Raw genomic sequence first — 56,633 nt, forward strand, 5'->3', positions numbered from 1 at the left:
AACGCCCAGCACGAGCTGTATCTGACCGATGTCCTGAAGCTGGCGCGCGAGGGCGGCCATCCGGTGCACGGCGCGCGCCTGGTCGATGCCGCCAAGGTCACCGGCGTCAACGACCGCGTGCAGATGGCTCAGGCGGCCCGCACCCTGAACCGCTACATCCTCGAGCGCCATATGCGCGCCGGAGTCACCGTCATCGATCCGGCCACCACCTGGGTGGACGCGAGTGTGCGCATCGGCCGCGATGCGGTGCTGCGCCCCGGGGTCCAGCTGCTCGGCAACACCGTGATCGGCGAGGATGCCGAGGTGGGTCCCGATTCGACCTTGACCGATGTGCTCGTCGGCGAGGGCGCGAAGGTGGTCCGGACCCACGGCGAGGGCGCCACCATCGCCGCCGCCGCCACGATCGGGCCGTTCGCCTATCTGCGACCGGGGACGATCGTCGGCGACTCCGGCAAGATCGGCGCATTCGTGGAGACCAAGAACGCCTCGATCGGCGCGCATTCGAAGGTCCCGCACCTGACCTACGTCGGCGATGCCACGATCGGCGAGTACAGCAACATCGGCGCATCGAGTGTGTTCGTCAACTACGACGGAGTGAAGAAACACCACACCGTCGTCGGTTCGCATGTGCGCACCGGCAGCGACACGATGTTCGTCGCGCCGGTGACCGTGGGCGATGGCGCCTATTCGGCAGCGGGTACTGTGCTGCGTAGAAACGTTCCGCCGGGAGCGCTGGCAGTGTCCGGCGGGGCGCAGAAGAACATTGAGGGCTGGGTGCAGCGGTATCGTCCCGGGACGGCCGCGGCGCAGGCGGCGGCGGAGGCGATCGCGGCCGATGACAGAGCGAGTCAGGCAACCGAGCAAAAGGATGGCAACACAGAGTGACCGCGTTCTCCACCGATAACCAGAAGAACCTGATGCTGTTCTCGGGGCGCGCTCACCCCGAGCTGGCCGAGCAGGTCGCGAAGGAACTCGACGTCGCGATCACGCCGCAAACCGCCCGCGAGTTCGCCAACGGCGAGATCTTCGTTCGCTTCGAAGAATCGGTACGCGGCTCGGATGCCTTTGTGCTGCAGAGCTTTCCGGCTCCGCTGAACCAGTGGCTGATGGAACAGCTCATCATGATCGATGCGCTCAAGCGCGGTTCGGCCAAGCGGATCACCGCGGTCCTGCCGTTCTACCCCTACGCCCGCCAGGACAAGAAGCACCGCGGCCGCGAGCCCATCTCCGCCCGCCTGGTCGCCGATCTGCTCAAGACCGCCGGCGCGGACCGCATCATCACCGTCGACCTGCACACCGATCAGATCCAGGGCTTCTTCGACGGTCCGGTGGACCACATGCACGCCCTGGTCCAGCTGTCGGAGTACGTGCGCAACCACTACAGCACCGAGAACGTCACCATCGTCTCCCCCGACGCCGGTCGCGTGAAGGTGGCCGAGAAGTGGGCCGACGCGCTCGGTGGCGCGCCGGTGGCGTTCATCCACAAGACCCGCGACCCGCTGGTGCCGAACCAGGTCAAATCGCATCGTCCCGTCGGTGACGTCGCGGGCCGCACCTGCATCCTGATCGACGACATGATCGACACCGGTGGCACCATCGCCGAGGCCGTGCGCGTGCTGCGCGAGGCCGGGGCCGGCGATGTGGTCATCGCCGCCACTCACGGCGTGCTGTCCTCCCCCGCGGCCGAGCGCCTCGCCTCCTGCGGTGCCAAGGAAGTCATCGTCACCAACACCCTGCCGATCACCGAGGACAAGAAGTTCCCCTCGCTGACCGTGCTGTCGATCGCCCCGCTGCTGGCGCGCACGATCCGCGAGGTCTTCGAGAACGGCTCGGTCACCGGCCTGTTCAACGGCTCCGCGTAGTAGCAAAGCCTCGCTCCCCCGCCTCTCCGCGTATTCAGCGTGCCGTTGGGCGGGCGGTGACGTTGGTAGTCGGTCTCGCCCTGGGTGCGTGTTGGGTTTCGGGCGTGCCCGGGGAGTTACCCATGTTCTTGCGAAATCAGTCGTCTCGTCGGGTGACTATCCGTCGAGGCGACTGATTTGTATTGGTCTTTGTTCTCTCCTCTTCTTTCGTGATCAGCGGTAGCGTTGGTTGTAGGGTGCACCGCGAATGCTGAGGGTGTGCCGGCCTGCGAGAGAGGTGGGCGACGGATGGCCGACGACGACACTTACCCGTTGATGGACGAGGTGTTCGAGATGGGCGATGACGAGCGCGAAGACCTGGACTACGACCTCGGGGACGATGAACAGGCCGACGAGATCCGCGAATATCAGCGCTACATCGACGATCCGCCCGACGACCTGGAAATCAGGTATCACGAGAACGACGACGACGGCCGCCTGGGGATTCGCAGCGAGCTCGACCAGGAATGGACCCGTCGCCGGCATCGTCAGGAGTTGCGTGACGAGGACGAGCGGCCCGCCGAAGTCGCCGCCATCGAGGTGGTCGACGAGCCGGGCGACTGAACGGCGACCGGTCGGGGCGGGTGCCGCGGAACGTGTCCGCGGCGGTCGCTAAGTTGGCGGTATGAGCGGATTCGCGGGGTTCCCGTTCGCCGGGCTCGACTTCTACGAGGATCTGGAAGCCGACAACTCGAAGGCTTTCTGGACCGCCAACAAACACGTCTACGAGCAGTCCGTGCGGGCGCCGATGGTGGCGTTGACCGCGGAGCTGGAGAACGACTTCGGACCGGCGAAGATCTTCCGGCCGTATCGCGATGTGCGGTTCTCCAAGAACAAGGCGCCCTACAAGGACCATCAGGGCGCGGTGGTCCGTACCGCCCCGGGAGCGGGGTGGTACGTCCAGATCGGCGCGCCCGGACTGTATGTGGCCGGTGGGGTGTACGCGCCGACGCCCGAGCAGCTCGCGCGGCTGCGCACCACCATCGACGACGAGGTGCGCGGTCACGAATTGCGGGCGCTGCTGGACGGTGTGGCGGCGGTCGGCTATGTGATCGGCGGGGAGCAACTGAAGACCCGGCCCAAGGGTTTTCCCGCCGACCATCCACGCATCGACCTGCTGCGCCACAAATCCCTGGTGATCCACAAGGACTTCGGCGCACCGCCCTGGCTGGAAACACCTCGCGCCGCCACCGAAGTCCGGGCCGCCTGGGAGGATCTGCGGCCCGTCGTCGAGTGGCTGGCCGCGGTCATCGGCAACTGACCCCCGCGGAAAACCGGTGCCGGGCGATCAGCGTCGTTCGGCCAGCACCAGCACGAACCGCTCGTCCGGATCGGTCCACACCTCTTCGGTGGTGAATCCGGCGCTGTCCAGTTCCCGGCCGAGTCCGTCGACGCGGAACTTGGCCGAAATCTCGGTGCGCATCTGCTCACCCTCGGCGAAGTCCACGACCAGGTCGAGATCGGCGATGGTGACCGTCATATCCCGGGTCGCCGCCAACCGCATCTCGATCCATTCGTTCTCCGCGTCCCAGTGGGCGATATGCGCGAACGCGTCCGGGTCGAAGTCGGCATGCAACCGAGAGTTCAACACGTGCAGGACATTGCGATTGAATTCGGCCGTCACGCCCGCGGCATCGTCGTAGGCGGGCACCAGCACCGCCGGATCGGTGACCAGCCCGGCGCCGAGAAGCAGCTGCTCACCCGGTTCGAGGACCTGCTGAATGCCGGCCAGGAATTCCGCACGCTCCCGCGGGACCAGATTGCCGATGGTGCCGCCCAGGAATGCGATCATGCGGCGGCCACCGCGCGGGAGATTGTGCAGGGTTTCGGTGAAATCGCTGACCACGCCGTGCACCGCGAGATTCGGGAACTCGGTCCCGATCTGCTCGGCGGCACCGCGCAGCGCCGATACCGACACATCCTGCGGGACATAGGTTTTCAGCGGCCCTTCGGCCAGCAGGGCCGACAGCAGCAGACGCGTCTTGGCCGCCGATCCGGCGCCGAGCTCCACCAGCACCTCGGCCTGGGCGGTGCGCGCGATATCGCCGACCACCCGCTCCAGCAGCGCGCGCTCGGTGCGGGTCGGGTAGTACTCCGGAAGTTCGGTGATCGCCTCGAAGAGCTCGCTACCGCGCGCGTCGTAGAACCACTTCGGCGGCAACGTCTTCGGATCGGCGGTGAGTCCGGTCCGCGCGTCGGACCGCAGGGCGGCGTCGAGATCGTCGTCGGTGAGGTGGATGTCCAGCGTCGGTTCGCTCATGAACGGGCCCTTTCGGATTCATCAGGTCCTGCGGAGAGGGTGGATGGTGCTGCGTCCAGCGGCTCGACCACGAGAAGACCGGGCCGCACCGTCACCACCTGCCGGTCGGTGATCGCCTGCCAGCGTGGATCGTCGTCGTACGGTTCGGAGGAAACCACCGCGACCTCGTCCGTGACGAGCACCGACAGCGAGTGGTGAACGGTTGTCGCCCACAGTGTTTCGCCGTCGCCGAGCAGCAGGTTCAGCCGGGCGCTCGGCGCCGGCGCCAGGACGGCACGAACCGTCGCCGTCACCGCGGCCGCGACCGCCCGGAGCCGGGCATCGGACTCGCTGCGTCCTTCGAACGACGACGACAGTGCGCCGATTCCGTCCAAGGCGGCGCGCAGCACCACCCAGAGCGCGGCGGAATCGGTCGCGGATTCGGCATCCAGCAGATCCGGCGATCCGAATTGCTTTGCCACCACGGGCAACACCGTGCGCCAGTTCTGAATCACGCCGTTGTGGCTGAATGCCCATCCACCGTCGGTGAAGGGGGCGCAGGCGGTCCGTTCCACCGGCATGCCGACCGTGGCCGAACGCACCGCGGCCAGCACCGCCGGCGAGGACAGCTGCGGCAGCACCTCCTCCACCGCGGGGTCGGTCCAGATCGGCGCGGAATTGCGATAGCGGCTCGCGGCCCCTTCGTCGGTCCACCACGCGACCCCGAAGCCGTCGGCGTTGACGGTTCCGCCGTGGCGCATATCGTTCGGCGCCCACGACTGGGTGCGCAGCGAATGCGTTCCGCGAGTGAGCAGTTCACCGATCGGAGCCGGTGGTCCGAGATAGCCGAGATGTCGGCACATCAGCACTCGTCCGGTCGCAGGTCGCGGGCGAGTCGGAAGCCGGAGAAGATCTGGCGGCGGATCGGGTGGTCCCAGTTGCGGAAGGTACTGCGGCAGGCGACCGGATCGGTGCCGAAGGATCCGCCGCGCAGGACGCGGTAGTCACCGCCGAAGAACACCTCGGAATATTCGCGGTAGGGGAACGCGGCGAATCCCGGATACGGCTCGAAACCCGAAGCGGTCCATTCCCATACGTCGCCGATCAGCTGATGCACCCCGGCCGGCGACGCACCGGCCGGATATGCGCCGACATCGGCCGGTTCCAGATGGCGCTGCCCCAGATTGGCGGTGGTGTCGTCGGGTTCGGCGTCGCCCCACGGATATCGACGGGACCACCCGGTGGCCGGATCGAACCGCGCGGCCTTCTCCCATTCGGCCTCGGTGGGCAAGCGCTTGCCCGCCCATTTGGCGTAGGCCTCGGCCTCGAACCAGCACACGTGCACCACCGGCTGTTGCGGGCGCACCTGCGCCGGCGATCCGAAAACCCGCCGCCACCAACGGTTGTCGCTGTCGCGCTCCCAGAACTGCGGCGCGGTCAGATCGGCCTCCACCCGGTGGGCCCAGCCCCGCTGTGACCACAGTTCGGGCCGGTGATAGCCGCCGTCCTCGATGAACGCCAGATACTGCGCATTCGTCACCGGCGCCGCGTCGATCGCGAAGCCGGGCACGTGCACGCGATGTTCGGGCCGCTCGTTGTCGAGCGCCCACGGATCCGAGGAGGTGCCCATGGTGAATTCGCCTGCGGGAATGACGACTTCGTCGCCGACAGCGACGCGCGCGGCCGGTGCGGGCGCGGCGGTCAGCACCGCGGCACCGGTGCGCAGCTGATGGGTGGCGAGCATGGTCTCGTCGTGCTGCTGTTCGTGCTGGGCGATCATGCCGAAGGCGAAACCACTGTCCACCAGCCGGTTTCCGCGCAACGGGCTGGAATTCAACACGTCCAGCACCTTGCCCCGCACGGTGCCCACGTATCCGCGTGCCTGTGCGGGATCCAGCAGCGGCAGCGCCGGGCGGTCGGCGCGGGCATGCCGGAAGGCGTCGTAGAGGTGGTCGATATCGGCGCGTACCGGCTCACGCCCGCCGACATCGCGGACCAGCCACAGTTCCTCCTGGTTGCCGATATGCGCCAGATCCCACACCAGCGGGCTCATCAGCGGCGAATGCTGGGCCACCAGGTCGGCCTCGTCCACCGCCTCGGTCAGGACCGTCGTGCGGGCGCGGGCGCGGATCAGGACTTCCGCGATCTGTGCGCGTAATCGCTCGGTCGCGGCGTGATCGGTTCCGGTGTGAACGGTCATCGGTGCTCTCCCAGGGATCGTGCCCGGCTGCCTCGTCGCACCGACCTGCGGTGCGCGTCGCCGGTCGTACTCATTCGGCTGTCTCGGCGGGTGCGCAACGGGCGGCCTCCCCGTCCGGCATGCGGCCGCTGCGACATCGCCGCACCGCGGCCCAGATCTGCTCGGCGGCGTCGTCGCTGCGGGCGTGCTCGGCGGCGAGGGTCAGCAGTTCCACCGCGACGGAACGGATCTGGGGGTCGGCCAGGCCACAGCGGGCGGCCGAGGCCCATTCGTCGGCGACCGGTTCGGCCAGCGCGGTCGCCTCCGCGACCACCGCCGGCGTCGACATCAGCGCATCGACGACGTGGATCGGCACGGACCACTGATCACCCGGCTGTGCGTCCAGATAGCGGACCTCCAGATGTCCGGACGCCCGCACGGGCGGAAAGACCGTGGTCAGGTGGTAGTCGAGGTCCTCGACCTCCGGGCGGCGGCCGATCTCGTCGTCGAGCGCACCGCACAGCCAATCCGCGAAGGTGGCACCCGGGGGCGCCGACCAATCCGTCTCGGCGGGGCCGCGCCGCACGCACAGCAGCGGGGTGTCCAGCGCCCAGCGGCCGTAGTCGGTGAGCGGATCGGCCCAGCTGCGCACCGGTGGCCGGGTGCGGACGTGATCGAGCCGCAGCCAGGTCCGCATCCGCTGCGACGCCCAGGCGCCGGTGGGAGCGCCGTGCAGATGCGGGGAACAGGCGAAGGCCGCCACCAGGGCCGGGCCGACCGCGTACAGCGCGTTCCAGCGAGCCGCGATCTCGGCGGGATCGGCCCCCGCGTCCACGCTGACCTGCGTGGCGGCGGTATTGCACATCATCAGCTTGCCGTACGGGCCGACGCCCGCGAACGCCCGTTCCATCGCGCGATAACGCGGCAGGCGAAGCACCCGGCGGGCCTGCCGGCCGGCATCGGCGGCGGCGGAATACGTTCGGATGGATCGGGTTTCGAGCAAGTCGGAGAGAAAGCGAGAATCCTCGAGCAGCCGGGCGCAGAGTTGCGCGGCATCGGCGAAGGGGGCGCTGGACAGTTCGATCTGACCACCGGGTTCGAGGGTGATCCGGCTGCCACCGGGAAGTACTTTGGCGGGTGAATCGGGCGAAACAGACTGTGGGGCATAAGGACCCAGCGCATCCGCGAGCATCGACAAGCGCGGACGCGAATCCGGCGCCGACAGCTCCCCGCGAGCGGTGAGCCACTCCAGTTCGGCACCGATCAACGTGGGCGGGCCCTGTTTGAAACAGACACCTCCCACATAGGCCTCCGCCGCGGCGCGCGAAGACAAACCGGCACTCAACCCGGCCGGCGCCTTGTCCACCGTTACCGCCATGCCAACCTCCGCTCGAGCTTGCGGGGGATCACCCACCGCGTTCCGCCCACCCTGAGCCGATATCGGCGACAGTGCCGCATCGACCGAGTGCCGGTATTGCGTGTAGCAGTGCAACGAGAGACCGCGCCCGGTTCTTCCGCCGCTCGAACCAGGGTAGCCGCGCTCACCGACACAGAATCCGTCGAAACGGTGAACATGCCGGTCACGACCGCACCACCAGCCCCACAGCCCCCAACCGATCGCCGCTGTCTCGTTCTTCGGCCACACCAGCAGGCGGCTCGTCCGCGTAGCCGATTCGCACCGTTTCCGGAACGGCGTCGGGCGTCGGTAGCCGGCGATGGCCTACGGTCGACAGGGTGCTCGATACCGACCGACTGCGCGCCGATATCCCCGCCTACGACACCGCCGGACCGCCGCCGGTCTTCCTCGACAGCGCGGGGTCGTCGCTACCCCCGCGGATCGTCGTGGACACCGCGGTGGCGCATCTGCGGCGCGAGGCCGAGATCGGCGGCTATCGCGCCGCCTCGGAGCGGCTCGACGATCTGGCGGCGGTCAAGACCGCGATCGCCACGCTGATCAACGCCGACGCCTCGGCGATCGCCCTGAGCGACAGCGCCTCCCGCTCCTGGTCGGATTTCTTCTACGCCGTCCCGCTGCGGCCGGGCGATCGCATTCTGGTCTCGGGTTCGGACTACGCCAGCAATGTGATCGCGGCCCTGCAGCGGGCGCGGGCGGCGGGCGCGACCGTCGAGGCCATTCCCAGCGACGACACCGGGCAGATCGACCTGGTGGCCCTCGACAGCATGCTCGACGACCGCGTGAAGATCGTCTCGCTGCTGCACGCTCCCACCAACGGCGGGCTGGTCAACCCGGTCGCCGAGGCCACCCGCATCGCCCATCGCGTCGGTGCGCTGGTCCTGCTGGACGCCTGCCAATCGGCCGGTCAGATCGGCATCGATGTCGCGGAGCTGGGCGTCGACGCGATGTCGGCCACCGGCCGGAAATGGTTGCGCGGCCCGCGCGGCACCGGCTTCCTCTACGTCCGCCCGGAGGTCTGCCGCGAACTCGAACCGAGTCGTCTCGATCTGCACAGCGCCGCGTGGACCGGGCCGCAGGACTATCGCGTGGCCCCCGATGCGAGCCGCTTCGAATTCTGGGAATGCGACGTGGCGGCCCGACTCGCCCTCGGCGCGGCGGTGAACTACCTGCTGGATCTGGGACCGGAGAACGTCTACGCCGATGTCGCGGCCAAGGCGCGGCATCTGCGCGAGAATCTGCCGTCGATCCGGGGAATCACGGTGCGGGACCTGGGAACCGAACATTCCGGCATCGTCTCGTTCACCGTCGACGGCGTCGATCCGGGCGAGGTGCGCGAGACCCTGCGTGCCGCCGACATCACGGTGACGGTCAGCTACCGTAGCTCCACGTTGCTCGACATGTCGGCGCGGCGGCTCGAATCCGTGGTGCGAGCCTCGCCGCACTGCTTCGTCACCCTCGAGGAGCTCGATCGCTTCCTCGAGGCCGTCGACCGCCTCGCGGGCTGAGGCGGCCGAACCGAGTTCCGATTTTCATCGTGTCATTCGTAGTGCGACGCTGAAACGATCACGCTCCGGCGCCGGCTAACGCCGCGCCCGCGCACCGAGATAGTGCAGATGTGCCGACCGCCGGTCGGGTGGAGACGGGAGTTCGAGGGTGAGCCGGTTCACCGAGGAAATGTTCGCGACCGCACAACGATCCCGCCGGGGGCTGATCACCGGGGAGCCGGAGACGCCGCTACGCCGGGGCTGGGATGAGATCCACCGCCTCGCACGGCGAATGGCCGGCGGGCTCGCGGCGGCGGGGATCGTGCACGGCGACGCTGTCGGTGTGCTGGCCGGTATGCCCGCCGATATCGCGCCGGCCTGCCAGGCGATCTGGATGCGCGGGGCGTCGATCACCATGCTTCATCAGCCGACGCCGCGCACGGATCTGCAACTGTGGGCCCGCGACACCGAGACCGTGCTGCGGATGATCGAGGCCCGCGCGGTGGTGCTGGGCGCGCCGTTCGAGGTGGCGGCGCCGCTGCTGGCCGAACGCGGCATCACCGTGGTCCTGACCGACGAGCTGGCCACCGGACCCGACACCGATCCGCTGCCGACCGAGGAATCCGATATCGCGCTCCAGCAGCTGACCTCCGGTTCCACCGGATCACCGAAGGCCGTGCGGATCACCCACGAGAACTTCTACGTCAACGCGTACGCCATGTTCGATCGGGTGAAGTTCCAGCTCGACCAGGACGTGATGGTCAGCTGGCTGCCGTTGTTCCACGATATGGGCATGGTCGGATTCCTCAGCGTGCCGATGCAATTGGGCGCCGAGGTGGTCTGTGTGACGCCGATGGACTTCTTGAAACGGCCGATCCTGTGGGCCGAACTGATCTCGAAATACCGCGGAACGGTCACGGCCGCACCCAATTTCGCCTATTCGCTGCTGACCCGCCGCTTGGCCCGCGCCGAGGACGGCGCCGTGGATCTGAGCAGTGTGCGGTACATGTGGAACGGCGCCGAACCGGTCGATCCCGACACCATGGACGCCCTCGCGGCGGCCGGGAAGCGTTTCGGGCTCAGCGCGTCCGCGCTCACTCCGGTGTACGGCATGGCCGAAACGACGCTGGCGGTGTCGATTCCGGATCCGGGCGTCGGGCAGGTCGTCGACATCGTCGACGCGGATCTGCTCGAGGCGCTCGGCAAGGCGGTTCCGGCGACGGATCCGACAGCCCACCACGGCAATCTGCGCCGCCTGCCGCTGCTGGGCCGCCCGGTGGACAATCTCGAGATCCGGGTGGTCGACGACGAACACCGGCCGTTGCCGACCCGGACGGTGGGCGTGCTCGAGGTGCGAGGGCCCGCGGTCACCGCGGGATATGTCACCGTCGAGGGCTTCCGGCCCGCTCGCGACGCCGAGGGCTGGCTCGACACCGGCGATATCGGCTACGTGACCGAGGACGGATCCGTGGTGGTCTGCGGCCGGATCAAGGACGTGATCATCATGGGCGGGCGCAACATCTTCCCGACCGATATCGAACGCGCCGCGCTGCGCGTCGCCGGGGTGCGGCCGGGTAACGCGGTCGCGGTGCGCCTGGACGCCGGGCAGAAGCGCGAGAGTTTCGCGGTCGTGGTGGAGAGCAACGACTTTCAGGATCCCGAGACGGTGCGCCGGATCGAGCACGAGGTCGTGCACGAGGTCTTCACCGCGGTCGGCGCCCGCCCGCGCAGCGTCACCGTTCTCGGCCCGGGCGCGCTGCCGAAGACGTCCTCCGGCAAGTTGCGCCGCTCCGCCACCGCGGCGCATCTGAACTGATCGGGACGAGAGTTATCGCGGTACCGGATCCTCCGGCGCGTCCACCGGATAGCGGTCGCCGAGGGGGTGCCGGTCCCGGTACACGAACGCGGCGACCAGATCGTCGGCGACGCGGGCCAGATCGTCGCGGCCCTCGACCGCACCGCACCAATCCAGCGGCAGCGCGTCGAGGCCGTGGCGGGCGCCGAGGATGTTGCCGGCCACCGCACCGGTGGAATCGGAATCACCGGAGTGGTTGACCGACAACAGGAATGCGCGGCGCACATCCCCGGTCCGCTCGGCATCGAGCGCGCAGTAGACCCCGACGGCCAGACATTCCTCGGCCACCCAGCCCGCACCCACCTGCTCGACGCCCTCCGAGGTTCCGGCGCCCGCGTCGGCGGTGGCCACTGCCTTGCGCAGGGCGGCAGCGGTTTCCGCGCCACCGGCCACCGCCTCGACCTGCCTCGTGGTGTCCTGCACCGCGGTTCGCAGATCGGCGCCGTTCACGAGCCGGTCGATCAGAGCGGCGAACGCCCCGGCGGCCAGATATCCGGTGGGATGGCCGTGGGTGAGCTGGGCACACCGCGCCGATGCCTGGAAGGCGGCCTCGGGGCCGAGGGCGGCCAATCCGAACGGCGCCGACCGCATGACCGTGCCGCATCCCTTGGAGTCCTCGTTCACCGGACCCGGCACGCCGACGGGATGTGGTTCGCGATAGCTCTGCGCCTGCCGGTTCAGCCCGCGCATACACGCGTTGCCCGGGGCGCGCACCGCGTACAGATAGGGCAGACCCGCCAGCCAGCCGTCGGGACGCGGGTCGGGCGCGTGTTCGCGTTGCGTCCGCAGCCAGCGCAGATAGGCGCGGCGCAGAGCCGGCGCCGGGTCCGCCCCCGGCGCACACCGCAACAGTCCCTCGGCGGTGAACAGCGTCATCTGGGTGTCGTCGGTGATCTGCCTGGGCGCGGATTCGTCTGCCGCCGGGGCGAATCCGGTGAGCCCGTCGGGCCCGAACCGGTCGCGGATCTGGTCCAGTTTCAGGAATTCGATCGGCCAGCCCAGCGCATCACCGACCGCCCCGCCCAGCAACGTGCCCCGATACCGATCGAAAATCGTCGTGTAGTCCTGCACGGCCACCGATCTTCGCAGAGGATCGCTCAGTGCAGTTGGTTCTGGGCGGTTTCCAGTCCCACGCGCAGCAGCAACTCCACCGCGTCGGCGGTCTGTTCGACCAGCACCGGAACCTCTTTGCGTTCGGGCGCGGAGAACGGTTTGAGCACGAAATCGGCCGGATCCTGCCGGCCGGGCGGGCGGCCCACACCGAACCGCACCCGCAGATAGTCCTTGGTGGACAGGGCATTCGAGATCGAACGCAGCCCGTTGTGACCACCTTCGCCGCCGCCGCGTTTGAGCCGGATGCTGCCGAACGGCAGATCCAGTTCGTCGTGGACGACGATGACCTCGGTGGGCGGCACCGAGAAGAACCGGGCCAGCGCCGCGACCGGGCGGCCGGACAGATTCATATAGGTACGCGGCTTGGCCAGCAGCACCTTGCGCCCGTCGAGCCGGGCCTCGACCAGGTCGGCGCCCGATTTCTTGTGCACGGTGAACCGGCCGCCGATGCGCTCGGCGAGCACATCGGCGACCAGGAAACCGGCATTGTGCCTGGTGCGCTCGTATTCGGGCCCGGGATTACCCAGCCCCACCACGAGCGCGGGGGCAGTAGATTCCGTCATCGAAATCCGTTGAACGACCGAATTATTCGGCGCTCTCGGCCTCGCCCTCGGCCTCGCCTTCACCCTCGCCCTCGACGGCCTCGGCGGCCGGAGCGACGATGATGTTGACGATCAGCGCCTCCGGGTCACCGGACAGGGCGGCGCCCTTCGGCAGCTCGACCTGACCGGCGGTGATCTGGGTGCCGGCCTCGGCGCCCTCGATCGAGACCTCGATGGACTCGGGCACGTTCAGCGCGTCGACCTCGATCGACACGGTGGTGGCCTCCTGGGTGACCAGGGTGCCCGGGCCCGCGTCGCCGGCCAGCGCGACCGGCACGTCGACGACGACCTTCTCGCCACGCTTGACGATCAGCAGGTCGGCGTGCTCGATGTAGCGGCGGATCGGGTGCACGACCACGGACTTGGTCATGGCCAGCTGCTTCTTGCCGTCGATCTCCAGGTTCAGGACGGCGTTGGTGCCGTGCTCACGCAGGATCGCGGCGAAGGCCTGGGCGTTGACGGCCAGGTGCTTCGGCGCCTCGCCGTGGCCGTACAGGACGGCGGGAACGTTGCCGTCGCGACGGGTGCGGCGCGCGGCGCCCTTGCCGAATTCGGTGCGGGTCTGAGCTGCGAGAACGCTGACGTCGGACATGACTGGAATACTCTCCTACGGCTTTCCGGGGCGGACGGTGTGCTGGCCAGGTACTGTCCTGATTCGGACGGCCCTGGCGAAAGGGTCTGCTCGTCGGGCGATGACCGCACGACAACGGCCGGAAGCCGAGCCGCGTCGATCACGGTGTGCACTGGGTGCGACACCCTCGCCGAGACAACCTGAGAACAATAGCATGTAGCGGAAAACGCTTTCGCCCAGCACCCCGATGCGGTAATACGCGCCGGACGGGCAAACGCCTACGCGCTGGGCCCCGGGCCGGTTCAGGCGGATTCGGTCCGGAAGTGCGCCGCGTAGCAATCCACGTAGCGGCGGCCCGAACGCATCGCCAACTCCGCCATGAGGTCGTCGGTCGCGGTGCGGACCGCGTCCCGATCGACCGGCAGGAAGGTGCGAGGCGCACCGAAGACGATGCGAACCTTGCCGAACCGCAGCAGCCGCCGCCCGCGCCGATTCACCCGGTCGGTCCCGCTGAGCGCCACGGGCACGACCGGTGCGCCGGTCCGCATCGCCACCCGGATCACCCCGGTGCGGCCGCGATAGACCCGGCCGTCCGGCGAACGGGTCCCTTCCGGGTGAATGCCCCACACCCCGCCCGACTCCAGAATCCCGACCGCCGCGGCGAGCGCATCCGCCGATGCGGAACCACCGGAGCGATCGACGCGCACCTGCCCGGTCGCCGTCATCACCCAGCGATTGATCCGCCCGCGCCACCCCGGCTCGTCGAAATACTGACTCTTGGCGAGGAAGGTGATCCGCCTCGGCAGCACGAGCGCCAGATAGAGGGAGTCGATCGCCGCCAGGTGATTCGCCGCGATGATCACCGGACCGTTCTTCGGAACGTGATGCAGCCCTTCGACTTTCGGCCGCCCCAGGATCCGCAGGACCGGACCGATCAGGACGAACTTCAAAAGCCGATACCACATACACATCCTCCACGGCCGGATCGTAGACACTGTCTACGCGAGAGTAGTAGACAATGTCTACGCACACAATGTCCATCCCGTCACTCCACCGCCGCTCGGTGAAGGCGATCACCGGCTCGGTTCGGCCCAGCGCGTCGGTCGGGCCCGGCAGCCGTCATCGCCCCTCTCGTTCGCGAGCCGGTTCAGCCGCAGGCTCGGCGGGTTCACTCGACTGGCGCGCGGCCGGCCGGACCCGCGCCTCGAACGCACGGTCCACACTGCCCACCTGCCCTGCGACCGGCACCGCCGGCGAAAGGACGCGGGATCGCACGCGACAATATGCGGCATGGGTGTCGACGAACCGGTGCGGGAACGGCTGGTGAGCGCGGGTGTGGGGTTGCTGGAAGAGGTCGGGGCCGCGCAGCTCGGACTGCGGGCCATCGCCCGGGAGGCGGGGGTGTCGCACGGGGCGCCGCGGCGGTACTTCCCGACCCACAACGCACTGCTGGCCGCCGTCGCGGTGCACGGATTCGCCGATCTGAGTGAGCGTTTCGCAGCCCACGAGAGCGAGATCCCGCGGGTGCGAATCGACCGGATGGCCGGTGAATACATCGACTTCGCGGCACGGCGGCCGGAGATGTTCACCCTCATGTTCCGCCACGATCTGCTGCAAGGCTCGGGAGAGAACCTGCGCCGCACGACGATTCCGATCTACCAGGCGTGGGCGGATCTGGTCGCCGGCTGTGTGCGCGACCGCGCGGAAGAACGCGCCTTCGGCCTGTGGACGAATCTGCACGGCATCGCCGCCCTGGTGGCGAACCGGAGTGTCGAGCTGATCGCGCCGGGCATCGACCTGGACCGGCTCGTCCTGGGCACGGTCGCCCAGCACCTGTCCGACTGACCGAGACCCCGAGCCGGTCTGCGCACCCGCCCTGACCGGCAGTTTCCCTGGACCGCCGCTGTCCCCGGTGCGAGCCGAAGCCGCTCACTCACGTATTCTGATGCTTTGTCCTGTCCCGCGAAGAGGAGCCGATCGGTGAATTCCCCCTCAGCCAGCACGACCACATCCGGGCGGGTGGCGCAGGAGGCGGAACGGCGGCGCACCTTCGCGGTGATCTCGCATCCGGACGCGGGTAAATCGACGCTGACCGAGGCCCTGGCCCTGCACGCGAAGATGATTTCCGAGGCCGGCGCCATTCACGGGAAATCCGGCCGGAAATCCACCGTTTCCGACTGGATGGAAATGGAGAAGGCGCGCGGTATTTCCGTCAGCTCGACGGCACTGCAGTTCGAATACGGCGAGTGCGTGATCAATCTCGTCGACACGCCCGGCCACTCCGATTTCTCCGAGGACACCTACCGGGTGCTGACGGCCGTCGACGCCGCGGTCATGCTCATCGACGCCGCCAAGGGCCTGGAGCCGCAGACGCTCAAACTGTTCCAGGTCTGCCGCCACCGCGGCATCCCGGTGATCACCGTGATCAACAAATGGGACCGTCCCGGACGGGCGCCGCTGGAACTGCTCGACGAGATCAGCGAGCGGATCGGCCTGACCCCCACGCCGCTGTTCCTGCCGGTCGGCATCGCGGGCGATTTCCGTGGGCTGCTGCGCCGCGGTCCCGAGGGCGCAGCCACCGAATACATCCACTTCACCCGGACCGCGGGTGGCGCGACCATCGCGCCGGAGGAGTCGTACACGCCCGACCAGGCCGCCGCCCGCGAAGGCGAGCCGTGGGAGACCGCGGCCGAGGAGAGCGAACTGCTTTCGGCCACCGGCCAGGACCACGATCAGGAACTGTTCCTCGCCGGGCAGACCTCGCCGGTCATCTACGCCTCGGCGATGCTGAACTTCGGCGTGCGGCAACTGCTCGACACGCTGGTGGCGCTGGCACCGCCGCCCGGACCCCGCGCCGACGTCGACGGCGCTCCACGGGAGCCGGCCGACCCGTTCAGCGCGGTCGTGTTCAAGGTGCAGGCGGGTATGGACGCCGCGCATCGCGACCGGCTGGCGTTCATGCGCATCGTCTCCGGGGAATTCGAGCGAGGCATGGTCGTCACGCACGCTCAGACCGGGCGGCCGTTCGCGACCAAATACGCGCTCACCGTCTTCGGCCGCGAGCGCGCGACCGTCGACACCGCCTATCCGGGCGATGTGGTCGGTCTGGTCAACGCGACCGCGCTCGCTCCCGGCCACACCCTGTTCGTGGACAAGAAGGTGGAGTTCCCGCCGATTCCGTCCTTCGCGCCGGAACACTTCGCCACCCTGCGGGCGCGCAGCGCGGGCAAGTACAAGCAGTTCCGCAAGGCCATCGATCAACTCGACTCCGAGGGCGTGGTGCAGGTGCTGCGCAACGACCTGCGCGGCGACGCCTCCCCCGTCCTCGCCGCGGTCGGCCCGATGCAGTTCGAGGTGGTCACCGCCCGCATGCAGGCCGAATTCAACGTCGAAACGCAGCTGGACTTCCTGCCCTATCAGCTGGCCCGGCGCACCGATGCGGCCTCGTCGCCGGAGCTGGACCGCCAGCGCGGGGTCGAGGTCTTCACCCGCAGCGACGGCGTCATCCTGGCCCTGTTCAGCGACAAGTGGCGGCTGCAGTACATCGAGAAGGAAATGCCCGAACTGACGCTGGAACCGCTCGTCGCGACCGCGGACTGACGGGTCTCGTTACCCGGCCCCGGGGCATGTCAGCCGATCGCCTCGTCCGGTTCTTCCTCGACCCGTCCGCCCGGGGTGTCCTCGATATTCGACACCACGGCCGGGATATCGGGCACCGAACCCGGCTCCCCGGTGATGACGCCCCACCGGCTGGCGGTCAGGCGCAGACTCGGCAGGTCCGACAGTGACAGCACCACCTCGTAGGTCCGCTCGTACCCGGTGTGGGCGATGCGCCAATGCCCGTCGTCGCAGCGCACATACCGGTCGTTGTAGAACGCCGCCCCGCGCAGCAGCATGTTGTGACCGGGGATGAGGACGGTGTCGGCCAGGTACCAGGTGCCGGTCGCCGCATCGCCGTCGATATCGATCTCGGGATGGTCGCACCGATGTTCGGTGATGACGTGGGGCCCGAGAGTATTGCGCATGAACGCCAGGAACGCATCACGCGACTCGAACTGCAGGTACTCGCTGTAGGTCGCCGTCGCCTCCGGGATCATCGTGTCGGCGAAGTCTTCCCACGATTTGGTGTCGAGCGCTCTCAGGTACCGGAACTTCAGCCGGCTGATCGCGGAGACGGCATCGGAATCCATACCTCAACAATCCCACCGGATCCGGCGAATCTGCGCAGATCGGAAAATAGGTATCGTATCGCTACACAGCGTTGACCGGCGGCCTGCGGATCAGGACCCGTTGATGGTGAAGCAGGTCTTGCAGAAGTCCTCGCCGAATTCGGTGAGGCGCAGGCTCTTTCGCACGATCTTGGGCACCCGGCCGGCCTGCTTGAGCGCCGATTCCACGATCGGCTGCACCTCGAGCACCATATAACGGCTCAGCACCACCGGATCGTCGGAAGTGGTCAGCAGACCGAGCCGGTTCAGATTGATCAAGTACAGCCGTGACCGGTCCGGATACCGCACGCCGGCCTGCTCCGGGACCGAGGTCAGATCTCCGGCGACCAGCTCGGAACCGATCCCCAGCGGCCGGTTGGTGCGCACGTCGACCGAGGGCTGCGGCCCGTTGATGGCCATGAACCGCAGAATCCGCGCCTCGTCCGAGGACAGCTGATCGAGGATGCGGTCGTAGGCCGGATGCACTTCCTCGGTGAAGTACACATCGGCCGAGCGCGCGAGCAGATTGTCGCCGCGGCGGCGCAGATCGACCAGGGTCGACGAGCGGACCAGCCCGCCGGTCGACGGCCCGGGTGTCTGGCCGTTGGTGGGGACGTAGCTGACGATCTCGCGCACCGAGCCCTCGGTGACGCCGAGGACGCTGCGGGCGACGGACTGCAGTGCGGCTCCGGTGCGTTCGGCGATCTCGGTGGAGGATTCGCCGTCCAGCGCGGCCTGGGCGATCTGCTTGGTGACCTCGAGGCCGGTGCCGACGGCCCACTGGCCGCCGCGGACCGCGGTCCCGGCAGCCAGGCCGGCTGCCCGGAAGACGCCGCGGATCATGCGGGCTTCGTTGCTGATCTGCCGCTTCTCCACGTCCGAGCTGCGTTCCACAGCGCGGGAACCGGGTCGGACCACATCCTGTCCGGTCCTGTCGTCTGTCACGTCATTCTCCGAATATCGCCAGGTGAACGAGTCCGCTCACATATTCTTACCGCACCCTGAAGGCCACCGGCCATGTTCGGCGGCTCTCGGCCATGAGCGCCGACACCCGCCCAGCGATAGCGGCATGAATGTGGTTCCGGTCATTCTTGCGGCTGCCGCTGTCCGGTGCGACATTCCGATCACGCGATGTGATCGAAGTCTCCGCCATACGCTACCGCGTACCAGCTTTCCGCCCCGAATTGGATAGCGACTTCCACGGCGGCCTCCGTGGTTACGCAGGCTGCCGCCTCCGGCCGCGTCGCTACAGTCGCCAATTGGACCCGTTTCCTGAATTCACAGTAAGGTTCGCCTGGCCGACGGGGTACGTTGTAGTGCCGGTGTGACGGCGGTCACCGGTAAGGGGTCGGCAGGAGGGTGTCGTGCTGGATAGTTTGCTGGGTTTTCACCCGACGATTTTGCTGGAACTGATCACGATCCCCCTCTTCACGGGTGTCATCGGCTATATCACCAACTGGACCGGCATCCTGATGCTGTTCAAGCCGCTACGCTTTCACGGGTTTCGGGTACCGGGTCTGAAATGGTTGTTCCCCTATCTTCCCAAGCGCATTCAGGTGCTGCCGTTGCTGCAGTACGACGGGCGCATGGGCTGGCAGGGAATCGTGCCGTCGCGCGCGGACAAGATGGCCTCGATCGCGGTCGACAAAGGGCTCTCGAAACTCGGTAGCGTCGCCGACTTCTATCGGGAACTCGAGCCCGATGAACTGGCCGCGCATCTGACCGATATGGCGCAGTCGCAGATCCGCGACATCGTGGAGGAGATTGCCCGCCGTGAACATCCGCAGCTCTGGTACAACCTGCCCGCGCAGGTCCGGGAGTTGGTGCACGAGCGGGTCCGGGAACAACTCCCCGAGATCCTCAAGGAACTGACCGACGAACTCGGGTCGAACATCGAACAACTGCTCGATGTCAAACAGATGGTGATCCGGTATTTCCAATCGCGCCCGCAGTTGCTCAACACCGTATTTCAGGTGCTGGGCGCCAAGGAGTTGCGGTTCATGCAGAACTTCGGCTTCTATTTCGGCGCGCCGATGGGTCTGGTACTGGTCGCGGTGCTGCATCTGACACATTGGTCGCCGCTGGTGGTGCTGCCGGTCGGCGGTGTGATCATCGGCTGGGTGGTCAACTGGATCGGCCTCAACATGATCTTCGAACCCGCCTACCCGAAGTGGTGGTGCCCGTGGCGGCAGGGATTGCTGATCAAGCGGCAGCCCGAAATCACCGAGGGCTACGCCGAATTGGTGGCCACCCAGATCATCACGATCGCCAATGTCGGTGACGAACTCCTGAACGGGCCACGCTCGGACCGCACCATGCAGGTGCTCGAGGACACCCTGCGTCCGGCCACCGACCGCGCGCTCGGGCCGATGCGCGGGGCGCTGAAGTTCATGATCGGCAGCCGGGACTACGCGACCCTGCAGACCCGCTTCACCGACGAGGCCAAATCGCTGGCGCCGGCCGCCTTCGCCGATCCGGGATTCAACGCCCAGCAGAGCCGGCAGGTCAGCCGGTACATCGCCACGCAGATGGCGGCGCTGAAGCCGCCGGACTTCGTCGACATGTTGCGGGCGGCGATCAAACAGGACGAGTGGCTTTTGTTCGTCCATGGCGGTGTGCTGGGGCTCATCGCCGGTTACGCTCATCTTCTGATCTTCGGAACGGAAGTAGCGAACGTATGGCTGTGAGCGGATCCGCACCGGAAAACGGTGACGGCGCCGAGTTTTCGATCGAATACGCCGAGGTGGTCGCCGAATCCGGCGACGCGGCGGCCGGTACCGGCGCGACCGAGATCGAGACGGTCTTCCCGGAACCGGACGCCCGCTCCACCGACCTCGTCGCACGCCGGTCGGCCGAATTGATGCTGCCCGAGGATGCCCGCCCGGGCTGGGCCGGTCCCGTGCGCACCACGACCGGTGTGGTGCGGGTGGCGCTGTCCGCCGTCACCGAGGCCGCGGCATGGAGCCTGGGCACCGCGGTCGGCGTGACGGCCACGGTGGTGCGCGGCAGTATGTCCGGGCAGCCGCCGCGGCATGTGCTCTCCGAGGCCGGTGAGCAGGTTCGCGACTCGCTGCGGCGCGCACTCGGCATCGATGCCACCCCCGGCGGCGCCCCCGCCCCGACGGCGCCGAGCCTGCGCGATCGCGGCGCCGAACTGCTGCGCCGCTCGGCCGATGTGCACTGCGAGGACAGTGACCATCCGGCCTTCGCGCGCATCCTCGCCGAACTGGCTCCCGATGAAGCCCGGATCCTGCGCTTCCTCTATCTCGACGGGCCGCAGCCGGCGCTCGACATTCGCACCGGGCGGCCGCTGAGTTCGGGCACCCAGCGCATCGAGGTCGGCATGTCGCTGATCGGCGAGACCGCGGCGCTGCGTTTCGCCGACCGCGCGATCACCTACCTGACGAATCTGCGCCGGCTCGGACTCATCACCGTCGAGGGCGATCAGTTGGACAATCCGGTCCGCTACCAGCTGCTGGAATCACAGCCGGAGGTGCGGCGGTTGCTCAAGCGCGGATTCGGCACCAAGGTCGCCTACCGCAGCATCGCGCTCACCTCGTTCGGCACGGATTTCACGTGCGCGTGCCTGCCGGTGCCGCCGCTGGGCCACGCCCTCTGAGAGCGGGCCCCGGCACCTACCCTCAGCCGACCTCTTCGGCGAGTTCGAGCCAGCGCATCTCGGTCGACTCCTTCTCGGCCTGCACCTGCTTCAGCTCCGCGCCGAGGCTCACCAGCTTCTCCGGGTCGGTGGCGGCTTCGGCCAGCGCGGTGTGCAGGCGTTCCTCCCGATCGGTGAGTTTCTCCAGGGTCCGCTCCAATCGGCCGAACTCCTTGCGCGCGGCGCGATAGGCCGCGGAATCGGTTGCGGGAGCAGTGGTTTCGGTCTGAGCGGACGGGCGGCGCGCGGTGTCGGCGAGTGCCGCGCGGCGGCGCAGGTATTCCTCGATGCCGCCGGGCAGGTTGGTGAGCTTGCCGTCGCCGAACAGGGCCCAGGTGGAATCGCTGATGCGCTCGATCAGGTACCGGTCGTGGGAGATCACGACCAGAGTGCCGGGCCAGCCGTCGAGCAGATCCTCGAGTTGCTGCAGGGTGTCGATATCGAGATCGTTGGTGGGCTCGTCGAGCAGCAGCACGTTCGGCTCACCCATCAGGATGCGGGTCAGCTGCAGACGGCGGCGCTCGCCGCCGGACAGGTCACCGACCGGAGTGCGCTGTTTGGCCGGTGTGAACCCCAGCCGCTCGGCGAGCTGTCCGGCGCTGATCTCCTTGTCTCCCAGCATGGTTCGCTCGGCGACGTCGGCCACCGCTTCCAGCACCCGCATATCGGTGGGCAGATCGTCGAGTTCCTGCCGCAGCCAGCCGATCCGGACGGTCTGGCCCTGAATCCGTTTACCGGCGGCCGGTTCCGCGTCACCGGCGAGAGCGCGCAACAGGGTGGTCTTGCCCGACCCGTTCACGCCCACCAGGCCGACTCGCTCCCCCGGCGCCAACCGCCAGGTCAGATCGCGCACCAGTTCGCGGCCGTCGGGAGTGGTGAGCGTGGCGTCCTCGAGTTCGATCACGACGCGGCCCAGGCGTTTTCGCGCGAAGGAGGCCAGCTGCACGGTGTCGCGCGGCGGCGGCACATCGGCGATCAGCGCCTCGGCGGCCTCGACCCGGTAACGGGGTTTCGAGGTGCGGGCCTGCGGACCGCGACGCAGCCAGGCCAATTCCTTGCGGGCCAGATTGCGCCGGCGCGCCTCGGTGGCATCGGCCTGGCGGGCCCGTTCGGCACGGGCGAAGATCCAGTCGTTGTAGCCGCCCTCGTAGCTTTCGACCTTGCCGCCCACCACTTCCCACGTGCGGGTGGCGATGGTGTCGAGGAACCAGCGGTCGTGGGTGACCACCACGAGCGCGCTGCGGCGCGCGAGCAGATGTTCGGCCAGCCACTGCACGCCCTCGACGTCGAGGTGGTTGGTGGGCTCGTCGAGCACCAGCAGATCCAGTTCACGCACCAGCGCGGCGGCCAGCGCGACGCGGCGGCGCTCGCCCCCGGACAGATTCGCGACCGAGGCGTCCATCCCCAGATCCGCGATGCCGATACCGTCGAGCACGCTGCGGATGCGCGGGTTGGCGGCCCACTCGTGTTCGGCGACTCCGTCGGTGCGCGCGTCTTCGGCGAGTCCGGCCAGCACCACCTCCCCGACCGTGGCCCCTTCCGGCAGCACACCGCGCTGGGTCACCACCGCTATGCGCAGGCCGTTGATGCGGCTCACCCGCCCGCTGTCGGGCTGTTCGAGCCCGGTCAGCACTTCGAGCAGTGTGGTCTTACCCCCGCCGTTGAGACCGACGACCCCGATCCGCTCACCCTCCTGCACGCCGAGGGACACGTTGTCCAGCAGCGGGGTGATTCCGAAGCTCTTGTGGACCTGCTCCAGATTGATCAGATTCGCCAAGGGGTCAGTCCTCTCCGAGTACGGCGGGGCCTACGGGTGTGCCACGAGCTCGGCGCAGGTCCGGCCGCGTCGCGCGCGCCGGCTGCGCATCCGCAGCGGCGGGACCACGCCCGTCGGCTTCACCCGTGAACATTACGGCACGAGGGTGCGCCCTTCCGGCGCGGGTGAACCGGCTCGAAGACGAGCCACATCTCCCCCACCGGATCACCGGCGCGTTCGGTCTGCGCTGCCCGAAGGACACATATCGGCGCGCGGGCACGGGCCGCGCGGAGGAGCCGGTCACCTGGCCGCGCTCGAAGGAGCGTCTCGTGTGCGACGACCGCGCGGTGTCGGTCGAGCGCCAGAGGTCGCGCGGATAGGGTCCAGGCGTTTCGGGACGCGACGATGCGGGACGCGGCCGAGCGGAGGACGGTCGTCGGCGCAGCGCCGTGTGGTCGCGACCCCCGGAGGGCACTGCCGGTCGCGAAAGACGTCACGGAAGGCACCGCAGTTGCGAAACGCGTTGAGACGTAGGTAGTCTGCCTGCAATCCAGATGGGTTCTCCAGAAGTATGGCCGTAGTGCGGGAACCCCGCCTCATGAGGCGCGGAGTGGGCGGCACTGATTTGTCGACCCCACATTCGGAGGATTCTCATGACCGACTCGTCATCTCACGACCGCGCCCCGAGGAATTCCGGGCTGCCGGATGCGATGCGTGCGGCCCACGGCGTCAAGGTCGGGATCGGACTGCCGATCGCCGACCCGCAATCACTCGTCGAATGGGCCGAGCGGGCCGAATCGGGCCCGTTCGCCACGCTCGGACTGCTCGACCGACTGGTCTACGACAATCCGGAACCCCTTGTGACACTTGCTCTTCTGGCCGGTGCGACGCAACGGATCCGATTGCAGACCGAAGTGCTCATCGCGCCGCTGCGCGAGACCGCGCTGCTCGCGAAACAAACCGCCACCCTCGACCGGCTCTCGGGCGGCCGGTTCACCCTGGGGCTCGGTGTCGGCGGCCGCGCCGACGACCATGAAGCGTCGGGCACCGAATTGCGCACGCGCGGAAAGCGACTGGACGAGCAGGTCGCGGCGATGCGCAGGCTCTGGTCCGGTGAACCCTACAGCGAGAGCTGCGGTGCGATCGGCCCGCGGCCGCATACCCCCGGCGGCCCGGAGTTGCTGTTCGGCGGGTTCCAGACCGCCGCCTTGGAACGCGTCGCGCGCTGGGGCGGCGGATTCCTGGCCGCCGCCGCACCGTCGTGGGCTCCGGGCCTGTTCGACACCGTGCACCGCTTCTGGCGCGAATACGATCGCCCGGGCGAACCTCGCATCGTCGCGCAGGTCAACGCCGCCCTCGGCTCGGACGCGGTGATCGACGAGGCACGCTCGGCCATGGCCGCCTACTACGAATTCAGCGGTCGCGCCGAATTCATGGTCGAGGGGATGCTCACCACACCGGACCAGATCCGCACGGTCACAAAACAATTCGCCGATCTCGGCGCCGACGAAGTGATCTTCTACTGCTACGGGCGAGACCCGGAACAGGTCGACCGCCTCGCCGACGCCCTCGGCTGAGGGACATCTCGGGTAGGGCCGGGGCGAACGACGCCACTGGCGCGTCGATCAGCGCCGGCCCGTCAGGTCGGCAGTCAGGACCCGGACAGCGCCGACTCCGGGCGAACAGAGCCGGCCCGCCCGGTCAGTGCCGAGCCGCCAGATCAGTGCCGTCCCCACCAGGGCAGGTTCGATCATCGCCGACCGGCGCCTGAACGCTCCGCACTGCGTCGCCCGCGCGATCGAGCGGGCACCCGAGCAACGCCGAGCACGGTCGACATCGGCTGTCAGTGCCGCCCGTCGGCCAGCACCCGCGCGCCGGGCACCGGCCCGGTCGCGGTGCGGACGCTGCGGCACACCCCGGCGCCGGAGAGTTCGGCCGACACCTCCACCGCATCGTCTTCGCTACCGCACAGGAACGCGCAGGTGGGCCCCGAACCGGAGACGATTCCGGCGAGGGCGCCCGCCTCGACGCCGGCCCGCAGGGTGCGACGCAGGGCCGGATTCAGCGACAGGGCGGCGGCCTGCAGATCGTTGCCGAGCAGGGGTGCGAGCTGGGTGGCGTCGCCGGAGGCCAAGGCCTGCAACAGTTCCTGCGGGTCGCCGAGGCGCGGCGGGTCGCCGTTCTCGCGCAGCCGGTCCAATTCGCCGAACACCTTCGGCGTCGACAACCCTTCCTTGGCCAGCGCCAGCACCCAGTGAAAGGTGTTGCGCGACAAGACCGGAAGCAGTTTCTCGCCACGACCGCGCCCCAGAGCGGTGCCACCGTGCAGCGCGAAGGGCACATCGCTGCCGAGTTCGGCCGCGACATCGGCCAATTCGTCGCGCGACATCTCCAGACTCCACAACTCGTTGAGTCCGACCAGCGTCGCGGCGGCGTCCGCGCTGCCGCCGGCCATCCCCCCGGCCACCGGAATACCCTTCTCGATCTCGATCTCCACCAGCGGAGCGCGGCCGGCCAGATGTCCGAGCCGGACCGCCGCCTGCCATACCAGGTTCGTGCGATCGGTCGGCACCTGTGCGGCACCCTCCCCGTGCACGCTCACGGCCAGCGATCCGGCCGGGGCGATCCGCACGTCGTCGGAGAGCGACAGTGCCTGGAAGACCGTGGTCAGTTCGTGGTATCCGTCGCTACGCAGGTCATCGACTCCTAGATGAAGGTTCACCTTGGAGGGGGCGCGCACAACCACGGAACTGGGTACTACAGACAGCACGGGGCTAGGTTATCCGTCCGCGCGGCAAACGGTCGGTTTGCCGCGCGACGCGGGGTTCCCGCGGCTGGGGACTCGCCGTCGGCGGGCGGCTGTCGCATACCGGCGACTCCGGACCACGGGCCGATGACAGGCCCGCTACCAGGGCAGACAGATCTCGGCGGAGATGCGCGTCACCGCGGCCGAAATTCCTCGCCCGCAGCCTTGCGTCAGGTACCCATGGGGGGTATGTTCAGTGATGTCAGGGGATACCCCCTCACCGTATAAGAGCGAGCGAAGGAAGCGATCATGGCTACCAGCACCTACACCGTCACCGGGATGACCTGCGGCCACTGCGTGGCGTCGGTGCAGAAGGAGATCGGCAAGATCGACGGTGTCACCAGTGTCGACGTAGACCTCGCATCCGGCCGCGTCCAGGTCGAATCCGCCGCACCGCTGACGGACGCCGAGGTCGTCGCCGCCGTCGACGAGGCGGGATATCAGGTGGCGAGCTGAATGAACGACAGACTGAAGTTCGCGGCCTTCGGCGGCGGACTGGTCGTGTTGTTCGGGGCCGCGCTCGGCATCGGCGCCCTGGTGGGCGATCCGGCCGAGCCGGCCCCCGGGCACGGCACCGGACTCCAGGCCACTCAGGAGGGATACACCCTCTCCGAGGTGGCCGCACCTACCGAACCTCGAACCCCCGGCACCCTCCGATTCCGGATCACCGGCCCCGACGGCGCACCGGTCACCCGGTACACCGATCTGCACGAGCGGGACCTGCATCTGATCGCGGTCCGCTCCGATGCCACCGAATACCGGCACGTGCACCCGGTCCGCGACGACACCGGCACCTGGTCGATCGATTGGCAGTGGGCCCAGCCGGGCACCTACCGCATCTTCGCCGATTCCCGGCCCGCCACCGCACCGGATGAATTGGTGCTCAGCCGCACGGTCACCGTGGCCGGCGCGAACGCCGATCGGCCGCTACCGCCCGTCTCTCGCACCACCACCGTCGACGGCTACCAGGTCCGCATGGACGGCGATCTGTCGACCGGCGGCGGTGAGGTGGGATTCACCGTCACCCGCGACGGACGGCCGGTCACCGATCTGCAACCCTATCTGGGTGCCTACGGGCATCTGGTCGCACTGCGCGGGAACGATCTGTCCTACCTTCATGTTCATCCCGAAGGAGAGGCCGGCTCGACTCCCGCCGGGCCGCGGGTCGCCTTCCATGCCCAAGCGCCCAGCGCCGGCGCCTTCCGGCTCTACCTGGACTTCGCCCACGGCGGCGCGGTGCACACGGCGGAATTCACCGCCGAGGCGGTAGCCGGGCAGCAGAGCGGGCAACACGACAACGAGCACAACGGACAGCACGGAGGAGGTCACCAATGAGCGCGCCCACGACAGAGCGCTCCGTCGAGCTGGATATCGGTGGGATGACCTGCGCCTCCTGCGCCGCACGCATCGAGAAAAAGCTGAACCGGATCGAAGGCGTCACGGCCACGGTCAACTACGCCACCGAGAAGGCGAAGGTCAGTTTCCCGGAAACGGTGACGCCGGATCAGCTCATCGAACGTGTCGTCGACACCGGCTACACCGCGACCGTCCACGACACCCGGCCCGCGGAAACGGCTGCGGCCGAGGAGGTTTCGGCCGACTCACCGCTGCGGCAGCTGCGGCACCGGCTTCTGGTCAGCCTCGCACTTGCGCTTCCGGTCATCGCGCTGGCGATGATTCCGGCACTGCAATTCCGGAACTGGCAATGGCTTTCGCTGACGCTGGCCACCCCGGTCGTGTTCTGGGGCGGTGCCGCGTTCCATCGCGCCGCCTGGATCAACGCCCGCCATGCCACCGCCACAATGGACACCCTCATCTCGCTGGGCACCCTGGCGGCCTATTCGTGGTCGGTGTACGCACTGTTCTTCGGCGATGCCGGAATGCCGGGAATGAAGCACGGCTTCAGTTTCGCGGTCGAACGCTCCGCCTCGGCGTCGAATATCTACTTCGAGGTCGCGGCCGGTGTGATCGTGTTCATCCTGGCCGGGCGGTATTTCGAGACCCGGGCCAAGGAACGCGCCGGTTCGGCGCTGCGGGCGCTGCTGGAACTCGGTGCCAAGGATGTGGCGCTGCTGCGCGACGGCGCCGAACATCGAATCCCGGTGTCGGAGTTGCGGGTCGGCGATCTGTTCCTGGTGCGTCCGGGTGAGAAGGTCGCCACCGACGGCGTCGTCACCGACGGCAATTCGGCCGTCGACATGAGCATGCTGACCGGCGAATCGGTACCGGTCGAGGTCGGTCCGGGCGATCCCGTCATCGGCGCGACCGTCAACGCCGGCGGTGTGCTGACCGTGCGGGCCACCCGCATCGGCGCCGACACCCAGCTGGCCCAGATGGCCGCACTGGTGGAGGACGCGCAGAACGGCAAGGCGCCCGTACAGCGGCTCGCCGATCGGGTCGCCGGAGTGTTCGTGCCGATCGTGATCGCGATTTCGGTTGTGACGCTGGGCTTCTGGCTCGGTAGCGGCGCCGCGGTGGCGGTGGCCTTCGGTGCGGCGGTCGCGGTGCTGATCATCGCCTGCCCGTGCGCGCTCGGCCTGGCCACACCCACCGCACTGCTGGTCGGCACCGGCCGGGGCGCGCAGCTCGGCATCCTGATCAAGGGCCCGCAGGTGCTGGAATCGACGCGGCGCATCGACACCGTCGTGCTGGACAAGACCGGCACCGTCACGACCGGCACCATGTCGCTGACCGAGGTGATCCCCGCCGAAGGTCAGGATCGCGCCGAGCTGCTGGCCGTGGCCGCGGCGGTGGAACACGGATCCGAACATCCGGTAGCCCGGGCCGTGGTGCGCGGCGCCGCCGAACAGGGCCTGGCCGAGGAGCCGGTGCAGCAGTTCGTGAGCCACGGCGGTAAGGGTGTGCAGGGTCTGGTCGGTGAGCGCGCGGTCGTGATCGGCCGCACCGAACTGCTCGCGGACTGGTCCGTCACGCTGCCGGAGACGTTGGCGCAGGCCAAGTCCGAGGCCGAGTCCGCCGGTCGCACCGCGATCGTGGTGGCGTGGGACGGGCAGGCGCGTGGCGTGCTGGTCATCGCCGATGCGATCAAGGCCTCGAGCGCCGAAGCCATCGCGGATATGCGGTCGCTGGGACTGACGCCGGTGCTGTTGACCGGTGACAATGCCGCAACGGCTCGCACGGTCGCCGATCAGGTCGGCATCGACGAGGTGATCGCCGAGGTGCTGCCCGCCGACAAGCTCGACGTGGTGAAACGCCTGCAGGATCAGGGCAAGGTCGTCGCGATGGTCGGCGACGGCGTCAACGACGCGGCCGCCCTCGCCCAGGCCGACCTGGGTCTGGCGATGGGCACCGGCACCGACGTGGCGATCGAGGCCGGCGACATCACCCTGGTCCGCGGCGATCTGCGGACCGTCGGCACGGCCATCCGGCTCTCCCGGGCCACCCTGCGCACCATCAAGGGCAACCTGTTCTGGGCCTTCGGCTACAACGTGGCAGCGATCCCGCTGGCCGCGGCCGGACTGCTCAACCCGATGCTCGCGGGTGCGGCGATGGCGCTGTCGAGTGTGTTCGTGGTGAGCAACAGCCTGCGCCTGCGGCGCTTCCGCTGAACGAATCCGCCGAATGTCCCGTCCGATCGGACGGGACATTCGGCGTTCCCGCGCCGGTCCGCCATACTTTCCGTCCGAAGAGATGAATGCGCGTCGACCGACATCCGACGCCGCGCACGAGGACAAGGCAGGGACCACATGAGCATCCTGTTCGGGATCGGTTTGGTGATCTGGTTCGTCAGCATCGCCGCGATGTTTCTCGCACGCGCCCTCGACGACCTCAGACAGCAGGCCTTCCGAGCGAGCCTGGGCATGTGCGCGGTGGGGTCACTCCTCCTCGCCATCGGCACGCCGTTCGTCAGCGGCAATTCGACAGCTAAGAACATCCTGGTCAGCGGTGGATTCGTCGTGATGGCGACGCTGTGCGCCTACTCGGTGGTGATCATGCGCCACCGCCCCGCCACTCCCCCGATTCCCCTGCCGATCCCGTTCACCCCGCCGAGCGACAATCCCACCGACGCGCCGCAACCCCCGTCACAGGACTCGCAGACCCGCGTACCCGCCGCGGGCTCGCGCCCGCACGATCCGAGTCGCATGTAACCAGCGTCGTATTTGCACGAATAGTTCAGCCGAGCGCGGCGAGGCGCCCAGTACGTCTCGCCGCGCGAGCCAGTAGCTCGTAGCCGAATTCCGAATCAGGGCAGGATGTTCGGAACGATCTGCGGCGCCTGCTCCGCCACCACGGTTCCCACCGCGACCCCGGCGTAGTACCCGGCGAAAGTACCGGCGACCGCGCCGACGACACCGCCTGCGACCGCACCCACCGGGGCGCCCACAACCGTAGGACTCGCGAGCGCGGCGCCGGCGGTACCACCGAGAACGGCTCCGGTCAGACCGCCTACCACCTGCCCCGCGGTCGCACCGATGTACGTGGCGTTCTCGAGCGGACTCGCGATGGGAGCCGCCACCACCGGTGCGAGCTCGGCGACAGCCGGAGCCGTCGCGGACGCGGTCCCCGCCTCACCCAGCGTCACCGCCGCGGGAAGTGCCACGGCAACCGGAAGACCGCGTAGGAATGTGCTGCGCTTACTCACCGCGCGATGACGACCGGCCATGACATCCGCCCTTTCCGAGGCTCGCTGTACCCGCCGGTCTTATCGGCGGCGCGAGCGCGGTCACAACACCGATGTGAGCAGCCGCGCACACTGCGACGCACCGCTATGAATCACCGGTCGCCGCACCGGGACGACCACTTGATCTGAACCGTAGTTGAGGTTCTAGCGTCGGAAACGACAGTCGTCCAGTGAAGGGAATCGCGATGAAGATCCTCGAAGTCGAGCTCACCACAACGAATCTCGCCGCCTCGACCGAGTTCTACCGCGACCTTCTCGGGCTCCCGGTCACCGCGCGGCGCGAGGGCATCGCCATCGACATCGGCTCCAGCACACTGAGGGTGCGGGCGGGCGCCGCTTTCGACGGAGTGCACCACCTCGCCTTCGGCATCTCGCCGCTCGACTTCGACTCGGCCCGCCGGTGGTTACGGCAGCGGACCGAGTTGATCACCGTCGGCGGGTCGGACATCATCGCGGGCCCGGAAGGATGGGACTCCCGATCACTGTATTTCCGAGGGCCCGAGGGAATCCTGCTGGAATTGATCGCCCGGCAGGCCGACCGAGCCACACCGGGCAGCCCCGACGAAACCCCGCGCCTGTTGTCGATCAGCGAGATCGGCATCGGCGTGCCCGACGTCCGGCAGACCGTACGTCACCTCGCCGAAGCCTTCGAACTCCCACCCTTCCCACCGCAACTGCCCGGATTCGCCCCGGTCGGCAGCCACGACGGCTTACTCATCCTGGCGAATTCCGGCCGAACCTGGTTCCCCACCGAGCACGACGTCCCCGCCACCGGACCGCTGTCGGTCCGCATAGAATCCGCGACCCGCAGCGGAAAGCTCACCCTGACAGACGAAGCCGTCGTTCAGTGCACTCGGACACACCCCGAATTCAGTACGCACCGATAGACCTTGCCGTCGAATCCGGGTACGTACAGCGCCCACGGTTGGGAATCACCATGCCGCGATGATTCCTCGATCCGGAACGGAAGCGGCCACCGGCGTCCGCTGTCGGCACTGTCGGCCGGCGCGGCACCGCGACGGGTCACCCCTGCTCGGCGAGGCGCACGAATGCCGCGGTGTCGAGTGTTTCGCCGCGGGCGGTGGGGGCGATGCCCGCGGCGAGCAAGCGGCGCTCCGCTTCGGCGGGCGATCCGGCCCAGCTTGCGAGTGCGGCGCGTAACGTCTTGCGGCGCTGGGCGAATGCGGCGTCGACCACGGCGAAGACTCGCTCGCGGTGGGCGGTGTCCAGCGACCAGGGTGGTTCGGCGAAGCGTTCGATGCGGACCAGTCCCGACTCCACCTGGGGGACCGGCCAGAACACTTGGCGGCCGACGGCTCCCGCGCGGCGGACGGTGCCGAAAAAGCCGGCCTTCACGCTGGGGACGCCGTAGATGCGGGAGCCGGGTTCGGCGGAGAGGCGGTCGGCCACCTCGGCCTGCACCATCACCAAAGCCGTTCGGATGCTGGGCAATTCGGCGAGCAGGTGCAGCAGCACGGGTACCGCTACATTGTAGGGCAGGTTCGCCACCAGCGCCGTCGGCTCGCCCGGAATATCGGTGGCCGACACGCGCAGCGCATCGCCGGGGACCACGGTCAGCCGGTCGGCGAGCTCGCGGGCGCGATCGGATACGGTTTCCGGAAGATGCTGTGCGAGAACCGGATCCAGTTCCACCGCGATCACCCGGTCCACGACGTCGAGCAGCGCCAGTGTCAGCGAACCGAGCCCGGGGCCGACCTCGAGCACCACGTCGTCGCGTCCGACGCCGGCGGTCGCGACGATTCGCCGCACGGTGTTCGCGTCGTGCACGAAGTTCTGTCCGAGCTGTTTGGTCGGGCGCACGCCGAACCGCTCCGCCAGCACCCGAACTTCGGCGGGGCCGAGCAGTTCGGCCAGGCCACGGGCTTCGCTCACAGGTTCGGACACGCCCGACAAGGTATCAGTGCGGTCAGGGCACTACGGCGTGGACTGCACCCGCGCGACGAACGCGTCCATCGCCGCCCACATCTGCGGATTCAGGTCGCAGTGCTGCCCGGTGCCGACCACCGACCGCGCATCCACGCCGTTCGCGGCCAGCTGGGCGGCCAGCGCGGCGTGCAGCGGCGACGGCACGGTGCGGTCGGTGGCGTTGAGCAGCAACAGAATCGGCGCGTCGTAACCGCTCGTCGGCACGGCCAGATAGTCGGTGAGGGCGGCCGTGAACCGCGGATCGCCCAGCGGCCGCGACAGCAGATCGCCGAGGGAGGCGCCGTTGACCTGCTCGATCATCCCGTCCAGGCACAGGGTGCCGATGCTGTCGAGCAGTTGGCGCCCACGCGGGCTCAGATAGCTGTCGACGTCGATGTCCGGCCGGGTCTCCCGCATCCCGACGAGCACCCCCGCGATGAAGGCGGTACTGCCGTCGCCGAGCTGCGGGATATTCGGCACCCACGGCCCGGCGATGGGCAGCACATGTTCCAGATCCGATTCCGGGTCGACCGCGATGGTCCCCCGGAAGTCCAGCTCGGGCGCATAGCTCTGCTGGAGATGGCCCGTGCCCAGCGCGGCCTGACCACCCTGCGACGCGCCGACGGCGATCCAGGTGCGCGACAACTGCGGATAGGTCGTTCGCGCTGCCCGCAGGAGGTCGATGGTCGCGGTCGCCTCGGACTGCCGCTCCAGATACGGATGCGGTCCGGTATCGAACGCGCCCAGCCCGAGATAGTCGGGCGCGACCACCGCGAATCCCTTGGATTGGAAGTACTGCAGGATGCGGTCTTCCTTGGCGCGACCGGACGGGTAGGGCGCGGTACCCGGATTCGAGATGCCGCTGCAGCCCATGCCGAGTCCGCTCGTGCCGTGGTCGTAGGCGACCACCGGCCAGCCACCCGCCGGCGGTTCACCCGGCGGAAGGAACACCGCACCGCTGGCCGGGACGGGCGCGCCCTGCGAGGTCGTCGTCCGATAGTCGAGCAGTGCCCCTCCGGTCATACCGTGCCAGCCGTCCGGCTGCGCGGTGACCGACAGCGTCGTCGCGGCCGGCTCGGCCGCGGCGTGCGGCACCGCGACGACCGAGGCGGCCGCCACTGCGGTGAACAGGGCCGCGACCGTGAGCGGCCGACGGATCCGAGCCGAACTTTTCGACAACCGCATAAGGCCACCTCACATCGTCGGGATCTGCTGATTTTACGGTGCACACACCGCACGGTCCGGGAATCCCCAGGCCGGGGCGTCGCGGAGCGTTGACGTCAATTGATACAGGTTCTAGTTTCGGTGTACTCGCGGAACAGGCGGTGGCACATCCGGTCTCACCGCACGCGACGCAGCAGGAGAGGACGGCCGCAATGATGCGCAGGCACGAGGGACGACGGGTGGTGGTGACCGGGGCGGGCTCGGGCATCGGGCGGGGCATCGTGGTGCGCATGCTCGCCGAGGGAGCCCACGTGGTCGGCGCCGACATCTCCGAGCCCGGGCTGAAAGAGACGGTGGCAGAGGTGGGTTCGGACCGCGATCGACTCCACACCGTCACCGTCGACGTGGCCGATCCGGAATCGGTGCGCCCCGCCGTCGCCGCGGCCGTCGACCATCTCGGCGGGCTGGACGTGCTGGTCAACGCGGCCGGGATCATGCGCACCGCACATACCCACGAGATGGCGTTCGAGAGCTGGAATCAGGTGATCGGCATCAATCTCACCGGCACCTTCCTCATGATGCAGGCGGCCATCCCGACCCTGCTGCAGTCCGAGCATCCGGTGATCGTGAACTTCTCCTCCACCGCCGCACTCGGCGCGAACCCGTACATGGCCGCCTACGCCGCATCCAAGGGCGGCGTGAACGCGATGACCCATGCGGTCGCACTGGAGTATTCGCAGCAGGGCCTGCGCGCGGTGAACATCGTCCCGGGCGGCATCACCAGCGGTATCACCAACAACCTGCAAACCCCCGAAGACGCCGACTGGAACCTCTTCTCCCGGCTGACCGGCTGGCTCAACGGCGGCGCCCTGGGCGAACCCGCCGACGTCGCGGGTGTGGTCGCCATGGTCGCCTCCGAGGACGGCCGCTACATCACCGGCTCGGAGATCCGTGTCGACGGTGGGGCGCTCATGTGACTAGCTGATCCCCAAGCGACTCGTGCACGCGGGCCAGGCACCCCAGCCCTGCCGGGCCCGCGTCACCTCGGCGATCGCGATCTGCTCTTCCCGCGTGGCGAGATCCGGCCGCTCGGCATACTTCAGACCGCCCTGCCGGGACCAGGTGCTCTGGTCGAACTGAATGCCGCCGAAGTACCCGTTGCCGGTATTGATGGCCCAGTTGCCACCGGATTCGCATTTGGCCAGCGCGTCCCAGACCGCACCGTCGCGCACGGGCGGAACCTCCGTGCCGGGCTTGGCGCCCTTGCGGACGGTCTTGGGCTGGGCGGGCACGACGACGGTATGCCCGACGGCCTCGCGCGACTCTTCCTTGCCGTTGACGATCGAGACCGCGTAGGTGACGTCCTGCACCCCGGCCTTGCCGGGATTCTCGACGACGGTCCGGCTCATGTTGAGGTCGGTGTCCTCGATGACGTTCTCGGTCGGGTCGAGCGGTTCGCGTTCGGTGACCTTCTCGGTGCGCTTGCGGGTGACGGTGATCTTCATACCGTCGTGCAGCGGGGTGACGGCCGCCGGCTGCACGGTGTCCTCGCCGGTCAGCGGCACACCCTGCACCTGCAGTAGCTCTCCGACCGTCGGCGCGGCCAGCCGCACGTAGCTCATCGGTTCGCCGTTGTCGGACAACTGCACGGTGCGCGGGCTGGTGACGGCCAGCGCGGCGCCCTGCAGCGGCAGCGGGGTGGGACGCGAGGGCGAGACGAAGACGTCGCCGGGCAACTGCAGTTGAGTCAGCGCGTCGGCGACGGTGTAGGCGGTGGTCCACACCTGTTTGGTCTTGCCGTCGAAGGTCAGCGCGATCTGCCGGGCACGGTTGAGCGTGATGGTGGCGCCGTTGGCGACGCCGGCGTCCCCGGACGGCGACACCGAATCCTTACCGGCGAGCTTGTAGCCGCCGGCTTTGAGCACGCCCTTCACACTGGCGGCCATGGTGGTGACGGTCGTGCGCTGGCCGTCGACGACCAGCGTGACGGTCTTGCGGCTCACGATCGCCAGACTCGCCCCGATGATCAGGGTGATGAGCATCGCGGCGATCGCCGCATACAGCAGCGGCGAGCGCGACGCGTTGATCCGCTGGAGAGCGGATATCCGAAACTCCGGCATGGTCACAATACGATAACGAGGGGGTCAGTCCCTGGCAACTACATGCCGTGGAACAGGGGATTTCCACATCACGATTCGATATCGACGATCCGGAAATATCACGACCGCGCAATCGTAAGTGAACTGGAGCACACCTCGCATTCCGGTCGCGCGTTATGTGACACACCGCACGCGCGGAGCCTCAGCGCCTCGGCAACCGGTAGACCCGCTCCGCATTGGCGGTCGTGATCTCGGCCAGCGCCGCCGGATCCTGTTCGCGCAGCTCGGCCAGGGCCCGCACGGTGTAGGGCAGGCAGTACGGCTCGTTCGGCGCGCCCCGGAAAGGGTGCGGGGTCAGGAACGGCGCATCGGTCTCCACCAGGATCAACTCGTCCGGCACCAGCTTCGCGGCCTCGCGCACGTCGTGCGCGTTCCGGAAACTCACCGTCCCGGAGAAGCTGAGCAGATACCCCTCGGCCACACAGGCCAGCGCCATATTGGCGTCGGAGGAGAAGCAGTGGAAGATCACCGTCTCCGGTGCGCCCTCGTCCAGCAGGACCGCCAGCACGTCGTGATCGGCCTCGCGGTTGTGGATCATCAACGGCTTACCGAGTCGTTTGGCCAGGTCGATATGCCAGCGGAAGCCCTCGACCTGATCCTCGATATCGGCGCAGCCGTCGAGTTTGCCGGGCCAGTAGTAGTCGAGCCCGGTCTCGCCGACGGCGACCACCCGGGGGTCGGCGGCCAGCTTCTCCAGTTCGGCGCGGGCGGCATCGTCCAGGGCGTTCGCCCGGGTCGGATGGAGTGCGACCGCGGCGTACACGCGCGGATCCCAGTGCGCGGCGTCGACGGCGAAGCGGGCGGCATCGAGGTCGTCGGCGATGGTCACCACCCGGCCGACACCCACGGCGGCGGCCCGATCCACCATGGCGGCAACCGATTCCGCGTCCTCGGCGCCGCAGGCATCGAGGTGGGTGTGCGCGTCGATCAACGGCGACAGCGGTTCGGGCGGCTCGGGTGCGGGTCGTTTACCGGGCATCGGACCAGATTAGACACACCGCACCGACGGCCGGTGAACCCGGCGGGAGCGACGAGCGGACGACGGGATATCGACGCGAGGGATTATCGGCGGCGGATTAGAGTGGACACACCATGAGCGCACCCGAACGCACATCACCGGCCTTCTACATCACCACGGCGATCGCCTATCCCAACGGCGCGCCGCATATCGGCCATGCCTACGAGTACATCTCCACCGATACGCTGGCCCGGTTCAAGCGGCTCGACGGCTACGACGTGTTCTTCATGACCGGCACCGACGAGCACGGCCAGAAGGTGCAGCAGGCCGCGCGCGCCGCCGGCATCGCCGTGGAGGAATACGCCGCCCGCAATTCGGATGTGTTCGAGCGCATGGACAAGGCGCTCGACATTTCCTACGACCGGTTCATCCGCACCACCGACGAGGATCACCTCGCCGCCAGCATCGCGATCTGGGAGCGCATGCAGGCCAACGGCGACATCTACCTCGACACCTATTCGGGCTGGTATTCGGTGCGTGACGAGGCCTTCTACACCGAGGAGGAGACCACCGTCGCCGAGGACGGGACGCGCCTGGCGACCGAAACCCGGACCCCGGTGGAATGGACCGAGGAGTCGAACTACTTCTTCCGGTTGTCGAAATATCAGGACCGGCTGCTCGAACTGTACGAGACCACACCGGATTTCATCCTGCCCGCGACCCGGCGCAACGAAATCGTCAGCTATGTGAAGGCCGGTCTGAAGGATCTGTCGATTTCGCGCACCACCTTCGACTGGGGTGTGCCGGTACCCGGCGATCCGGCGCATGTGATGTACGTGTGGGTGGACGCGCTCACCAACTATCTGACCGGTGTCGGATTCCCGAATACCGATTCGGCCGCCTTCCAGCGGTTCTGGCCGGCGAATGTGCACATCATCGGCAAGGACATCACCCGCTTCCACACCGTCTACTGGCCGGCATTCCTGATGTCGGCGGGTATCGAATTGCCGAAACGCGTTTTCGTGCACGGCTTCTTGTTCAACAAGGGCGAGAAGATGTCGAAATCGGTCGGCAATGTGGTGGACCCGCTGGCGCTGGTCGACCAGTACGGTCTCGACGCGGTGCGATTCTTCCTGCTGCGTGAGATCTCCTACGGCCAGGACGGTTCCTACAGCCACGACGCCATCGTCGGGCGGATCAACACCGATCTGGCCAACGAATACGGCAATCTGGTGCAGCGCAGCCTCAAGATGGTGGCGCGCGACTTCGATTCCGCCGTACCGACTCCCGGCGAATTCACCGACGCCGATCGGGAACTGCTCGATCGCGCGAACGGCCTGCTGGAGCGCTGCCGCACCGAATTCGACGGGCAGCAGCTGCATCTGGCGCTCGAGGCGATCTGGCTGACCCTCGGCGAGACGAACAAGTACTTCTCCGCGCAGCAGCCGTGGGCGCTGGCCAAGTCGGGCACGCCCGAGGATGTGGCCCGCGAGGCGACCGTGCTGTACGTGACCCTCGAGGTGCTGCGGATCGTGTCGATCCTGGTGCAGCCGGTGATCCCGGGTTCGGCCGGGCGGATTCTCGATCAGCTCGGCCAGACCGCGCGCACCTTCGCCGATCTCGCGACGCCGATCGAGGCCGGACTGGCCCTGCCCGCGCCGGAACCGGTGTTCCCGAAGTACATCGAACCGAAGTAGAAGTAGGCGACCGGAGCCGGTTATGGATGCGGATTTTGCCGAGCGCCACCGCAGCGTTCGCGCCCACGCGCTCGGCACCCCTCGGGGCCGGCTCATCGGCGCGATGGTCGAATGTGTCGGCGCCCGAGGCTTTTCCACGGTCACGCTGACCGATATCGTCGGCCGCGCCCACGTCTCACGCAGTACCTTCTACGAACACTTCGGCAACAAGGAACACTGCTTCATCGAGGCGGTGCACACCGGCGTCGAGATCATCCGCACCCGGATCGCGGAGGAGCTGGCGCACCTGCCCGCGGAGGTCGATCCGCGGCAGCGCCTCGCCACCATGATCAGCACGTTCTGTTCGGTGGTGGCGGCCGAGCCGGATTTCGCCCGGCTCATCCTGGTGGAATCGCTTCTGGTCGGCGATGCGACCGCGGAGTTCCGCGATCAGGCGGTGGACCACTTCGCCACCCTGTACCGCAACTTCCACGATCAGGCACGCGCCGTCGATCCCGGGATTCCGGCGTTGCCGGACGAGGTGATCGCCCTGATCCCCGACGCCATCGGCGAACGCACGCGGCGAGTGCTGGTCCGTGAGGGCGCCCATCGCGTTCCCGATATGGCGCCCACCTTCATCGAATTCGCCAATACCGTGCTGGGGCTCGCACCGGTCGTCGCGCGCGTGTGATCGAGCCGCGCTACTGCGCGCGGGCGGCCAGGACCGCGTCGTAGAGTTCGCGGCGCGAGACTCCGCCCGCACGCGCGGCGACCTGCGCGCACGCGTCCTTGAGGCGGGTGCCGTCGGCGACCAGTTCCTCCACCTCGTCCACCAGATCGACCGGGTCGGCCGAAACCGGTTGCGCGCCTTCGACCACCACCGTGATCTCTCCGCGCGCGCCCTCGACGGCCCAGTCCGCCAGCTCGCCGAGTCCGCCGCGCACGACCTCCTCGTAGGTCTTGGTCAGCTCCCGGCACACCGCGGCCCGGCGTCCGGGGCCCAGCACCTCGGCGGCGTCGGCCAGGCAGCCGGCGAGCCGGTGCGGGGCCTCGAAGAACACCACCGCGCGCGGCTCGGTGACGAGCGTCGCGAGCCACTGCTTGCGCTGCCCGGACTTGCGCGGGGCGAAGCCGTCGAAGCAGAACCGTTCCATCGGCAGACCGGACAGGGCCAGGGCGGTGGTGACGGCCGAGGGACCGGGCAGACAGGTCACCGGCAGGTCCCGCTCGATACATGCCGCGACCATCCGGTAACCGGGGTCGCTGACCGAGGGCATCCCCGCATCGGTGACCAGCAGGACGGTCCTTCCGGATTCGATCTCGTCCAGTAGCAACGGTATTCGCGCGGCCTCCACGTGATCGTAGAAGCTCACCACCCGCCCGGTGATCTCGACCTCGAGTGCCTTGGCCAGCGCCCGGGTCCGGCGCGTGTCCTCGGCGGCCACGACGTCCGCGCTCGCGAGGGCGTCGCGCAACCGCTGCGACGCGTCACCGATATCGCCCATCGGCGTCGCCGCCAGCACCAACCGCCCGCCGTGCTCGCCCATCGCCGTCCTTTCCACCGCCGCCCGACCCATCCGGCCGGCCGCCACCCCACATCCGCGCCCGGTCCGGGCAAACGCTACCCCTGGGGCCGGACCGCGCCCGAGTCCGCAGGGCGGCTCACCGCTGCGCAGCCCACCACCGCACACCGCATACGATCGGAGCGTGACCCAGCTGACCGATACGCGACCGGCGATCGGCGCGGGCCCGGCCTTGTCCAGTCCGGCGCCGCTGCGCCCCGCACCCGATTTCGGACCGACCGACCGGGCCCGGGGCTGGCTGGTCACGCTGTTCCTGACGGTGGTCGCCGCGGTCACCCGGTTCACCATGCTGAACTACCCGACCGACGCCGGCACCCCGGTCTTCGACGAGAAGCACTACGCACCGCAGGCCTGGCAGATGCTCACCGGCGGCGGGGTCGAGGACAATCCGGCCTACGGGCTGGTGGTCCATCCGCCGGTCGGTAAGCAGATGATCGCACTGGGTGAAGCGCTGTTCGGCTACACCAGCTGGGGCTGGCGATTCACCGCGGCGATCTTCGGATCGCTGCTGGTCCTGCTGGTCATCCGCATCACCCGCCGGATGACCCGGTCGACACTGATCGGCGCGATCGCGGGTGTGCTGTTGATCGCCGACGGCGTGACCTTCGTGTCCTCGCGGATCGGCATGCTCGACATCTTCCAGGCGGTCTTCGTCGTCGGCGCCTTCGGCTGCCTGATCGTCGATCGCGACGAGGTGCGGGCCCGCCTCGCCCGGGCCGACGCCGAAGGCCGGATAGCGCCCGCGGCGCGAGCGACGGGCCCGGAGGCGGCAGCGCGCGTAACCACGGAGGGCACCGGGAGCGCCGCCCTCGCATTCAGCGCCTTCGGGCCGCGACTGGGTGTGCGATGGTGGCGGTTCGGGGCCGGTCTGCTGCTGGGGCTCTCGTGCGGAACGAAATGGTCGGGCCTGTATTTCATCCTGTTCTTCGGGCTGATGACAGTGTGTTTCGATGTGGCCGCGCGCAAGGCCTACGGGGTGCCGCGCCCCTGGGCCGGCACGGCGGTCCGCGATATCGGACCGGCTCTGTATGCGCTGGTGGCGATTCCGCTGCTGGTCTACCTGGCCAGCTATTGGGGCTGGTTCGCCAGCGAGGACGGTTACGACCGTTATTCGGTGGGCAATGCCGTGGGCACCGGCGGCACCTGGTCGTGGATTCCGGACGCGTTGCGTTCGCTGTGGCACAACCAGGCCGAATCGCTGAAATTCCATCAGAGCCTGACCAATTCGGCCGGTAACCATCACCCGTGGGAATCCAAGCCGTGGTCGTGGCCGATGGGCCTGCGCCCGATGCTCTACTACTACGCCGACAACGGTGTCACCGGATGCGGGCAGGCGGTCTGTGTGAAGGCCGTGATGCTGATCGGCACGCCGGCGATGTGGTGGCTGTCGCTGCCGATGCTCGCCTGGGCGCTGTGGCGCACCGCCACCCGCCGCGACTGGCGGTACGCGGCGATGCTGGTCGGCTACGGCGCCGGGCTGCTGCCGTGGTTCGCGGATCTGGACCGGCAGATGTACTACTTCTACGCGGTCCCGATGGCGCCGTTCCTCGCGATGGGCCTCGCCCTGACGCTCGGCGATATCCTCGGCCCCGCGCCGCTCGTGCGTGCCCGCTCGGGGCGGTGGTTCGCGCTGGCCGGTGAACGCCGAAGTCTCGGACTACTTCTGGTGTGCCTGTATCTGGGACTGGTGATCGCCAACTTCATCTGGCTGTGGCCCATTCTCACCGCCCTGCCGATCACGCCGTCCAACTGGCACGACCATCTCTGGCTCCCCAGCTGGCGCTGAGGTTCGATGCCGCTAGGGCGTCTCGCCCAGCGCTGCCCGCACGTAGCTCAGCGCCGCCTCGTCGTCGAGCCCCAATCGGCGCACCGCCGCAACGTATTCCGTGGCCGCACGCCCGGCCGCGTCGCGAGTCGGATCACCGGAGGAGGCGATGAACGACCCGAGCCGGCCTCGGGTCTCGAGCACACCGTCCTGTTCGAGTTCGCGGTAGGCGCGCGCGACGGTGTTCGGCGCCAAGCCGAGCTGAACGGCCAGCGCGCGCACGGTCGGAATCTTGGTTCCGGCGGTGAGTTCGCCGGATCGCACCCGGGCGACGATGCCCAGCCGCAGTTGTTCGTACGGCGGGACCGTCGATTGATGGTCGACCGGGATATCCAGCATCGGTTTTCACACCTCGTCACGCGACAGCGGGCAGGACAGACAGCGGGGCCCGCCACGCCCGGAACCCAGTTCGGATCCCGGAATGGTCAGCACCTCGATGCCCGCATCGGCCAGCCGTGTATTCGTATTCTCGTTGCGTTCATAGGCCACCACGACCCCGGGCGCCAGCGCGAGGGTGTTGTTGCCGTCGTCCCACTGTTCCCGTTCGGCGGTCACCCCGTCCAGCCCGGTGTCGATGACCCGGAGTTTGCCGATGCCCATCGCCTCGGCCGCGGCGGGCAGGAACGGATCCGGACCGCTCATCCGGACCGAATCACCGTCGGACCGAATGGTGAACGCGCGCAACGAATTCTGCACACCCGGGTACATCACCACCGCATCGCGGTCGACCATCGTGCACACGGTGTCCAGGTGCATGGTGGCCCGGTTCTGCGCGATCGGCACCACCAGCACGGTGTGGGCCAGCGCATCGTCGAAGAGACTGCGCGCCAGCGCTTCCGCGCCCGCCGGTGAGGTGCGCTCGCCCACCCCGATCGCGACGACACCGGGCGAAAGCAGCAGCACGTCACCGCCTTCCATCGGCGCGGTGTGCGATTCGTAGGCCCGGCGCACGCCGAGGAATCGCGGATGGAAGGCGTATACCAGGTCGGTGAGCGAGGTTTCGCGAGCGCGGGCCGGCAGCGCGAGTGAGGTGATGGCCACCTTGGGCCCCACCCAGAACGAGGAATCGCGCGTGAACAGCAGATTCGGCAGCGGTTCGATGACGAAATCGGTGCCGTGGTGCATGCGCCGCACCAGTGAGGCGGCATCCGGTTCGAACGGCAATTCGTCGAAGGTCATGCCGGCCATGAGAATTCGCGCCAGATCCGGTGCGGGCACCGCGCGCAGATAGGTCTTCAATTCCTCGGCCAGGGCGTAGCCGATGCGGCGGGCGTCGACGGCCGCGGTGATGCCCATACTGCGTCCGGCGCCGCTGACCGCGAGCGTCTCGGTGAGCAGATCGGCGAGCAACAGCACCTCGACACCGCGGCCGCGCAGCACGTCGGCGAAGATCTCGTGCTCCTGCTGCGCCCGCTCCACCCAGGGGATGGCGTCGAACAACAGTTGATCGTTGTTGCGCGGCGTGAGTCGGCGCAGCTCATCGCCCGGGCGATGCAGCAGTACCGCGCGCAGCGTCCCGACCTCGGTCGTCACGGAAAACGGTCGCGCCGGGGGCACAGCCTCTGTTCCCATATCCCGACCGTAATGGGCCGCCGCCGGGTTGGCACGAAATTGTTCGCCGACCACGCCGGATCCGGCGCCGACGCTATCACCGCTGTGTGGCGGTGAAGTTCCCGGTTCTCGCCCGGTCACCAAAAACCTGAAGTATCGTTGAGGTATGCAGCATACGACGTGGCAAGCCAAGGAGCTCACCCCCGGCCAACTGTCGGAACGCAGTGGCGTCGCGGTGTCGGCACTGCATTTCTACGAACGCGAGGGCCTGATCGCCAGCCGCCGCACCAGCGGAAACCAGCGCCGATACTCCCGGGAAACGCTGCGCCGGGTGGCATTCATCCGGATCTCGCAGCGCGTCGGAATTCCGCTCAGCGAAATTCGCAAGGCTCTCGACACCCTACCGGAGGGACGTACTCCCAATCGGAAGGATTGGGAACGATTGTCGGTAACGTGGCGCACCGATCTCGATCAGCGGATCGAACAGCTCACCCGGCTGCGCAACAGCCTCACCGACTGCATCGGCTGCGGCTGCCTGTCACTGGGCAGCTGCCGCATCGTCAACTATCACGACCGGCTCGGCGACGAGGGCCCCGGCGCGCGGACGCTGGATGTGAGCATCGACTGCACGAAAGCCGAGGGATGCGAGGAACCGAGCCTCGACAATCCACCCGTGGATGCCGAGGTGGCGGCGTGCGCCGAGAAGATGTGCGGGTGATTCCCGCCCGGCTCAACGCAGGAAGCGGTTGAACTGGTCGTTGGCGCGGCGCATCGTGAACTCGTAGGGCCAGGCGAACTTTCGCGCCCACCAATACCCGAACCGCACGTCGAACGAGGTGTAGACGAGGAAGCGATTCTTCTCGATACCGCGGAAGATGGCGCGCGCCGCCTGGTCGGGCGAGGCGGCGTGCGACTGGAAACGCTTCACATACCGCTGAATTCGCGGATCGTCGCGGTCCACACCGGCGATCTCGACCGTCTGCACCAGATGGGTGTTCACCGCGCCCGGCACCACCAGATGCACCGTGATCCCGTGCCGGGCCAGGTCGAAGCGCAGTACCTCCGATACGCCGCGCAACCCGTACTTGCTCGCGCTGTAGGCCGCATGCCAGGGAAAGGCCAGCAGCCCCGCCGCGGAGGACACGTTGACCAGCGCGCCACCGCGCCCGGCCCGCACCATCTCCGGCACAAAACTCTCGATGACGTGGATCGGGCCCATCAGGTTCACGTCGACCAGGGAGCGCCAGTGCCGGTGCTCGAGGTTTTCGACGGTGCCCCAGGCCGAGATGCCGGCCACGTTCATCACCACGTCCAGGCTGCCGTGCCGATCGTGCACGTCCCGGGCGAAGGCGGCGACCGCCTCGTAATCGCTGATGTCGAGTGCCCGCGATTCCAGCACCTTGCCGCCGGTGCGCCCGATCTCCTCGACGGTGTCCGCGAGTCCGGCGGCGTCGATATCGGTCAGGACGAGTTCGGCACCCTGTGCGGCGGCGGCGATCGCGGTCGCCCGACCGATTCCGCTGGCCGCGCCGGTGACCAGAGTCTTCTTGCCGCTCACGGACTTCAAGCGATCACGCACGCCGTTCCTCGAATGCTCTGCGGTGTGATGTCGGTGCTGGGCCGGCATCCGGACTGACTATCTCCGTCGCCCTGGAGCATACGTGTTCCCCGACACACCGCATCCGTACCGGGCCGCACGGGCACGTCGCGGCTACGACAATTCGCGCAATACCGACAGCATCCCGGAGACCGCGACCGGCCACGGGAATTGTTCGGCCCGCGAGCGCGCCGCACGCCGTCGCTGCGCCGCCGGGCGGGCCAGCACATCGGTGACGGCCTCGGCGAAGGCGGACGGGTGATCGGCGGCCACGGCGCCGCATTCGGCGGTCACGATGTCGGCCAGCGCCGAGGAACGACTCGCCACCACCGGAGTGCCGGCGGCCAGCGCCTCGAGCGCCGCCAGGCCGAACGTTTCGTGCGGACCGGGCGCGAGGGAGATGTCGGCGCTGGCCAGCAGGGTCGCCAAATGTGTTCGGTCGTCGATGAATCCGGCGAAATGGACGCCGGGACGCCCGTCGGGCAGCGCCGCCACGCCGCGCGCCTGCCGGACCAGCGCGTCGCGGCGTGGCCCGTCGCCCGCGACCACCAGGCGCACGTTCACCCCGCCCCGGCGCAGGTGATCCACCGCCTCGATACTGCGATCGACCCGCTTCTCCACCGACAGCCGCCCGCAGTGCACCACCAGATGCGAACCCCCGAGCCGCGCCCGCAGGGCCCGATCGTGACGATGCGGCGCGAACAGCTCCAGATCGACCCCCAACGGGACGAGCGCAACGTTCGGAGCATCGATCCGGTCGAATTCCGCGCGGGCGAACGCGGTCGTGCAGACGACCATGTCGTAATCGGCGGCGGTGCGACGGTTGGCGACGTCGGCGGCGCGCCGCGCGACCGAGGTGGGCAGCACCTGGCCGAGCAACCGATCGAGACGTTCGTGCGAGATCATCACCGACGCGATATCCCGGCGGCGAGCCCACCGTCCGAAACCGCGCAAGGTCAGCCGGTCCGACACCTCGAGCGCATCCGGCGCCAGTCCCGCCAGCAGATCGGCGACTCGGCGCGGATCGGCCGCGCGATACCCGCCCGTCCACGGAATCCCCACCGCCGGCACGGTCATCCGCACCACACCGTTCGGCAGCATCTCCTCGCCCCGGCGCGCGCCCGGCACGATCAGCACCACCTCGTGCCCGGCCGCCACATATCCGGCGCCGAGGTGATGCAGTGCGGTGCGAAGTCCGCCCGAACGCGGCCCGTAGAAGTTCGCCAGCTGAGCGATGCGCACGCGCCGATCGTCCCCGTCGCGCGAACCGGCCGGACGAACACGGGATGAATCTTCGCGAAAGCCTGAACCAATGCCGCGTCCGCGGTCTCACCTGATCCCGGCGCGATCTCCCGGTGCTTGTGGCGTGGAGTACCGGCGGCGTGCAGCTCAGCCGGCCGCTGCGACCCGGATCATGCCGTGCGCGCGCTCCGGACCGAGCCTCGACAATTCCGCCCGCACCACGATCCAGTCCGAATGTTCGAACCGGATGCGAAATACGAATTCCCTTGCGGGCGCGTCGATGTCGTCGGCGAACACGGCCGCGAACGCCGCCCGGTAGTCCCGCTGATCATCCGGGTGCACGATCGGCCGTTCGGTGCTCCAGCCCTCCAGCGGCGGTGGCGGCGGACTGGCCCACTCGTACACCAGCCCCAACGCCAATTCGACGAATCCGACACCGGCGTCGGGCGACCGCGACACCGCCCGGGTGATCGCCAGATCGGTATCCGGACGCGGCGGGCTGACGTCGGTGATCTCGTGCAGCAGCGCGCGGGTGATATGCGCGGTCCGGGTCGAAACAGCCGAATGCGGATCCTCGCGATGCACCCGGATGACCAGCTGGAAGTTCCGCACGATCTCGTCGTCACCGCGAATCGCCAGTTCCCCCTGCCAGCGCCCGGCCGGATCGGTGCCCGCCACCACCGCGGTGTAGCCCATCCGCTCGTCGAAGCGCACCATCCGCCCGAACACCTCCGGCGGCGTGCGCACCACCCGCACATGTTCGCGGGCGCGGGCGAAGGCCAGTTCCTCCAGGCCGGGGCCGTGGTGGGCGAGTTCGGTATCGGAATCCCAGTCCCATGCCGCGACCGCACGGCGGGGCGGCGGCTGCTGTCGGGCGGCACCGACCCACAACTGCACCCCGTGCACTGCCCCGAACGAGCAGAAGACCGGCACCGCGATCGCGGTCCAGCCGCCCTCGGACACGACGATCCTGTTATCGGCCGACTCCGCGACCGAGTCGGACGGAACGGCCGCTGCCGCCAGCTCCACGGCCGCGGCCGCCAAGGCGGAGGCACCCGCTCCGAGCGAGCGTCCTGCGCGCGAAAGACTCGTCCATTCCCGGACGCGAGGCCCGTCGGCGACGATGGTCGGCCCACTCACGGGCGCGAGCGTTTCCACCAGGAGCCATGGCGAACCCACGGATTCGGCGTCGGCCATACCCGGGGAATCAGATCCGATGCGCCCCACGGGAAACCCGCGGGAGTTCCAGGTCGAGCGGGATCCGCCCCTCCGCCAGATGCGGTTCGGCCTCGTCGGCGGGCATCGGCCGCGCGATGAGGAAACCCTGCGCCCGGTAGCAGCCCAGCCCGACCAGGGTGCGCGCGGCCACCGCCGTCTCCACCCCTTCGCCGACCACGCCGAGACCGAACGAACCGGCAAGTCCCACAATCGATTTCACGATCGCCAGATCATCGGTGCTGGCGCCGAGCCGCTGCACGAAACCACGGTCGATCTTCACCGCGTCCACCGGCAGGGCCTTGAGATGCGAGAGCGAACTGTAGCCGGTGCCGAAATCGTCGATCGCGATCTGCACGCCCATGCGCTTGAGTCCGCGCAAGGTCACCTGCGTGCGGGTCAGATCCGAGACCACGACGTGTTCGGTGATCTCCAGACACACCGAACTGCCGTCGATTCCGTGCCGGCGCAGCACATCCTCGACGCATTCCACGAAGTCCAGACTCACCAGCTGCACCGGCGAGACGTTGATCCGGATCACCACGTTCGAGGCCAACCCGGCGCGCCGCCATGTCGCGAATTGCGCCAGGGCCGTGCGCAATACCCAGCGACCGAGTTCGCCGGCCAGATTCGTCGCCTCGGCCACCCCGACGAAGGCACCCGGCGGCAGCAGTCCGCGAGTGGGATGCTGCCAGCGCACCAGCGCCTCCAGCGCCACGATGCGCCCGGTCCGCAGATCCACCTCGGGCTGATAGTGCAGCAGCAGCGAACCGTCGGAGACCGCGCCGCGCAGATTCAACTCGACGTCGTCCTGCAGTTCGAACTGCGCGCGCATGGCATCGGTGAACACCGCGACGCCGTTGCCGCCACCCGATTTCGCCGACAACAGCGCGTGGTCGGCCCGGCGCAGCAGATCGGCGACGGTGGTCTCTCCCGGCATACCCAGCGCCACACCGACACTCGCGCCGCGGCTCACGGTTTCCCCGCCCACCGACACCCGGCGGGTGATCAACTGCTGAATCCGGGTGGCCTCGAGTTCCGCCGCGACCGGATCCACCGGTTTGGCCGGAACGATGACGAATTCGTCGCCACCCAGCCGCGCGATCATGTCGTTCAGATCGAGATGTTCCTTCAGCCGCGACGACAGGGTGCGGATGAAATTGTCGCCGGCGGTATGGCCCAGGAAATCGTTGAGCGCCTTGAGCCGATCGAGATCGAGGAAGAAGGCGGCGACCGGTCCCGAACTGCCCGGACGCAACCGCTCCTCCATATGCTCGAGCAGCGCGCGACGGTTGGCCAATCCGGTGAGGTCGTCGTGCAGGGCGATGTAGCGCAGCCGTTCCTCGGCCACCACCCGGGCCTGCAACTGCGCCAGCAGCGCCGCGATCGCCTTCAGGACGTTGATCTCCCGGGTGCTCCACTGCCGGTCGCCCTGTTTCATGAATCCGAGCAGCCCGGTCGGCTCACCGCGCGACATCAGCGGAACGGTCGCGGTCGTCACGTCGGTCAGTCCGGAACGGCGAATCGTCTCCTGATAGTCGGAGAATTCCGGCGTCGGGCGGGCGATCATCGGTTCGGTGGCGTGTTCGACGGCGCGGAACACCGAATCGGCCTGTTCGAAATACACCACACGCAGCGGGTCGGGGTCGGGCACGCCCTGGCGCGGCGGCCATTCGGCGACCAGCACCGTCGCCCGCCGTTCCCGGTCGGTATGGCGGACGAAACTGAAATCGACGTCGAAGTAGTCGACCAGTTTGGCCAGCACTCGTTCGGTCGCCGCCACCATCGTCGTGGCGTCGACACCCATCAACTCCGCGGCGACCTGGGTCACCAACGAGTCGAGCGTTCGCCGAGGCACCTTGTCTCCGATCGCGCTATCCACGGCATGTCAAGGGAAGGACGTCCACGCCCCGAGCATCGATGAATCCGCCCTGAACCGACGCTAGTGTATCGACGTATCGCGATGAAATCGCGGCGAGTTCGCGGAGAGGTGCGGCGGAGAATTCGCCGAGGGCCGGCACGAGGGCCGTACGGCGGGGTCGCACAGGGTGGTCAGCAGCCATATCGTCGCAGCGCCTCCGGTGCGACATCCAGCCCAGTCATACGGTTCCTACTCTGTTGCTGCGCGGCGCGGCGCGATCGTTCGGCCACCTCCGCTCGGCATGCGCTACCGCCGGTGTCGGGTATGGCCACCTAGGGAAGTATCCGTCATCCCTCCGAAATTGACCAGACGTCCGGCAAATCTTCCGAAACCTGAGCGTGGCGCGCGCTATCGATCGAGGTCATCGAGTCGGTGTTGTACACCACACGGAACAAAAAGACCGCCCGGTTCCCATTTGGTTACCTGATGGCAATCTAATTTCACACCAGAATCGAGATGAACAACTCCAGCCGGTCGGGACCACGCCACACCTCGATCTCCTCGCGATACGCCCGGGTGATCTCGGCCGACGCGGTGGCGTCGTCGACCTGCGCCCAGACGTCCTCGACGGGATCGTGATAATCACCGTTGGGTTCGAATCGGGCATATACGCCCTTCGGGACGCAAATCATCACATCGCCGACCGGCACCTCTTTGGGTGCGTGATATTCGTAGCTGACCAGCACGTTGTAATTTCCGGCCGGATCGGGCACGTAGACGGTGTAGAGCGGGCCGCCGATCTCGCGATCACGCAGCCGGTCACGCAGGAATTCGATCAGCTCACTGTTGCTGACCTTGAAACTCGGCCGCACCCGCGGCACCACCAGGCCGCCGTAGATGGCCGCGTCGCGGACCACGATCGAATACGTCATCGGGGGTCTACCGCCAGGTACAGATCGATCTTGTACGCGTGCGGATAGCATTCGAAATCCCCGGTGAAGGTGCGTTTGATCTGATTGTGTTCCTCGGCGTAGGCGATCTGGGTCCACAGGTCGGTCATGATCTGCGGAAAATTGCCGACCGCGGAGAAACGCGCATAGGCGCCGGCGGGTAGCCGGGACACGATATGCCCGCGGGTCACCCGGTCGAACGAGGTGCATTCGTAGCCGACGATCTGCGTATTGAACGTGCCCAGATCGGGCGCGTAATCGGTGTACGAGGAGGCCAGCGGGCCGCCCAATTCCTGATGCAGCACCGCGGCCCAGGCCGCCTCGAGATCACGGTCGCGCAGTTCTCCGAGCGCACGTTTCGGACTGCGCACCGGTAGCCCGGCGACCCACGTCTCGTCCCGCTCGACGATTTCGAACTGCATGCAAGAACTCTCTCGATGTGATCGCGTTGGGCCGCGCAACCGGTGCTGCGGCGGACCGTCCGGCTGGAAACGCCATGCTATCAACATCGAAAGCTACGGACCTGCACGTCTGCTGCCGGGACAGCTGATCATCCGACCGGTCCGATTCCAGCGACCTGTCGGCTTTTCGACCGACAGCCGCCCCTATCCAGAAAATCGGCGGCTCTCCTCACCGCCGCGAACACCTCGCGCCGGATCGCACGAATCGCCCACAAGGCACGAATCGGCATGTACCGGACGGTGTGCCGAGGCTCGCAAACCGACAGCTATCGACAGCGGCAGGTGTGACACGGTCACCGCGGAACGGGCAGACTCGCAGGTGCACCGACCGAACGGAGGGACCGATGGTGCGTCGCACCGCTGCCAGCGAAACACCGAACACCGCCGCGACAGCGTCCGCCGAGTATCCCGACCTCGACGCCATGGACACCGCGCTCACCGACTGCCGCGCCTGCCCGCGACTGGTCGCCTGGCGCGAACAGGTCGCCCGCGAGAAGCGCGCCGCCTTCCGCGACGAAACCTACTGGGGCCGCCCGGTGACCGGTTTCGGCCCCGCCGACGCCGCCATGCTGCTGGTCGGCCTCGCCCCCGCCGCCCACGGCGGAAACCGCACCGGCCGGATGTTCACCGGCGACCGTAGCGGCGACGTACTCTTCGCCTCCCTCTACAACATCGGCGCCGCCACCCAGCCCACCGCCACCCGCCGCGACGACGGCCTCCGGCTGATCGGCACCCGCGTCACCTCCCCCGTGCACTGCGCGCCCCCGGACAACAAACCCACCATCGACGAACGCGACCGCTGCCGGCACTGGCTGATCAATGAACTCGAATTGCTTTCCCCCACAGTCCGTTCCGTCGTCGTCCTCGGCGCCTGGGGCTGGCAGGCACTCATGCCCGCCCTCACCGCGGCCGGCTGGCAGGTCCCCCGCCCCCGCCCGAAATTCGGCCACGGCGTCCACTACTCGATCGAACCCGCCCGCCCCGGCCGCCACCCCGTCGAACTGTTCGGCAGCTACCACGTCAGCCAGCAGAACACCTTCACCGGCCGCCTCACCCCCGCCATGCTCGACGCGGTCCTCGCCGAAGCCGCCACCGCCGCCGGCCTCCACCTCACCCCACCCACCCCCGAACCCACCTGACCCCGCATTTCCCCACCTCGACCAGCCGATTCGGAATCTCCCGCCCCCACCTGCTAAAGTTCTCCTCCGTTGGCACGGAAACGAGCCACGGGGCTATAGCGCAGTTGGTAGCGCGTCTCGTTCGCATCGAGAAGGTCAGGGGTTCGATTCCCCTTAGCTCCACTTTCGAAGCCGCAGGTTATCGCCTGCGGCTTTTTTCATGCCCCGGCAATGCCACCGCCGGTAGGATAAGTGCCATGAGCGGTAGTAAGAAGTACTCCGTGAGTCTGCCCGAAGACCTCGCCGAGGCTGTGCGCGAACATGTCGGCCCGGGGGGCTTCTCCGCCTACATCACCGAAGCACTCGAACAACGTGTCGCCATGGACAAGCTCGGCGAAATCGTCGCCGACTACACGAAAGACCACGACCCGATCAGCCAAGAGAAGATCGACGCCGCGCGGGCGGCATTGCGCCACGACAAAGACGCGCTCGGCGGGGCGGCCTGATGCCCGGCACTCTCCTGCTCGACAGCGAAGGATTGTCCAAGCTCTACCATCGCGACCGAAATGTCGTCATTCACGTCGAAGCCGCTCGGCAAGAAGGCATTCGAGTCGCTACGACAGCGATGACGCGGCTGGAAGCAGAAGACCGCCACCTCAGCCAAGCACGAATCGCCTGGATTCTCTCCCGCCTCGACCTCTACGAAATCACCCGCACCACAAGCGACTCCGCCGCCGACCTCCTGAGAACCCACCAGCTTGACGGCTACAAATACGTCATCGACGCAGTCCTCGCCGCCGTCGCACGAAGCGCCACGCCCCCGGTCACCATCCTCACCTCCGATCCCGAAGACTTGATACTGCTGTGCGGGAAAGGAATCGAGATCATCAAGGTATAGCGGAACTCAAAAGATGCCGGGTCGACATTCGCGCGCGCAAGTCGCTTCGGCGGCGGGTGTCACGATGGCCACCAGATGGCCACCGCAATCACCAACAGCGACAACCCGATTGCGATCACGCGCGACGACGATCGAACAGATCCGCCGAACCGCCCACGAATTCAGTCGAACTGGCGCCCTACCCGCACGCCCGCACCAGCGGCATGATCGGCAGTCTCGATCAGCTCATCTACGAGGCGAATGAGAGCGATGGCCAACTACGACGGGACCGAAAATGGCAAACCGCCGCCGTGTTCGAGGCCGACGAACCTGCGAGGCAGCGACGCCTCAGTTGTCGAAGAGCCGCCGCGGGCCCGGACCCTCTTTGCCGAGTTCGTCGTTCGGGTTGACGAGGGCGCATTGCTGGAACGACAGGCAGCCGCAGCCGATGCATTCGGAGAACCGATCGCGCATCCGTTCCAGCCGCGCGATTCTGGAGTTGATGTCCTCGGCCCAGCAATCGGACGCCCTGGCCCAGAACTCCTGGCCCGGTACTTCACCGGGGGGCAGCAATGCCAGGACCTTGCCGATCACCGACAGGGGAATGCCCAGATGGTGTGAGGCGCGGATGAAGGCAACCTGCCGCAGCGTCGCACGGGTATAGCGCCGCTGATTCCCGATGGTGCGACGACTGTGGATGAGCCCCTGCCGCTCGTAGAACCGCAACGCCGAGGCCGGAACGCCACTGCGTTCGGCCAGTTCGCCGATCGTCACTTCGGCGACTTCAGGATGCGGCGGTGTCACGCGGGCCACACTACCTTGACTTGAACTCGTGTTTAAGTTCGAGACTTTTTCGTATGATCGCATCCGAAAGTCCACTGACCCTCGCCGTGATCGTCGGCAGCACCCGCGCGGGTCGATTCGGCCCGACAGTCGCCAATTGGTTCGTCGAACACGCCGAGCAGCGCGCGGGAATCGTCGTCGATGTCATCGACCTGGCGGAATCGCCTCTGCCTGAACGGCTGTCGACCGACCTCGGGGCGCTGGAGGCCGCGGCGCTGGGGGCTGTCAGCCCGCGCCTGGCGGCGGCCGACGCATTCGTCGTGGTGACACCGGAGTACAACCACAGCTATCCCGCGCCACTGAAGACCGCCATCGACTGGCATTACACCGAGTGGCACGCCAAGCCGATCGGATTCGTCTCCTACGGAGGCATGGCAGGTGGGCTTCGCGCAGTCGAGCACCTTCGGCAGGTCTTCACCGAACTGCATGCGGTGACTGTTCGCGAAACCGTGAGCTTTCACAACGCCGTGAGCGAATCGGGCGAGCTGACATCCACGGCGGCCAGTGACGCCGCCGCCGCGAAGCTGATCGATCAACTCCTCTGGTTCGGCCGAGCGCTGAAAACCGCTCGATCCGAGCACCCCTACGCAGCCTGAACCGCCCCCAACCGACAATGACGGAGAATCAACCATGATCGCCCGTAATGTATTGCCCGACATCGCACATCCCGACGTCGACACCGTCCTGATCGTGAGGTCGGCGGCGGAGGAGGTTTTCGCCGATCTGGAACGCGGCTCCTGGCCGAAGGAACTCATCTCGTGCACCGCATTCGTGAGCACCGACGGTGAGAAGAACGTCACCTACACCCAGTGGCGAAACGGCGCAGCCGGCCGCGAGTATCTGACCGGATTCGCAGGCATCGAAGCGGTCGAATATCGGCTGTATCGCAGCAGCGTCGGGGTGAATCCACCCGTTCCAGGATGCATCGTCATCCTCGACGTCGAATTCGACGGACCCGATCCCGATCGGCAACGACGCTGGGTCGATACGGTTTTCGACGCAATGGCCGGCGAAACCGACCCACACCCCGGCGGCATCTCCGGCCACTTCCACGTCAGCACCGACGGCACCCGAGTGCTCCCCTACGCGGAATGGACAACTGCGGACGCCCACCGCGACGCGATCGAACGGTCCGGCCAAGGCATGATCGGAGCAGGCAGCGGCTGGCGGCGAGTGAAAGAATTCCCCGGGGTCACCGACAGCGGATTCACGCGATACCACCTGCTGCACAGCCTGTCCGAGAGTTCGGCGCCCGAACCCGACGACGTCCACGACAGCCCGACAGACTGGGTCGCGGACCACGTCCGAGACTACGTCGAGACCGACGGGCAGAGTGGCCACCTCTACCAAGGCCGGCCCACGCTGCTGCTCACCACACGTGGAAGGAAATCAGGAAAGCTCCGGCGCACCGCGTTGATCTACGGAGAGGACGACGACCGCTACGTCCTGGTGGCCTCGAACGCCGGATCCCCCACCCACCCCGCCTGGTACCTCAACCTGCTCGCGGACCCCGACGTCACAATCCAAGTCGGAGCGGAGAAATTCACCGCCCGCGCGCGACCGGCGACCGCCGAAGAGAAACCACCGCTGTGGCACCTCATGACCGCGATCTTTCCGCTCTACGACACCTACCAGGCGAAAACCCACCGCGAAATCCCGCTCGTGATCATCGAACGCCGCCCGGGAGGTCTGATCGAGCCAGAACCCGCACCACCTGGGCTCGAGACTTCACAGCGGTGATCGGTAAGCCATGACCTGGCTTCGACCTGGCGAACGCCTATCGGGACGCGTCGAAGGCGAGGGCCACGAAGCGGGTGACCACCGAGGATGCTCGAGCCGGGTCGATGTCGCCACGGGCCAGTTGCAGTAGCAGGCCTTCGACGAGGGACAGGAGTCCGCGCGCGGTGGACAGCGCGTCCTCGCGTGGGTGTCGGGGCGCGGGGAGGGTGGCTGCGATCGCTTCCGCCAGCCGGTCGGAGCCGGCGGAGAGGCGGGATGACATCTCCGGGTTTCGCGCGGCCCGGTTGACCACGGCCAGCCATGCCATCATCTGGATGCGCCAGGTGTCGTCGGGGTGTTGTTCGGCCGCGGGATCGGGGACTGCTCCGGGGATCATGCTTCGAAGTACGTCGCGCACAGTCGATTCGGCGTCGCGCGGGTCGGTGAGGGCCTATGCCGCGCCCCTGGTCGGCATCCGCCGCTTCCAGGCCCCGGCTCCGACGCGCCGTGCAATCACGGCGTGCTCGACCAGATCGCCGCACTCGGCTGGGTGCACGACAACATCGCCGCCTTCGGTGGCAATCCGGACGCGGTCACCCTGATGGGGCAGTCGGCAGGTGCGTCGTCGGTCGTGGGCCTGACGGTCGGCGCATTGGCAGAGCTGCCGCCCGAAGCGATACACGCGGTACAGATGGAGCCGGTGGCTGTCATGGCGGCAGAGCCGGGCCGGTGGACCCATCCGAACGCGCCGTACTCGATGATCGTCGACGGCGAATTGTTCGACGCCCCACCCTGGTTCGACCACCGAGCGTCCGGAGCCAACCGGGAACTCGTGTGCGGATTCACCACGGACGAGGCTCGGATGTTCACCGCGGATGTCGACCTGTCCGGCTCCGACCCCGTAGAGACCGCCCGTTCCTGCGGTCTCGACGCGGACGCGGCCCGGACCTTCCGAACCGGAAATCCCGGCAGCACCGATGAGGAACTGCACGCTCTGATCCTCTCCGACGCCCTGTTCCGGATGCCGGCGCTGTGGTGCGCCGAGGCCGCCGCCGAAGCGGGAACCGACACCTACCTGTACGAGTTCGCCTGGCCGAGTCCGGCACGCGACGGCGCACTCAGGGCCTGCCATGGCCTGGACGTTCCCTTCACCTTCGATACCCCCCGCGGCCCGCTCGCCGCGCAGCTCATCGGGCCGGAGATCCCGCCGGACTTCGCCGACCTCTCGGCGGCGATGCGCGACGCCTTCCTCGCCTTCGCCGCGACCGGCGACCCCGGGTGGCCGCGTTTCGAGACCACCGAACGGATTCGCCGCATCTGGGCGACCCCACCGGAGCTGGGCGGCGACACGCTGGCGACGTCCCGCCGGATCTGGCAGCGCGCCCGCGTCCCCGGCCGGCCGAGCTCGGCCGACGTCTGAAAACGGAATAACTCGAAAGGCATACCCCCGCGGCGCCGAGCGAGTTTGATGGTGATG

General features: G+C 68.0%; 55 protein-coding genes, 1 tRNA gene and 1 pseudogene (1 of these 57 running past the window's edge). 29 read left to right on the top strand and 28 right to left on the bottom strand.

Going from position 1 to position 56,633, the window contains the following annotated elements:
* The 4 genes and pseudogenes from glmU to ON23_RS22870 all read left to right on the top strand — a co-directional run.
* Nucleotides 1-885 (top strand): annotated as a pseudogene (gene glmU / locus ON23_RS22855) (bifunctional UDP-N-acetylglucosamine diphosphorylase/glucosamine-1-phosphate N-acetyltransferase GlmU); the annotation flags it as partial.
* Nucleotides 882-1,862 (top strand): ribose-phosphate diphosphokinase, encoded by a 981-nt coding sequence (locus tag ON23_RS22860; RefSeq protein WP_030515237.1) that lies wholly within the window; start codon nt 882-884, stop codon nt 1,860-1,862. The pseudogene glmU and the gene ON23_RS22860, both read left to right, overlap by 4 nt.
* A 288-nt stretch (nt 1,863-2,150) precedes the next feature.
* Nucleotides 2,151-2,465, top strand: a complete 315-nt coding sequence (locus ON23_RS22865; RefSeq protein ID WP_051043132.1) for a hypothetical protein — start codon at nt 2,151-2,153, stop codon at nt 2,463-2,465.
* 61 nt (nt 2,466-2,526) lie between these two features.
* The gene (locus tag ON23_RS22870) at nt 2,527-3,162 is read left to right on the top strand and encodes a DUF2461 domain-containing protein (protein ID WP_039780688.1); all 636 of its coding nucleotides are present in this window, start codon (nt 2,527-2,529) and stop codon (nt 3,160-3,162) included.
* Nucleotides 3,163-3,189: 27 nt separating this feature from the next.
* Here the strand turns inward: ON23_RS22870 and egtD are convergent, their stop codons facing one another.
* The 4 genes from egtD to egtA all read right to left on the bottom strand — a co-directional run bounded on the left by egtD (nt 3,190) and on the right by egtA (nt 7,697).
* Nucleotides 3,190-4,161 (bottom strand): L-histidine N(alpha)-methyltransferase, encoded by a 972-nt coding sequence (egtD, locus tag ON23_RS22875; protein WP_039780689.1) that lies wholly within the window; start codon nt 4,159-4,161, stop codon nt 3,190-3,192.
* Nucleotides 4,158-5,003 carry an ergothioneine biosynthesis protein EgtC gene (gene egtC / locus ON23_RS22880; RefSeq protein ID WP_039780762.1) on the bottom strand — a complete coding sequence of 282 codons (846 nt, stop codon included), beginning with the start codon at nt 5,001-5,003 and terminating at the stop codon, nt 4,158-4,160. The genes egtD and egtC overlap by 4 nt, the downstream gene beginning before the upstream one ends.
* Entirely contained in the window at nt 5,003-6,340 is a 1,338-nt protein-coding gene (egtB, locus tag ON23_RS22885; protein ID WP_039780690.1) for an ergothioneine biosynthesis protein EgtB, read from the bottom strand. The genes egtC and egtB overlap by 1 nt, the downstream gene beginning before the upstream one ends.
* A gap of 70 nt (nt 6,341-6,410) precedes the next feature.
* Nucleotides 6,411-7,697: an ergothioneine biosynthesis glutamate--cysteine ligase EgtA gene (gene egtA, locus ON23_RS22890; protein ID WP_039780692.1), complete on the bottom strand. Its 1,287-nt coding sequence runs from the start codon at nt 7,695-7,697 to the stop codon at nt 6,411-6,413.
* A gap of 356 nt (nt 7,698-8,053) precedes the next feature.
* Between egtA and ON23_RS22895 the strand changes: the two genes are divergently transcribed.
* Nucleotides 8,054-9,241 carry an aminotransferase class V-fold PLP-dependent enzyme gene (locus ON23_RS22895; protein ID WP_039780694.1) on the top strand — a complete coding sequence of 396 codons (1,188 nt, stop codon included), beginning with the start codon at nt 8,054-8,056 and terminating at the stop codon, nt 9,239-9,241.
* A gap of 148 nt (nt 9,242-9,389) precedes the next feature.
* The gene (locus tag ON23_RS22900) at nt 9,390-11,036 is read left to right on the top strand and encodes a fatty acyl-AMP ligase (RefSeq protein ID WP_039780695.1); all 1,647 of its coding nucleotides are present in this window, start codon (nt 9,390-9,392) and stop codon (nt 11,034-11,036) included.
* A 12-nt stretch (nt 11,037-11,048) separates the two neighbouring features.
* Here the strand turns inward: ON23_RS22900 and ON23_RS22905 are convergent, their stop codons facing one another.
* The 4 genes from ON23_RS22905 to ON23_RS22920 all read right to left on the bottom strand — a co-directional run bounded on the left by ON23_RS22905 (nt 11,049) and on the right by ON23_RS22920 (nt 14,326).
* Nucleotides 11,049-12,146: an ADP-ribosylglycohydrolase family protein gene (locus ON23_RS22905; RefSeq protein WP_039780697.1), complete on the bottom strand. Its 1,098-nt coding sequence runs from the start codon at nt 12,144-12,146 to the stop codon at nt 11,049-11,051.
* A gap of 26 nt (nt 12,147-12,172) precedes the next feature.
* A complete protein-coding gene (gene pth, locus ON23_RS22910) occupies nt 12,173-12,751 on the bottom strand; it encodes an aminoacyl-tRNA hydrolase (RefSeq protein ID WP_036505176.1) in 579 nt (192 codons plus the stop codon).
* A gap of 22 nt (nt 12,752-12,773) precedes the next feature.
* Complete coding sequence (locus tag ON23_RS22915) at nt 12,774-13,382, bottom strand: 50S ribosomal protein L25/general stress protein Ctc (RefSeq protein ID WP_036505178.1); 609 nt, start codon at nt 13,380-13,382, stop codon at nt 12,774-12,776.
* Nucleotides 13,383-13,663: 281 nt separating this feature from the next.
* Nucleotides 13,664-14,326, bottom strand: a complete 663-nt coding sequence (locus ON23_RS22920) for a lysophospholipid acyltransferase family protein (protein ID WP_039780699.1) — start codon at nt 14,324-14,326, stop codon at nt 13,664-13,666.
* 325 nt (nt 14,327-14,651) lie between these two features.
* Here ON23_RS22920 and ON23_RS22925 point away from each other — a divergent pair, with 325 nt between their 5' ends.
* Complete coding sequence (locus ON23_RS22925; RefSeq protein ID WP_039780701.1) at nt 14,652-15,206, top strand: TetR/AcrR family transcriptional regulator; 555 nt, start codon at nt 14,652-14,654, stop codon at nt 15,204-15,206.
* Between the two features lie 135 nt (nt 15,207-15,341).
* Nucleotides 15,342-16,961 carry a peptide chain release factor 3 gene (locus ON23_RS22930; RefSeq protein ID WP_086006967.1) on the top strand — a complete coding sequence of 540 codons (1,620 nt, stop codon included), beginning with the start codon at nt 15,342-15,344 and terminating at the stop codon, nt 16,959-16,961.
* 29 nt (nt 16,962-16,990) lie between these two features.
* Here the strand turns inward: ON23_RS22930 and ON23_RS22935 are convergent, their stop codons facing one another.
* The gene (locus ON23_RS22935; protein ID WP_039780704.1) at nt 16,991-17,551 is read right to left on the bottom strand and encodes a nuclear transport factor 2 family protein; all 561 of its coding nucleotides are present in this window, start codon (nt 17,549-17,551) and stop codon (nt 16,991-16,993) included.
* Between the two features lie 90 nt (nt 17,552-17,641).
* The gene (locus tag ON23_RS39375; RefSeq protein ID WP_039780705.1) at nt 17,642-18,514 is read right to left on the bottom strand and encodes a DUF4393 domain-containing protein; all 873 of its coding nucleotides are present in this window, start codon (nt 18,512-18,514) and stop codon (nt 17,642-17,644) included.
* A gap of 419 nt (nt 18,515-18,933) precedes the next feature.
* Here ON23_RS39375 and ON23_RS22945 point away from each other — a divergent pair, with 419 nt between their 5' ends.
* Nucleotides 18,934-20,256 carry a DUF445 domain-containing protein gene (locus ON23_RS22945; protein ID WP_083904185.1) on the top strand — a complete coding sequence of 441 codons (1,323 nt, stop codon included), beginning with the start codon at nt 18,934-18,936 and terminating at the stop codon, nt 20,254-20,256.
* Nucleotides 20,253-21,188, top strand: a complete 936-nt coding sequence (locus ON23_RS22950) for an Abi-alpha family protein (RefSeq protein WP_223273702.1) — start codon at nt 20,253-20,255, stop codon at nt 21,186-21,188. The genes ON23_RS22945 and ON23_RS22950 overlap by 4 nt, the downstream gene beginning before the upstream one ends.
* 22 nt (nt 21,189-21,210) lie before the next feature.
* On the opposite strand, the gene ON23_RS22955 is transcribed toward ON23_RS22950, so the two are convergent.
* Nucleotides 21,211-23,004: an ABC-F family ATP-binding cassette domain-containing protein gene (locus ON23_RS22955; protein ID WP_039780706.1), complete on the bottom strand. Its 1,794-nt coding sequence runs from the start codon at nt 23,002-23,004 to the stop codon at nt 21,211-21,213.
* Nucleotides 23,005-23,636: 632 nt separating this feature from the next.
* Between ON23_RS22955 and ON23_RS22965 the strand changes: the two genes are divergently transcribed.
* Nucleotides 23,637-24,560, top strand: coding sequence for an LLM class flavin-dependent oxidoreductase (locus ON23_RS22965; RefSeq protein WP_244970009.1), 924 nt, complete (start codon nt 23,637-23,639; stop codon nt 24,558-24,560).
* Between the two features lie 266 nt (nt 24,561-24,826).
* On the opposite strand, the gene ON23_RS22970 is transcribed toward ON23_RS22965, so the two are convergent.
* Nucleotides 24,827-25,753, bottom strand: a complete 927-nt coding sequence (locus tag ON23_RS22970) for a 4-(cytidine 5'-diphospho)-2-C-methyl-D-erythritol kinase (protein ID WP_039780709.1) — start codon at nt 25,751-25,753, stop codon at nt 24,827-24,829.
* A gap of 285 nt (nt 25,754-26,038) precedes the next feature.
* On the opposite strand from ON23_RS22970, the gene ON23_RS22975 reads away from it, so the two are divergent.
* The 4 genes from ON23_RS22975 (at nt 26,039) to ON23_RS22990 (ending at nt 29,898) form a co-directional block, all read left to right on the top strand.
* Nucleotides 26,039-26,245, top strand: coding sequence for a heavy-metal-associated domain-containing protein (locus ON23_RS22975; protein WP_030515214.1), 207 nt, complete (start codon nt 26,039-26,041; stop codon nt 26,243-26,245).
* Nucleotides 26,246-27,124: a DUF8832 domain-containing protein gene (locus tag ON23_RS22980; RefSeq protein WP_039780710.1), complete on the top strand. Its 879-nt coding sequence runs from the start codon at nt 26,246-26,248 to the stop codon at nt 27,122-27,124.
* On the top strand, nt 27,121-29,358 hold the full coding sequence (locus tag ON23_RS22985) for a heavy metal translocating P-type ATPase (RefSeq protein WP_039780711.1): 2,238 nt from the start codon (nt 27,121-27,123) through the stop codon (nt 29,356-29,358). Before ON23_RS22980 ends, ON23_RS22985 begins: the two co-directional genes overlap by 4 nt.
* A 138-nt stretch (nt 29,359-29,496) precedes the next feature.
* Nucleotides 29,497-29,898, top strand: coding sequence for a hypothetical protein (locus ON23_RS22990; protein ID WP_039780713.1), 402 nt, complete (start codon nt 29,497-29,499; stop codon nt 29,896-29,898).
* Between the two features lie 95 nt (nt 29,899-29,993).
* Here the strand turns inward: ON23_RS22990 and ON23_RS37510 are convergent, their stop codons facing one another.
* A complete protein-coding gene (locus ON23_RS37510) occupies nt 29,994-30,413 on the bottom strand; it encodes a hypothetical protein (protein WP_157170267.1) in 420 nt (139 codons plus the stop codon).
* A 203-nt stretch (nt 30,414-30,616) separates the two neighbouring features.
* Between ON23_RS37510 and ON23_RS23000 the strand changes: the two genes are divergently transcribed.
* Nucleotides 30,617-31,318: a VOC family protein gene (locus ON23_RS23000; RefSeq protein ID WP_157170268.1), complete on the top strand. Its 702-nt coding sequence runs from the start codon at nt 30,617-30,619 to the stop codon at nt 31,316-31,318.
* 136 nt (nt 31,319-31,454) lie between these two features.
* Here the strand turns inward: ON23_RS23000 and rsmA are convergent, their stop codons facing one another.
* Together rsmA and ON23_RS23010 are read right to left on the bottom strand one after the other, a co-directional pair.
* On the bottom strand, nt 31,455-32,336 hold the full coding sequence (gene rsmA / locus ON23_RS23005; RefSeq protein ID WP_039780714.1) for a 16S rRNA (adenine(1518)-N(6)/adenine(1519)-N(6))-dimethyltransferase RsmA: 882 nt from the start codon (nt 32,334-32,336) through the stop codon (nt 31,455-31,457).
* Nucleotides 32,337-32,366: 30 nt separating this feature from the next.
* Entirely contained in the window at nt 32,367-33,542 is a 1,176-nt protein-coding gene (locus ON23_RS23010) for an alpha/beta fold hydrolase (RefSeq protein ID WP_039780715.1), read from the bottom strand.
* Between the two features lie 194 nt (nt 33,543-33,736).
* Here ON23_RS23010 and ON23_RS23015 point away from each other — a divergent pair, with 194 nt between their 5' ends.
* Nucleotides 33,737-34,498 carry an SDR family NAD(P)-dependent oxidoreductase gene (locus ON23_RS23015; RefSeq protein ID WP_039780769.1) on the top strand — a complete coding sequence of 254 codons (762 nt, stop codon included), beginning with the start codon at nt 33,737-33,739 and terminating at the stop codon, nt 34,496-34,498.
* Here the strand turns inward: ON23_RS23015 and ON23_RS23020 are convergent, their stop codons facing one another.
* Both ON23_RS23020 and ON23_RS23025 read right to left on the bottom strand, forming a co-directional pair.
* Entirely contained in the window at nt 34,499-35,626 is a 1,128-nt protein-coding gene (locus ON23_RS23020) for a resuscitation-promoting factor (protein ID WP_039780771.1), read from the bottom strand. It lies immediately after the preceding gene.
* Nucleotides 35,627-35,822: 196 nt separating this feature from the next.
* Nucleotides 35,823-36,659, bottom strand: a complete 837-nt coding sequence (locus tag ON23_RS23025; RefSeq protein WP_039780716.1) for a TatD family hydrolase — start codon at nt 36,657-36,659, stop codon at nt 35,823-35,825.
* A 113-nt stretch (nt 36,660-36,772) separates the two neighbouring features.
* Here ON23_RS23025 and metG point away from each other — a divergent pair, with 113 nt between their 5' ends.
* Together metG and ON23_RS23035 are read left to right on the top strand one after the other, a co-directional pair.
* Nucleotides 36,773-38,335 carry a methionine--tRNA ligase gene (gene metG / locus ON23_RS23030; RefSeq protein WP_039780718.1) on the top strand — a complete coding sequence of 521 codons (1,563 nt, stop codon included), beginning with the start codon at nt 36,773-36,775 and terminating at the stop codon, nt 38,333-38,335.
* A gap of 22 nt (nt 38,336-38,357) precedes the next feature.
* Nucleotides 38,358-39,005: a TetR/AcrR family transcriptional regulator gene (locus ON23_RS23035; RefSeq protein ID WP_039780720.1), complete on the top strand. Its 648-nt coding sequence runs from the start codon at nt 38,358-38,360 to the stop codon at nt 39,003-39,005.
* Nucleotides 39,006-39,015: 10 nt separating this feature from the next.
* On the opposite strand, the gene rsmI is transcribed toward ON23_RS23035, so the two are convergent.
* The gene (gene rsmI, locus ON23_RS23040; RefSeq protein WP_039780721.1) at nt 39,016-39,861 is read right to left on the bottom strand and encodes a 16S rRNA (cytidine(1402)-2'-O)-methyltransferase; all 846 of its coding nucleotides are present in this window, start codon (nt 39,859-39,861) and stop codon (nt 39,016-39,018) included.
* A 160-nt stretch (nt 39,862-40,021) separates the two neighbouring features.
* Here rsmI and ON23_RS23045 point away from each other — a divergent pair, with 160 nt between their 5' ends.
* Nucleotides 40,022-41,683 (top strand): dolichyl-phosphate-mannose--protein mannosyltransferase, encoded by a 1,662-nt coding sequence (locus ON23_RS23045; RefSeq protein ID WP_051043139.1) that lies wholly within the window; start codon nt 40,022-40,024, stop codon nt 41,681-41,683.
* Between the two features lie 12 nt (nt 41,684-41,695).
* Here the strand turns inward: ON23_RS23045 and ON23_RS23050 are convergent, their stop codons facing one another.
* Nucleotides 41,696-42,061, bottom strand: a complete 366-nt coding sequence (locus tag ON23_RS23050; protein WP_083904186.1) for a GntR family transcriptional regulator — start codon at nt 42,059-42,061, stop codon at nt 41,696-41,698.
* A 6-nt stretch (nt 42,062-42,067) separates the two neighbouring features.
* A complete protein-coding gene (gene arcA, locus ON23_RS23055; RefSeq protein ID WP_051043165.1) occupies nt 42,068-43,294 on the bottom strand; it encodes an arginine deiminase in 1,227 nt (408 codons plus the stop codon).
* 145 nt (nt 43,295-43,439) lie between these two features.
* Here arcA and soxR (ON23_RS23060) point away from each other — a divergent pair, with 145 nt between their 5' ends.
* Nucleotides 43,440-43,991, top strand: a complete 552-nt coding sequence (gene soxR, locus ON23_RS23060) for a redox-sensitive transcriptional activator SoxR (protein ID WP_039780723.1) — start codon at nt 43,440-43,442, stop codon at nt 43,989-43,991.
* 12 nt (nt 43,992-44,003) lie between these two features.
* Here soxR (ON23_RS23060) and ON23_RS23065 read toward each other — a convergent pair whose 3' ends face one another.
* From ON23_RS23065 to ON23_RS23090, 6 genes are all read right to left on the bottom strand, one after another.
* On the bottom strand, nt 44,004-44,900 hold the full coding sequence (locus ON23_RS23065) for an SDR family oxidoreductase (RefSeq protein ID WP_051043141.1): 897 nt from the start codon (nt 44,898-44,900) through the stop codon (nt 44,004-44,006).
* An 84-nt stretch (nt 44,901-44,984) separates the two neighbouring features.
* Complete coding sequence (locus ON23_RS23070) at nt 44,985-46,112, bottom strand: glycosyltransferase (protein WP_039780724.1); 1,128 nt, start codon at nt 46,110-46,112, stop codon at nt 44,985-44,987.
* Between the two features lie 147 nt (nt 46,113-46,259).
* Nucleotides 46,260-47,309, bottom strand: a complete 1,050-nt coding sequence (locus tag ON23_RS23075) for a GAF domain-containing protein (RefSeq protein WP_039780725.1) — start codon at nt 47,307-47,309, stop codon at nt 46,260-46,262.
* A 10-nt stretch (nt 47,310-47,319) separates the two neighbouring features.
* Nucleotides 47,320-49,134, bottom strand: a complete 1,815-nt coding sequence (locus tag ON23_RS23080) for a bifunctional diguanylate cyclase/phosphodiesterase (protein WP_051043166.1) — start codon at nt 49,132-49,134, stop codon at nt 47,320-47,322.
* A 554-nt stretch (nt 49,135-49,688) separates the two neighbouring features.
* Nucleotides 49,689-50,120: an effector binding domain-containing protein gene (locus ON23_RS23085; protein ID WP_039780726.1), complete on the bottom strand. Its 432-nt coding sequence runs from the start codon at nt 50,118-50,120 to the stop codon at nt 49,689-49,691.
* A complete protein-coding gene (locus ON23_RS23090) occupies nt 50,117-50,560 on the bottom strand; it encodes a GyrI-like domain-containing protein (RefSeq protein WP_039780728.1) in 444 nt (147 codons plus the stop codon). The genes ON23_RS23085 and ON23_RS23090 overlap by 4 nt, the downstream gene beginning before the upstream one ends.
* 461 nt (nt 50,561-51,021) lie before the next feature.
* Between ON23_RS23090 and ON23_RS23095 the strand changes: the two genes are divergently transcribed.
* The 4 genes from ON23_RS23095 (at nt 51,022) to ON23_RS23110 (ending at nt 52,615) form a co-directional block, all read left to right on the top strand.
* Nucleotides 51,022-51,738: a uracil-DNA glycosylase gene (locus tag ON23_RS23095; RefSeq protein WP_039780780.1), complete on the top strand. Its 717-nt coding sequence runs from the start codon at nt 51,022-51,024 to the stop codon at nt 51,736-51,738.
* An 89-nt stretch (nt 51,739-51,827) separates the two neighbouring features.
* A tRNA-Ala gene (locus tag ON23_RS23100) sits at nt 51,828-51,900 on the top strand.
* Nucleotides 51,901-51,974: 74 nt separating this feature from the next.
* Nucleotides 51,975-52,223 (top strand): ribbon-helix-helix domain-containing protein, encoded by a 249-nt coding sequence (locus tag ON23_RS23105; protein WP_039780730.1) that lies wholly within the window; start codon nt 51,975-51,977, stop codon nt 52,221-52,223.
* The gene (locus ON23_RS23110; protein WP_039780731.1) at nt 52,223-52,615 is read left to right on the top strand and encodes a DNA-binding protein; all 393 of its coding nucleotides are present in this window, start codon (nt 52,223-52,225) and stop codon (nt 52,613-52,615) included. Before ON23_RS23105 ends, ON23_RS23110 begins: the two co-directional genes overlap by 1 nt.
* A 327-nt stretch (nt 52,616-52,942) precedes the next feature.
* Here the strand turns inward: ON23_RS23110 and soxR (ON23_RS23115) are convergent, their stop codons facing one another.
* A complete protein-coding gene (soxR, locus tag ON23_RS23115) occupies nt 52,943-53,461 on the bottom strand; it encodes a redox-sensitive transcriptional activator SoxR (RefSeq protein WP_083904188.1) in 519 nt (172 codons plus the stop codon).
* Between soxR (ON23_RS23115) and ON23_RS23120 the strand changes: the two genes are divergently transcribed.
* Entirely contained in the window at nt 53,452-54,033 is a 582-nt protein-coding gene (locus tag ON23_RS23120; RefSeq protein WP_039780733.1) for an NADPH-dependent FMN reductase, read from the top strand. The two genes, soxR (ON23_RS23115) and ON23_RS23120, sit on opposite strands and share 10 nt — an antisense overlap.
* A 34-nt stretch (nt 54,034-54,067) precedes the next feature.
* A complete protein-coding gene (locus ON23_RS38900) occupies nt 54,068-55,177 on the top strand; it encodes a nitroreductase family deazaflavin-dependent oxidoreductase (RefSeq protein WP_063821321.1) in 1,110 nt (369 codons plus the stop codon).
* 37 nt (nt 55,178-55,214) lie between these two features.
* On the opposite strand, the gene ON23_RS23130 is transcribed toward ON23_RS38900, so the two are convergent.
* Nucleotides 55,215-55,553, bottom strand: coding sequence for a TetR family transcriptional regulator C-terminal domain-containing protein (locus tag ON23_RS23130; RefSeq protein WP_051043143.1), 339 nt, complete (start codon nt 55,551-55,553; stop codon nt 55,215-55,217).
* Between ON23_RS23130 and ON23_RS39380 the strand changes: the two genes are divergently transcribed.
* Both ON23_RS39380 and ON23_RS23140 read left to right on the top strand, forming a co-directional pair.
* A complete protein-coding gene (locus ON23_RS39380) occupies nt 55,512-56,576 on the top strand; it encodes a carboxylesterase family protein (RefSeq protein WP_083904189.1) in 1,065 nt (354 codons plus the stop codon). The two genes, ON23_RS23130 and ON23_RS39380, sit on opposite strands and share 42 nt — an antisense overlap.
* 56 nt (nt 56,577-56,632) lie before the next feature.
* On the top strand, nt 56,633 holds a 1-nt sliver of the coding sequence (locus ON23_RS23140; protein ID WP_373282225.1) for a hypothetical protein. Its footprint extends 521 nt past the window's final position; just 1 of its 522 coding nucleotides falls inside the window; only part of the start codon is in view: it crosses the right edge, with 1 base visible at nt 56,633; the stop codon falls past the right edge of the window.

It is taken from the genome of Nocardia cerradoensis NBRC 101014 (assembly GCF_000308535.1).
In the GTDB taxonomy this organism is placed as follows: domain Bacteria; phylum Actinomycetota; class Actinomycetes; order Mycobacteriales; family Mycobacteriaceae; genus Nocardia; species Nocardia cerradoensis.

Coding starts and splice junctions, on each gene's coding strand:
- ON23_RS23105 (WP_039780730.1), top strand. CDS start 51,975: ATGAGCGGTAGTAAGAAGTACTCCGTGAGTCTGCCCGAAGACCTCGCC.
- ON23_RS23090 (WP_039780728.1), bottom strand. CDS start 50,560: ATGCAGTTCGAAATCGTCGAGCGGGACGAGACGTGGGTCGCCGGGCTA.
- ON23_RS22965 (WP_244970009.1), top strand. CDS start 23,637: ATGACCGACTCGTCATCTCACGACCGCGCCCCGAGGAATTCCGGGCTG.
- ON23_RS23075 (WP_039780725.1), bottom strand. CDS start 47,309: ATGGCCGACGCCGAATCCGTGGGTTCGCCATGGCTCCTGGTGGAAACG.
- metG (WP_039780718.1), top strand. CDS start 36,773: ATGAGCGCACCCGAACGCACATCACCGGCCTTCTACATCACCACGGCG.
- soxR (WP_039780723.1), top strand. CDS start 43,440: ATGCAGCATACGACGTGGCAAGCCAAGGAGCTCACCCCCGGCCAACTG.
- ON23_RS23080 (WP_051043166.1), bottom strand. CDS start 49,134: ATGGGTGTCGACGCCACGACGATGGTGGCGGCGACCGAACGAGTGCTG.
- ON23_RS23085 (WP_039780726.1), bottom strand. CDS start 50,120: ATGACGTATTCGATCGTGGTCCGCGACGCGGCCATCTACGGCGGCCTG.
- ON23_RS23050 (WP_083904186.1), bottom strand. CDS start 42,061: ATGCTGGATATCCCGGTCGACCATCAATCGACGGTCCCGCCGTACGAA.
- ON23_RS22870 (WP_039780688.1), top strand. CDS start 2,527: ATGAGCGGATTCGCGGGGTTCCCGTTCGCCGGGCTCGACTTCTACGAG.
- ON23_RS22990 (WP_039780713.1), top strand. CDS start 29,497: ATGAGCATCCTGTTCGGGATCGGTTTGGTGATCTGGTTCGTCAGCATC.
- egtC (WP_039780762.1), bottom strand. CDS start 5,003: ATGTGCCGACATCTCGGCTATCTCGGACCACCGGCTCCGATCGGTGAA.
- ON23_RS23025 (WP_039780716.1), bottom strand. CDS start 36,659: ATGCCCGGTAAACGACCCGCACCCGAGCCGCCCGAACCGCTGTCGCCG.
- ON23_RS23000 (WP_157170268.1), top strand. CDS start 30,617: ATGAAGATCCTCGAAGTCGAGCTCACCACAACGAATCTCGCCGCCTCG.
- ON23_RS23035 (WP_039780720.1), top strand. CDS start 38,358: ATGGATGCGGATTTTGCCGAGCGCCACCGCAGCGTTCGCGCCCACGCG.
- ON23_RS23015 (WP_039780769.1), top strand. CDS start 33,737: ATGCGCAGGCACGAGGGACGACGGGTGGTGGTGACCGGGGCGGGCTCG.
- ON23_RS23130 (WP_051043143.1), bottom strand. CDS start 55,553: ATGATCCCCGGAGCAGTCCCCGATCCCGCGGCCGAACAACACCCCGAC.
- ON23_RS22935 (WP_039780704.1), bottom strand. CDS start 17,551: ATGGATTCCGATGCCGTCTCCGCGATCAGCCGGCTGAAGTTCCGGTAC.
- ON23_RS23065 (WP_051043141.1), bottom strand. CDS start 44,900: ATGCCGGCCCAGCACCGACATCACACCGCAGAGCATTCGAGGAACGGC.
- ON23_RS23010 (WP_039780715.1), bottom strand. CDS start 33,542: ATGCGGTTGTCGAAAAGTTCGGCTCGGATCCGTCGGCCGCTCACGGTC.
- arcA (WP_051043165.1), bottom strand. CDS start 43,294: ATGGGAACAGAGGCTGTGCCCCCGGCGCGACCGTTTTCCGTGACGACC.
- ON23_RS22975 (WP_030515214.1), top strand. CDS start 26,039: ATGGCTACCAGCACCTACACCGTCACCGGGATGACCTGCGGCCACTGC.
- ON23_RS23120 (WP_039780733.1), top strand. CDS start 53,452: ATGATCGCATCCGAAAGTCCACTGACCCTCGCCGTGATCGTCGGCAGC.
- ON23_RS38900 (WP_063821321.1), top strand. CDS start 54,068: ATGATCGCCCGTAATGTATTGCCCGACATCGCACATCCCGACGTCGAC.
- egtB (WP_039780690.1), bottom strand. CDS start 6,340: ATGACCGTTCACACCGGAACCGATCACGCCGCGACCGAGCGATTACGC.
- ON23_RS22865 (WP_051043132.1), top strand. CDS start 2,151: ATGGCCGACGACGACACTTACCCGTTGATGGACGAGGTGTTCGAGATG.
- egtA (WP_039780692.1), bottom strand. CDS start 7,697: ATGGCGGTAACGGTGGACAAGGCGCCGGCCGGGTTGAGTGCCGGTTTG.
- soxR (WP_083904188.1), bottom strand. CDS start 53,461: ATGCGATCATACGAAAAAGTCTCGAACTTAAACACGAGTTCAAGTCAA.
- egtD (WP_039780689.1), bottom strand. CDS start 4,161: ATGAGCGAACCGACGCTGGACATCCACCTCACCGACGACGATCTCGAC.
- ON23_RS22920 (WP_039780699.1), bottom strand. CDS start 14,326: ATGTGGTATCGGCTTTTGAAGTTCGTCCTGATCGGTCCGGTCCTGCGG.
- ON23_RS22985 (WP_039780711.1), top strand. CDS start 27,121: ATGAGCGCGCCCACGACAGAGCGCTCCGTCGAGCTGGATATCGGTGGG.
- ON23_RS22925 (WP_039780701.1), top strand. CDS start 14,652: ATGGGTGTCGACGAACCGGTGCGGGAACGGCTGGTGAGCGCGGGTGTG.
- ON23_RS37510 (WP_157170267.1), bottom strand. CDS start 30,413: ATGGCCGGTCGTCATCGCGCGGTGAGTAAGCGCAGCACATTCCTACGC.
- ON23_RS23095 (WP_039780780.1), top strand. CDS start 51,022: ATGGACACCGCGCTCACCGACTGCCGCGCCTGCCCGCGACTGGTCGCC.
- ON23_RS22915 (WP_036505178.1), bottom strand. CDS start 13,382: ATGTCCGACGTCAGCGTTCTCGCAGCTCAGACCCGCACCGAATTCGGC.
- ON23_RS23110 (WP_039780731.1), top strand. CDS start 52,223: ATGCCCGGCACTCTCCTGCTCGACAGCGAAGGATTGTCCAAGCTCTAC.
- pth (WP_036505176.1), bottom strand. CDS start 12,751: ATGACGGAATCTACTGCCCCCGCGCTCGTGGTGGGGCTGGGTAATCCC.
- ON23_RS22980 (WP_039780710.1), top strand. CDS start 26,246: ATGAACGACAGACTGAAGTTCGCGGCCTTCGGCGGCGGACTGGTCGTG.
- rsmI (WP_039780721.1), bottom strand. CDS start 39,861: ATGGGCGAGCACGGCGGGCGGTTGGTGCTGGCGGCGACGCCGATGGGC.